The following is a 57365-nucleotide window of genomic DNA, read 5'->3' on the forward strand; positions in this document are numbered from 1 at the left end:
CGCTGACGTCCGTACTCACTTAAGGAAAGTTTCTAAGATGAATTTATCTTAAATCTGAGACCTAGATACCTCTAGCCCTTTGCTTAAAATCTTAATTTTTCCCAATCATAGTCTGTCCGTTTGCGATAATAGAACTCAGACAAGTCCGGGTCTTCCATCACTTCCAGCAGAGGAAGCATATCGTAGGACAAGTCCAACTTTTCTAATTGATCCTTCTCAACCCAATAAACTTCTCCTTCTTCAGACGATCTTAGCTGGCCTGTGAATTCTGTTGCTTTGTAGCAAAAGACGATGTAGCGGCCGCCCTCATCTTGTGGCCAGTCTTTGACTGCGACCAGTTTTGGATTTGTAATTGTCAGTCCTGTCTCTTCGTAGATTTCACGAATGACGGATTCTACAAGGCTTTCTCCTTCTTCGATATGGCCACCTGGAAAAGCATAGCCAGCCCAGTGAGTCTTTTCAGGTGAGCGGTATTGGAGGACTACTTTCCCATTTTCAAGATCTTCGACCATGCAAAGATTGCACAGTGTAGTAGGCGTTGTACGTGACATATATTTCCTTTCTATGATTTATTCCTCTTTGTTTCGATATATTTCACAAGCAAAATCGTTAAAGCAGACACGGTAAAAAAGACCAGATAGGTTGTTATAGGAAACCAAATATAGCGGTGATCTAGGGATAAGAGTGAAGGCAGGAGCCCCTTACTATTTTTCCCACCAACCCCGATAAAAAGATGGACCACTAAACCGATACTATTAAGATAAATAAATAAATCTGCATATCTTTTTATTGTCATCCTTGTCCCAGATAAGTCTAGGAACCAATAGTCAAATAATCGATACACCAGACAAAAAAGATTTATATATAATGGAAAACTATAATTGATATCTCTATAGGGCGACGGAATAGGAAGAATATTAAAAATAAGATTGATACCTATTCCTATTCCTAAGATTAGACCAAATACCAAGAAGAAGCCTAATAATTTATGCGAATCCATCCAAAATCGAAAACTTTCTCTCCTTGATAGATTCTTTTTTGTATTTGATTTTCTTTGATTATTTTTCATTTGAGTGGATTTTCCCCATTAGCTTCTTACCCTTTTTTCAAATCGGTCTAGTTATCTGTCTTTCTCTTTACCTTGTACTATTTTTTAATTATTTGTGTCTCTTAGAATCTTGTTTCATGATAGTTTCTTCACTTCTGCTGCTACCTTTTGGAGATGGTGTTCTCGAATGCTAGCGGTGTTCACATCCCGGCCGACTTCTCCCAAAATGCAGACAAGCTTGGTTTTAATCCCACAGTGGTTCAAGACGGCATTCTTCAAAACAGAGATGCCATAACTATCAGGAATGTTGAAAGGACCTGAAAAGATCTTATACCACCAAGTAGGCGCCATGGAGGTCGCATAAATACTGGCTGTTTTTCCTTTGAGCAACTTCTTGAATTGCTTGCCTCTGAGGTAATTCCAGATGAAGCTACCCTGATCATTGGCTGAGTAGGCAATCCCCGGTGTAAAGACCCGGTCGATCCAACCTTTCAGGAGGCTCGGCATACTACTCCACCAGATGGGATAGACAAAGATCAGGTGATCCGCCCACTGGATCCATTCTTGAGAATGAAGGATAAAGGAATCTTTTTCCATCCGTTTTCGGTAACCATAGCGAAGGACAGGATCAAAGTCCTCTTCATTGAGACTGATCACTTTAAGCTCGTGGCGATTTGAGTCAATAGTTTCGACAATGGTTTGAAAAATAGCCTGGCAGTAACTTTCCTTATCCGGATGTCCATTGATGACTAAAATTTTCATTCGTCTTCTCCTTCATCTCTTTAGTTCATTCTATCTCTTTTATTTTTTTACTTGATTAATTGATAATGGTTCAAAGATTGATAGATAGGTCCTTTAGGAATTTTTATTTGAAGAACACATCATCCGCAATTCCTTAACAGGTTTTCCAAGTTCAAGTATTTTTTCTTGGCCATCAAGAGTAAAACCCATTTTTTGATAGAAAGCAATGGCTCGCTTATTATCTTTCAATACCCATAAATAAATCTCAGAGAAATGATCGAGAGCAGCAAATGCAGAATGCATTAACTGTTTACCCACACCTTTTCCATAGTAGTCTTTTAAAACATATAAGGCGATGATTTCACCAGCTTGAATGGCTTCATCACAAAAATTTCCATAGCTGATAAATCCAACGACCTTCTTTCCATCCATCGCAATCAAGGTATTTTCTGGATACTTTTGACTAAAGAAACGACATCTATCTAATGTCATCGTCTCCTGATATTCCGCGGGTAAAAGATTGTCATAAGCCTCTCTCCACGTTTGCCAATGAACGAGAGATTTTCCTTCTATCTCTTCAGGAGTTTCCATTGTTTTAATGATAATCTTCATTCTTCCCTCCTATCTAATCCAAAGCCTTGACTTCTAACATCATATCGCGGATTTGCGCTGCCAGTTCAAAATCAAGCACTTCGACGGCTTCTTGCATTTGACCTTGCAGTTTCTTGACCAGTTCCTTGCGCTCTTGGCGGTTGAGACTGGTAATATCCACTTCCTTGTCTTCTTCCTTGGCCACCGCCTTGGTAACAGAGATCAGGTCACGGATTTCCTTCTTGATGGTTTGTGGCACAATGCCATGCTCTTCATTATAAGCCATCTGGATTTTCCGACGACGGGCTGTTTCATCGATGGCTTTTTGCATAGACTGAGTCATAGTATCTGCGTACATGATCACATGACCCTCACTATTACGAGCTGCACGACCGATGGTTTGGATCAGACCACGCTCATTACGAAGGAAACCTTCCTTGTCAGCATCGAGGATGGCAACTAGACTCACTTCCGGTACGTCAATCCCTTCCCGAAGAAGGTTGATCCCGACCAAGACGTCAAAGACACCCAGACGCAAATCACGAATAATCTCCGTCCGCTCCAAGGTTTTAATGTCCGAGTGCATGTATTTGACCTTAACACCCATTTCTTTAAAGTAGTCGGTCAAGTCTTCTGCCATCTTCTTGGTCAGAGTGGTGACAAAAGTCCGCTCTCCACGTTCTACACGTGCATTGATCTCACCTAAGAGGTCGTCCATTTGTCCCATGGTCGGACGCACTTCCACCTCAGGATCGAGTAGACCTGTCGGACGAATGATCTGCTCGATGACAGTATCGGTTTGTTCCATCTCATAGTCACCCGGTGTCGCAGACACATAGACAATCTGGTGGACATGGCTTTCAAACTCCTCACGACGCAAAGGACGGTTATCAAGAGCAGACGGCAAACGGAAGCCATAGTTGACCAACATCTCCTTGCGCGAGCGGTCTCCATTGTACATACCCTTGATTTGGCCCATGGTCATGTGACTTTCATCGATCATAATGAGAAAATCTTCTGGGAAGAAGTCAAGAAGGGTGTAGGGAGGCTCTCCTTCACTCCGGCCATCCATGTGACGGGAGTAGTTTTCGACGCCATTGGTGTAGCCCATCTCCCGTAGCATTTCAATATCGTACTCCGTCCGTTGTTTCAAGCGTTGAGCTTCTAAAAGCTTGCCTTCTTTTTCAAAGACTTTTAATTGCTCTTCTAGTTCCGCCTGAATCTTGGCAATGGCTACTTCCATATGGTCATCATTGGTCACGAAGTGAGTGGCTGGGAAAATGGCCAAGTGGTCCACATCTCCTAGAACTTGGCCAGTCAAAGCTTCAATCTCACGAATCCGCTCAATCTCATCCCCGAAAAACTCAACACGGAAGGCATGTTCATCACGCGAAGCTGGGAAAATCTCGACCACATCCCCACGAACACGGAATTTCCCCCGTTGAAAGTCGATGTCATTACGCTCAAACTGGATATCCACCAGGTCATTGAGCAGTTTATCACGAGAAATCTCCAGACCTGGACGCAGACTGACCACGCTATCGGCATATTCCTTAGGCGAACCCAAACCATAAATACAAGAGACGGAAGCTACAACGATGACATCGTTACGCTCCAACAAAGCTGAGGTTGCGGAGTGACGAAGTTTATCAATCTCATCATTGACCGAGCTATCCTTTTCGATATAGGTGTCGCTCGATGGCACATAGGCTTCTGGCTGGTAGTAATCATAGTAAGATACAAAGTACTCGACGGCATTTTCAGGGAAAAATTCCTTGAACTCTCCATAGAGCTGGCCTGCTAGCGTTTTATTGTGGGCGATGACCAAGGTCGGCTTATTGACCTGGGCAATAACCTGGCTCATGGTATAGGTCTTCCCCGTACCAGTCGCCCCCATCAGGATTTGCGCCTTTTCACCACCCTCGATGTTATCCACCAACTGTTCAATGGCCTGCGGTTGATCCCCAGACGGTTGGTATTTGGATACTAGTTTAAATTTGTTATCAGTTACTCGATTAATCATCTCTTTGACCTCACATATATAGACCTTATTTTACCATAAATCACTAGAATTCTCTGAGATGAGGAATGAAAGGGAAAACAATATGTTACAAAATGATCCGTTAAATCGATACATGCCCGAATTACAATATCATTAATTGGATACGCATTAGCGTGAAAACTAAACAAGACTCTCGCAATTACTTCGAAAGTCTTGTCTTTTATTCTAAAACCATGAAATTCGTAATAAACATCAATGTCATTGATTTACAAAATTAGCAAGGTTTGCTCATCAGTATCATTTTTACGAAATCAATTTACTACTTAACTTCTTGATTCCTTACCAAGAGGTAGAGAGTTGCTCCAAGTGAGCATACAAGTCCGATAACGTACGTACAGAGTTGCAAAGAGGAAACTCTCCCTAATATTGTTTCCGCAATAATATTATAAAAAAGATAACTAGTCAATGGTTCCACTACTCTTTCTATGAATGGTTGTACCAAAATAGGAAATAGTAGCAAAATAGCTAAACTACCCATTGGACTTTTGAAAAAATAACTTAAGAAGTAAGAAATCAAAAAGTATTGGATGGAGCCAATCAAATAGAAACTGAAAATTTCTAAACTGACACCATTTTTGCTACTAAAAAAATGAAACCATATAAGTAGTACAATGAAATATAAGGTTGATTGTAGTACTACATCACATAACTCTACGAACAGGATCCTAATTGAACTTAAGATCCTTTTTCCACTTACCAAATAAACCAGTTTTGTTTCGTGAGATTGTAACTCAACAAATGCATTAACACACCCAATACTAACAGAGAGCATTGATGCAAAAACAAGAGCTTGCTTTATAGATAATTGTACAACAGTATCATTGATTGAAACTGGTAAAACACCTAAGAGACACACAAAACCTATCAAAAGTGACTGTATAGCTATCTGGTACTTTACGGGTTTTAAACTATATTTTTTGACGATAAGACTAAAAAATATTCTTGCCATTCTTCCTCCTCATTCGAATCATTTCTACAAGCATTATGAATACCAAGAACAAGATTCCTTCTACTACTAAAAGTGTAAATCCATATAATTGGCTCGTTTGAGTCCCTTCAATTCGGCCAAAAGCAAATGACTTTGCTCCAATCAAAGGCAATAGATTTTCAATTTTAGAGGAAATTCCTCTTAAAATACCTGATAAAGTGATTACCAATAATAAAACATCTGCAATTAATGAAGTCATTGATTTTTTCGTTACTATTACGAAAAGTAAAGCTAATAAAGTAAGAACGATTGCAAATATCATAACTCTTACCGTAACATCTAAAAACAAAGTAAATTCTAAATAATTCTTTAAAGTTGAATCTAGAAAAACGAGTAAAATAATAGCGTTTACTATAGAAAATATTAAAGTAGCAAGTAACGATAAGACAATCGAACTTGCAATAAACCCAGTAAGACGAACTTTCCAGTTTGGGATCAATAACTGATTAAAATTATCATCACCAAATTGGTAATGGGTTGAATAAACAAGTGAAACTAAAATTGGTAAGAAAATAACACTTGCTTGGTAGGGTGAGGATAAGAGAGCATCTCTGACTGTATAGACTGGATTCGATGATAGCATAGATGGATCAAGGTTAACAGCCTGTCCATTTCCTTCTACTAAAGCATTTATCACCTGGATATTTTGAATTGAAAAAAATATGCTGACTCCCAAAATAAGAAAAAAAGTGAATTTAAAAGTAGGTAAACTACAATATTTATAGAGGTCACTAAAAAAGGAACGCTTCAACATATTATTCACCTTCTTTCCCTTCGAGTGCCTTAAAATATGCCTCCTCAAAAGATCCAAACTGTTTCAAAATGTCTTTGGTAGGAGCATCAATAACAATCTTCCCATTAGAAATCCCAACCAAATGATCTACAGTTAATTCTAACTCACTCATATAATGACTTGTCATTAATACAGTCTTACCTTCATTGACAAAAGACTGCAAAAAATTGCGTACCCAGCGTATTCCTTCTGGATCTAGTCCATTGATTGGTTCATCTAAAATTAAGATGTCAGGATTTGCTAATAAGGCTGTTGCTAAACCAAGACGTTGCTTCATTCCTAATGAATAGTCTTTTACTTTTTTATTTTTAGCTTCACTTAACCCCACCAACTCTAAACATTCGTTGCACCTATTTTTGTCAACGCCACAAGCCAAGCCAATCCACCGAAGATGCTGAAATCCTGTTCTTGTTGGATAAGGTTGACAACTGTCTAGGAATGATCCAACAATACAAAAAGGATTATCTCCCAATTGAGAGTATTTTTTTCCATCGATTAACGCCATGCCCATTTGACTATTTTCTAAACCAAGTAAAATTCTGATTAAAGTTGATTTTCCAGATCCATTCGGTCCAATCAATCCAGTAATCTCACCTTTCTTAGCTTTGAAAGACACGTTTTGAAGGACAATTTTATTATTATATTCCTTATGTAGCTTTTGAATTGTTATCATTCATTCTTTTTCCTTTCTGACTTTTAGTGAAATTCCACCTTCACTTGGAGCAAGTATAACAGGAGAAAATCAGGAAATTATCAGAATAATTATTTTCTTCATTTCTAACAAATTGCATTCTAGATTTGCTATAATATGCTCATATAATTGGAGGAACTATGAAGTATAAAATTTTAGCCATTGACGATGATGAAAAAATCTTACGATTAATAGCGAATGCATTAAAAGCGAACAACTTTCACGTGGAAACTCGTAAAAATATAGAGGAGATCAATATCTGTGACTTTACTGGATTCGATCTAATTTTACTTGATGTCATGATGCCTATTTCTGGTTTAGAAATCTGTCGTTCCATTCGTTCACAAATTACTACTCCAATTCTATTTCTAACCGCCAAAGATTTTGAAGAAGATTTACTAAAAGGAATACAAGCCGGAGCCGATGATTACATCACAAAACCATTCAGCATAAAGGAATTGATTGCAAGAATTCAAATGCATCTTCGTAGGGAAGAAAGATCTCACAACGCCTCTAAAGAAGAGATGGAGTCAAATATAACTTTTTATCGAGATAGTCAAGAAGTTTATTATCAATCAAAGAGAATTTCATTAACTAAGCGAGAGTTTGATTTACTTTATCTTTTAGCAAAAAATGAGAACCGAATATTTAGCATAGAAGAACTTTACAATTACCTCTATCCTGTAGACTCTGATGCACAACTACGATCCATTACTGAATACATCTATCAAATTAGACAAAAATTTAAGATTCATCAAATTGACCCCATCAAAACCGTTTGGGGAGGAGGATACAAATGGAAAAAGAATTGACAATCAAACAGCTCATTAAGCGTACCTATCTTAAAATCATTTGGCAATTTCTTCTATGTCTGATACTTTTTTACATAGTTCCAGCTCTTCTATCTTCTGTATCTGGAATTAATGAGAAAAATGCCAATCGCTTTGCTTTATTTTTCAGCGTCAGTTCTTGGATTTATCTTTGTATCATTTTAATTTTTATCATTGTAATGAATATTAGACAATTATTAACCAAGATTCAAAAAGAAATGAACATGGTTTATCATAGTGGTCTATATTTCACTAAAAATGAACATCACCATTTGCAGATTAAAGAATTCATTGAAACAAATGATCTGATCGAAAAAATGCAATCTGATATAAAAAATAGAATTCAAAATGAAAAAGATCAAAAAAAAGAACTCATGTTTCAAGTATCTAGTGCTGCACATGATCTTCGTAGCCCTCTAACTGTTATCAGAGGAAATGCTGAATTCTTACAATCCACTGAGCAAACACCTCAAACAATGGAATGTCTTAAAGACCTTGAGCAAGCAAGTATTCAGTTAAACGATTATTTTAACCACTTTATCCAATACTCCAAAACCTTTTACGACCATGATATTCAACTTGAAAAAATATCAATTAAACAAGTAGCTCACCAATTGAAGGAACATATCACTCCTTTACTCCCCAGAAATACACATTTTGTTTTTTCAAATACAGTAACTCCATCGACACAAATTGCCATTCATTCCAATCTATTTTTTCGAGCAATCACCAATATTATTAATAATGCAATACAGCATCAAAAAGAAAATGATGCAAAGATCCAGCTAACAATGTCACAAGAAAATAATCGATTAGTTCTAACCATATGGAATAATCAATCTAGTTTTTCAAAAAATGTATTACAACATGCTGGAAATCTTTTCTATAAAGAGGACCAAGCAAGAACACCCTCTCAAGAAAGTCACTTTGGACTTGGTTTATCTTTCGTGAAACGTGTCATGAAACTTCATAATGGAAATATGCATTTAGAAAATATTCATAATGGTGCACAAGTGATACTAATCATTCCCATTATTATATAGAAAAAGCCGAACTCATCATTATGTGTTCGGCTCAAAATGCAGACAAACGTCATTTTTGGTGTTTGTCTTTTTCTTATATGACTTTCAGACATTACAGAGAGGTTAGTCAGCAAACTTTTCTTTCCTCTCCCCTAAGCGATAGACAATCACTAGGGATACAAGAAGAACCAGAGTGGTGATGATTGATCCTTCTGCTCCAAATGCCCCTCCAGTCAACCAGTCAGGTCCATCTCCCATGGTAAAACTAAAGATAGACGCATCTGCGCCTGTGCCACTGACTTGAAAACCAAGGAGATTTCCTTGTACATAGTTCCAAGTGCCGTGTTGGGCGACCACTAGCCAGATACTATCCGTATAGATAAAAAGCAGACCAGCTAGCACTCCATCGAGGATGATATTCAGAACGGATAAGAAGGTCACTCCTGCATTTCCCATATGCAGAATGCCAAAGAGACTACTAGAAATCGCGATTGCTAAAGGCAAATTAGTTCTGGCTGCAATCCGAGTTAGGAGCCAACCCCGAGTGGCCACTTCTTCCGTTCCTCCTTGAAGGAGCCAAAATGGGAATAAGCCTAGAATAAAGAGGATGGGTTCTAAACTGAGCTCATTTAATTCAAAAGTCCCAATGCCACTTACCTGGTAGATAAGCGCAATCACTCCCATTTGAACAAGGGACATCAAAATCCCCCAGACTAGATACTTGAGCCAATTTCTTTTTACAAAGCCTAAACTTGATAAAGCATTCTTCTCTATGACCTTCACCCAAAAAATAAAGAGAAATAGTATGATTACAAAACTGAAAAGCTCATAATAGAGAAGATAATGGTAGAAAAATTCTTGAATACTTGCTGTCCCATTTCCTGGTGAAAAGAACTCCGCCAGAAAACCTATCACTAAGGAAAATGGTCCCACCAATTCACTACTAAGCCATAGTCCCCCTTCTATAAAGAAGGAGGCTAAAAATACATAGAATAGTGTAGAAATAAGAACTGGCATAGATGTGTTTGTTTTTATATCCTGAATGATCTTTCCTTTCTTCATGATCAACCTCCATTTATCTAATAGGTCCATTGTAACAAAGAAAATCCAGACCTGCAATACAGATTCATGTAAGAAAACCTAACATCAAAACTGGATTTTTCTTGCAAAAACGACTTTTTTCTGATATAATAGCTCTTATAGAAGAACATAAGACCATTCATACTCGTTTTGGTATGAATGATTTGTTTTTTTAAGGCCATCCTTTGGTCAAAGTGCTCATGGGTCAAATACCCAAAGAGAAAAGAATTAAAAGGAGACAGAAATGAAGAAAAAATTACTAGCATGTTTGCTTTTCTTATTTCCATTCGTTGCATTCGCTGGTCATGCTCATGCTGAGACGATCAAGGTCGTTTTCGATACAGCATATGCACCATTTGAATTTAAGGATTCAGATCAAACCTATAAAGGAATTGACGTAGAGATCTTGGACAAGGTCGCTGAAATCAATGGCTGGAATTTGGATAAATCCTTCCCTGGATTTGATGCAGCGGTCAATGCAGTTCAAGCTGGTCAAGCAGATGCCATCATGGCCGGTATGACCAAAACAACAGAACGTGAAAAAGTCTTCACCATGTCTGATACTTACTATGATACAAAAGTTGTCATCGCGACTACGAAAGCCGATAAAATCACGAAGTACAGCCAATTAAAAGGGAAGACAGTCGGTGTTAAAAACGGAACTGCAGCCCAACGCTTCCTCGATAAAAATAAGGACAAGTACGGCTACAAGATCAAGACCTTTGATACTGGTGATCTCATGTACAACAGTTTATCAGCTGGTGCAGTGGATGCAGTCATGGATGACCAACCTGTTATTCAATACGCCATCCAAAAGGGTCAGGACCTAGCTATCAATATGGACGGGGAAGCAGTCGGTGGCTTTGCCTTTGGTGTTAAAAAAGGTGGAAATCATGAAAAGTTAATCACTGAATTTAACAAGGCTCTCGCTCAAATGAAAGCTGATGGAACACTTGATGAGATCATCAAGAAATGGACAGGTGAAAGCCAATCATCAAGTAACAGTGCCGTTCCAGAAACAACTACTCCTGCTGGTCAAAAAGCAACTCCTAAAAAATCAAAATATAGCATTTCAAGTGACTCATCTTTTGCACCATTTGTCTTCCAAAATGGAAAAAACAAATACACAGGGATCGATATGGACTTGATCAAGGCTATTGCCAAAGACCAAGGATTTACCATCGAGATTAATAATCCTGGATTTGACGCAGCGGTAAGTGATGTCCAATCCGGCCATGCGCAAGGAATGATCGCAGGGATGACCGTAACAGATGCTCGGAAAGAAACATTTGATTTTTCTGAACCATACTACACGGCCAATTCTATTCTAGCCGTTCAAGAAAGTAGCAAGATTGATTCTTATGATGACCTTAAAGGAAAGACAGTCGGTGTTAAAAACGGTACTTCCTCACAAAACTTCCTTGAAGAGAACCAAAAGAAATATGGTTACAAGATCAAAACCTTCTCTGACGGAGCTTCTATGTATGACAGTTTGAATTCTGGTTCTGTTGCAGCGATCATGGATGACGAACCTGTTATCAAATACGCTATTAAACAAGGACGTAAATTCAAAACACCTATCGAAGGAACTCCAAGTGGTCAACTAGCATTTGCCGTTAAAAAAGGTGAAAATCCTGAATTGATCGAGATGTTCAATAACGGTCTTGCAAACTTGAAGAAAAGTGGTCAATACCAAAAGATTCTCGATAAATACCTTAAAGCAGATAGCAAGTCAAGTACTTCAAGTACAACAGCAGATGAAACAACGATCTGGGGCTTGCTCCAAAACAACTACAAACAACTGTTAAGTGGTTTGGGTGTTACTCTTGCCCTTGCACTTCTCTCTTTCGCCATTGCTATGGTGATCGGTGTTATCTTCGGGATGTTTAGTGTTAGCCCTTATAAATGGCTCCGCTGGACAGCTGAAATCTTTGTCGATGTCATTCGTGGGATCCCACTCATGATCCTCGCCGCCTTCATCTTCTGGGGAATTCCAAACTTGATTGAATCGGTCACAGGTCATCAATCCCCAATTAACGACTTTGTCGCAGGTACTATTGCCCTCTCTCTCAATGCTGCTGCCTATATCGCAGAAATTGTCCGTGGGGGGATCCAAGCTGTACCGATTGGACAGATGGAAGCTAGCCGAAGCCTTGGGATCTCTTATGGCAAGACCATGCGCAAGATCATCTTGCCACAAGCAACCAAACTCATGCTTCCAAACTTTGTTAACCAATTCGTCATTGCCCTGAAAGATACGACGATCGTTTCTGCGATCGGATTGGTAGAACTCTTCCAAACTGGTAAGATCATCATCGCTCGAAACTACCAAAGTTTCAAGATGTATGCGATCCTTGCCGTCTTCTACCTCGTGATTATCACCTTGCTAACACGATTTGCAAAAAAATTAGAAAAGAAGGTTAACTAATGGCTAAATTAAAAATTGATGTCCATGACCTCCACAAATACTATGGTGAAAATGAGGTCTTAAAAGGAATCTCAACAAAATTCTACGAAGGGGATGTGGTCTGTATTATCGGACCGTCCGGTTCTGGTAAATCGACCTTCCTTCGTAGTCTCAATCTACTCGAAGAAGTTACAAAAGGTCAAATTACCGTAAATGGATATGATCTAACCGATCCAAAAACCAATGTTGATTTGGTCCGTGAAAATATCGGGATGGTTTTCCAACACTTCAACCTCTTCCCTCACATGAGCGTCCTTGAAAACATTATGTTTGCGCCAGTAGAGCACAAACTGATGACCCGTGAAGAAGCTCAAAAAGTCGGTATGGAATTGTTGGAAAAAGTTGGTCTCGCAGATAAAGCCGATGCCAATCCAAACAGCCTTTCCGGTGGTCAAAAACAACGTGTGGCTATCGCACGTGGACTTGCCATGAATCCAGATATTATGCTCTTTGACGAACCGACTTCTGCCCTTGACCCTGAGATGGTTGGAGATGTATTGAACGTTATGAAAGAGTTGGCAGAGCAAGGCATGACCATGATCATCGTTACCCACGAGATGGGATTTGCCCGCCAAGTAGCCAACCGCGTCATCTTCACCGCAGACGGTGAATTCCTCGAAGACGGTAAACCAGACCAAATCTTCGACAACCCACAACACCCACGTTTGAAAGAATTCTTGGATAAGGTTCTAAACGTTTAAAAAGATAAAGTTTCTGAAACATCTAGCAATTTTGCTAGATGTTTTTTTAGACTAAAAAAGCATTTTCAAACCTGAAAATGCTTAGAATGTGGACTAACTATTTTAAAATAAAATAAGTAAAGCGTTTCTAAAAAGGAACAACAATGAGTTTCAATTTTTAAAATGAATCAAGAAAATATTGAAACTTTCCGCTGTGAGAAAAGTGCTAGAAACAAATCAGTTTCTAGCACTCGGGAGTTTTGAAACCTTAGGTTCAAAACTAAGTCATGGAACTTCGTAGAAGTTCGCTGACGTCCGTACTCACTTAAGGAAAGTTTTGAATATGTCTTTATCTTCAATCTAAGCATTTTCAAATCTGAAAATGCTTTTCATTCTAACTAATCTGTTGCTGAGCTGTCTGCATCTTGTAGTAAACACCTTGCGCTTGCATTAGCTCTTCATGAGTGCCATGTTCAACAATATCGCCATCCACCATGACAAGGATCATATCGGCATTTTGAATGGTCGATAAGCGGTGAGCAATGATAAAGCTGGTCCGTCCCTTCATGAGTTGATTAAAGGCATCTTGAATCAAGACCTCAGTCCGAGTATCGATGGAGGATGTCGCCTCATCCAAGATCAAAATCTTAGGAACTGAAAGGAAAACCCGCGCAATCGTTAAGAGTTGGCGTTGTCCTTGAGACAAAGACTCTCCAGCATCTGAAAGATACGTATCGTACCCTTGTGGCAACTGCCGAATGAAGAAATCTGCATTGGCGGCTTTGGCTGCTTCTATGACTTCTTCTCTAGTTGCATCTGGACGAGAAAAGGCGATATTTTCATGAATGGTCCCAACCTTGAGCCAGGTTTCTTGCAGGACCATACCAAACTGTTGGCGGTAAGAGGCACGAGTGTAGTCCGTAATTGGCACCCCATCAATCGTGATCTCTCCAGAATTAACAGGGTAGAAACGCATGAGCAGATTAATCAAGGTCGACTTCCCTGCTCCTGTAGGTCCTACAATGGCAACCTTACTGGCAGCTGGAACATGAATGGTTAAATCTTTGATCAAGGTCCGACCCAAATCATAGCCAAATGTGACGTGTTCAAAACCAATCGCACCTTTAACATCCTGACTTTCCAGGACCCGTTGCCCTGTCTCTTCGACCTCAGCTTGATCCAAGACGCTGTACAAGCGCTCTGCGCAGGCAAGGGCACTTTGGAGTTCTGACAAGACAGAGGAGATATCATTAAAGGGCTTGGTGTATTGGTTGACATAATTGAGGAAGGTCACCAATTGACCGACAGTAAAGTGAGATCCCGAAATAATGCGTACAGCACCAAATCCAGCCACTACTGCATAAATCAAGGCATTCACAAAGCGAGTGGCAGGGTTGACAGTTGAGGAATAAAAGACAGCGGATTGGGAATAATTGGCATAGCTTTCATTCGTCCCTTTAAAAGCCTTACGGAATTGATCCTGAGCGTTAAAGGACTGGATCAAGCTTTCCTGGGTCAAGGACTCTTCGATCAACTGAGTTTGAAGACCACGCGCCTTGGTTTGCGCTTGGAAAAGCGTATAGGAGCGCTTGGCAATGAAACGAGCAATCACCAGGGATAAAGGGGTCAAGACCAGAACCGCCACCATCATAAAGAAATCCAATTCTGCCATCGTCACGATGGTGACAAGAATGGTTAAGAGGCCAACAAAGAACTGGTTAAAGACCATCAGAAGACCACTATTGAGTTGCTCTACATCGGTCGTGAGGCGACTGACGAAGTCCCCGCTCCCTTGTTTATCTAGATAAGACAAGGGCAATCGGTGTACTTTTTCCATAACTTCTGCTCTTAGACTTTGGCTAAACCGATAGACCAATTGATTGTAGACAAGAGGATTGATCCATTGGATCAAGGTATTGACCACAATGACCAGAACCATTTGGATCAAAACGGGCCATAAGACTGTCATCCCTTGAGGATTGATGACTAAATCAATCGCATGTCCGATGAGGATCGGTAACCAGACTGTTAAGGCCACTTGAGCGATGGTTCCGAGACTAGCTAGAATCAGGAGCCCGGGATGGTGAGCAAAATCTCTAAACAGACGTTTTACATAACTAGAACGTTTTTGACTCATGCTTCCTCCCTCCCGTGTTGTGATTCATGAATTTCTTGATAAATCTCATTGCTAGACAAAAGGAAATCATGATTTCCCAGTCCTACTTGATGTCCTTTGTTCAAGACCAAAATCTGATCAGCAGACTTGAGACTATTGGTTCGTTGAGATACTAGGATCAAACTCGTATCCCTCAATTCTTCTTTAATCGATTTTAAGAGACGAGCTACCGTCAAATAATCCAAGGCGGAGGTTGAATCATCCAAAATTAAGAAAGGAGATTTCTTCAAAAGGGCACGCGCAATGGTCAACCGCTGACGTTGGCCTCCTGAGAAATTTCGCCCAAAGGCTTCCACTTGCTCATCGAGTTGTCCTTCTTTTTCACGGACAAAATCAGCCGCCTGAGCTGTTTCTAGGGCCCACCACAAATCTTCATCCGATAGACCTTCTTCCATCCCTAGTAAGAGATTCGAGCGGATAGTCCCTCTAAAGAGCTCTGCCTTCTGTGGGACAACAGCAACCCACTCCCGCCACTCCTTAAGAGTTTTAGGAGAGCAACCTTGATGATAGAGGGCTAATTTCCCCTGACTCACAGCATACAAATGACTCAATAACTGAACCAGGGTAGACTTCCCAGATCCTGTACCACCGATTATTCCCAACATCTGTCCATGATCCAGAACAAAGGAAATATCTTCTAGAGCTGGGCTTGAAGCCGTTGGATAAGTGAATGAAACTTTCTCTGCGCTGATCGCTTCTTGCTCTCTTGCAGTTTCTACTGGCAAAGCTTCTAAGAGGTCTTCTTCCTTCAAATCGAAAATCTCTTGCACACGCTTGGCTGAAATATAGCTGACATTTAAAGACGTGACCAGCATAGCCAGCTTGATCAATTCTGTTAAAATTTGTAATAAATAATTGACCAAAGCGACCAACATCCCTTGGGTTAAAAGACCAGCAGAGATATTCAATTGTCCTTGCCAAATGACACAAACCAAGGTCGTATTGACCACAAGGAAGGTCAAGGGACTCACCAAACTAGACCAGATACCAGCGCGAATTTGCCAGATCTTGTAGTCCTGATTGACCTCTCTAAAATCCTCTAATTCACTAGCATCTTGTCCAAAGGCTCGAATCACCCGCATCCCTTGAAATTGCTGACGCGTCACCGTAACCATCCGGTCTGTGATTTTCCGAATCTTAGCAAATAGCGGATTGACAATCCGTGACATGATCACAATAATCAGGGTTAAAATCGCCACCATCCCCAAGAACCAAAGGGTTAGTTTAGGACTGATGGTGAAGGCCATGATGATAGAACCAAAGACAATAATCGGTGCTCTCAAAAAGAGGCGCAAGAATTGGTTGATCCCAACCTGAATTTGATAGGTATCAGAAGTGAGACGGGTTACCAAACTAGAAGTCCCGATCCTATCTCGCTTGTCCTTTGGAAGCGATAAGATTTTCTCATACAAATCCTTGGTCATCTCGCGGGTAAAGCCGACAGCTGCTTTAGAAGAAAAATACTGGGCCGTAATAGCTACGACAACCCCAAAGCTCGCAAATAAAAACAAAACACCAACCGTCATCATCACTGCGCTCGTTTCCTTTTTCGGAATGACCTGATCGACTAAGTGGGCGATGATTAAGGGGACACACAATTCAAAAATAGCTTCTAAAAGTTTAAACACGGGCCCTAGAAAAGTTTCCCATAAATAGCCCTTAAAATACTTCAATAATGATTTCATACGACTCGATTCTTTTTTTATAGATATACATATTTTACCACAAATTCTTAAGATGAAAAAACTCTCCCTGCAGAGCAGAGAGAGTTGAGTCGTTAGACAAGTAACAAAAAACTTGTCTTTTGTTAAGCAAGAGTTTATTCAACGATAGTTTCTCTGCTATTCTTCTATCTATGCCTTGTTAGAATCATGAACCTTAAGGCGTTATTCAGTCTTTGGCACCTTGCTTAAGGTCTTTCCCATTTTCCCCAATCCAAACATCAAGAGAGGGAAAGAGAATAGCGTTATAAGGCCTAATACGATAAAGACTGCTACAAATCCATAACTATCAATGAACCACCCAGTCAAAGGGAAGATGACAATCATAGATAGACTAAACATCATCGAATTGATACTCAGCATGGTTGCTCGTACACTGGATGGCAGATAAGCTTGTAAATCATTGTAGTAAATGGGTTGATAAACGGCATAAAGGGCATTGGTCAAGAGATAGACACTCAGATAGGCGAATGGAGTCTTCAAACCTACCAAAAGCAAGACCAAACCTGTCAGTGCAACCAGAATCGGAAAGACTTGATTACTATTCCATTTTTTCCCGATTTGACTGGCCAAATAAACCGCTAGGAGATTGAATCCACTACCAATTAACATGATGAGCGAAACTTGCCAACTAGCTAAGTCACTAATTTTCTGTTGGTAGTAAAAATAAAACATACACATGATGGTCCCTACCAACTGATAGGTGAGCATCCAGTAAAACAAGACTGGTTTTTCCTGCCATTCTTGTTTCACTACCTCCAATATCCGCTTTAAGGTCAAGTGACTTCTTTCATCACTCTTGCTCTCTGGCTCTTTCATCAGAAAGATCAAAAGAATGGAAAGCAAGGAAAGCCCAATAGCAATATAATAGGTCCAAGCCAATGCTCCGTGAATAAAGAAGCCTGCCACGACTGTACCTAACGTTCGGGTGACTTCGGCCACACCAGACAAGAAGCTAGAAATCTGAAGATAACGGTCTTTTTGACCTGCTGCCACAGCTGAATCAAATAAGAAAGCTGTACTGGTCCCCGAGTCAAAATTATAAGACCAAGCATTGACCATCATAGCAATGGCATAGATCCAAAAATTCCCCTGACCAAATAAAATCAAGATCGAGGATCCAATACTGGACAAGCGAGCCAAATAGAGATTAGTCTTGTAGCTAAATCGATCGGCCAACATACCAGATGGAATCTCACATAAAAGGCTCGTCCCATGAAAGATACTCTCTAATAGACCAATTTGAAGTAAAGAAAGACCATTCTGAATAAAAAATAAAATCCAAAAACTGGTGATTCCAAAATAAGATGTAAATTCCAAACCTGTTAGGAGTGAAATATTGCGTTTGTAAGTTCTTTTAAACATTGTTTTTCCTCTTTCAATAGATTATATAAGTGTTTCTAAAAGACTTACTTAGATTTGCCTACATCTTCTCCACCTCCTTCATTTTTTCTTGATTCATTTCTTGACGCAGCTGGGCCAATTGATTAGACAAGGACACCAACAATTCGGTTTGCAACTTTTGAATTTCCAGTAAATCCGTCTGGTCTTGCTGAACCATATGATCAATCTTCGTATGCAGTAAGCGAATTTCTCTTTCCGACTCCATATTGACGTTAAAGTCATTTCGCGCTTGCAGGCGATCATAATCTGCTGCCCTGTTTTGGCTCATCATGATCAAAGGAGCTTGAATCGCCGCAATAGTAGAAAGCGCAAGATTGAGCAAGATGAACGGATAAGGATCAAAATTCAAGCCAAAAGGATGCAGGACATTGATCAGCATCCAAATAGCCATCATCAGGATAAAACTAATGATAAAAGTCCATGAACCACCAAAGCGTGCAACCGAATCCGCCACCCGCTGACCGAAGGTATAGCTGGCTGTCAAGCGGTCTTCAACGTTAAAGGGACGCTCGCTTTCAGGCATGACAGCTGTTACCTGCTGTTTAATGGCTTCGTTTTTATCATTGGCACGATCAATAATCTGACCTAGATAATCCATACAATATTGGCTCAAATTTTTATACGTGATAAAATCATCCATTTGACTTTCAGGATAGGAAGTCTTGAGCATCTGTTGAATACTATGGTCTAGATCTGCGATCAAAGCCCCCTGACCATCCTCGTATTCTTTCCCATCGATGATGTCTATTTTCAGCATTGAGTTTCCTTTCATAGTTTTTAGGAGCAAATATAAAAGTTAAAAACGCCTAATGGCGTTTTTACGTCTATTAAGGTTTGATACGATGCAACATACGTGGGAATGGAATGGCTTCACGGATGTGTTTAGTACCAGCTGCGAAAGTGACCATCCGTTCAATCCCAATACCAAATCCACCGTGTGGAACTGTACCGTATTTACGAAGGTCAAGGTAGAATTCATACTCTGTCCGATCCATGCCAAGAGATTCCATCTTCGCAACAAGAGCGTCGTAGTCTTCCTCACGCATTGAACCACCGATGATTTCTCCGTAGCCTTCTGGTGCGAGCAAGTCGGCACAAAGCACGCGGTCTGGGTTACCAGGAACTGGCTTCATGTAGAAGGCCTTGATGTCAGCTGGATAGTTGATCACGAAGGTTGGCACACCAAAGTGGTTTGAAATCCATGTTTCATGTGGTGAACCGAAGTCGTCTCCATGTTCCAAATGCTCATAATCCGCATCTTCATCGTTTTCATGCTCTTGCAAGAGATCAATCGCTTCATCGTAAGTGATGCGTTTGAATGGTTCAGCAATGTAGCGTTTCAAGAGCTCCGTATCACGCTCCAATGTTTCCAAGGCTTGAGGAGCACGATCCAAAACACCTTGAAGAAGAGCTTTGACATATGCTTCTTGCAAGTCAAGTGATTCATCATGTGTCAAGTAAGAGTACTCAGCGTCCATCATCCAGAACTCAGTCAAGTGACGGCGAGTCTTAGATTTTTCAGCACGGAATACTGGACCAAAGTCAAAGACGCGACCAAGGGCCATTGCACCAGCTTCAAGATAAAGCTGACCTGATTGGCTCAAGTAGGCTGGTGTTCCAAAGTAGTCTGTTTCAAACAGTTCAGTTGAATCTTCCGCCGCATTTCCTGAAAGAATTGGACTATCAAACTTCATGAAACCGTTCTTATCGAAGAACTCATAAGTTGCATAGATAATAGCATTACGGATTTGCATGACAGCGACTTGTTTACGTGAACGCAACCACAAGTGGCGGTTATCCATCAAGAAGTCTGTCCCGTGTTCTTTTGGAGTGATTGGGTAATCTTGAGATTCACCGATGACTTCGATGTCCGTAATATCCAATTCGTAACCAAATTTAGAACGCTCGTCTTCTTTGACAATACCAGTCACAAACACTGATGTTTCTTGGCTCAAGCGTTTGATGGTGTCAAATTTTTCAAGACCCACTTCTTCTCCGAATTTTTCGATAAAGTTTGGTTTGAAAGCTACACCTTGGAAAAAGGCAGTTCCGTCACGCAATTGCAAGAAAGCAATTTTTCCTTTACCTGATTTATTGGCCACCCAAGCACCGATGGTCACTTCTTGACCAACATAGTCTTTTACTTCGATGATAGTAATCCGTTTTGTCATCATTCATCTTCCTTTTCTCGTTAAACTTGTCCGAAGACATTATCTTCTTAATTGTATCATAAAAAGGCTTTCAGTGCTAGATTCTACCTGTGAAAACCAGATATTTTTTAAAGAAAAAGATCCTCAGCTCATTACTAAGGATCTTACGATTTTATTTTTCCATAAAGGCCTTGAGTCGGCGAACAGCTTCTTTAAGGGTATCCAAATCCGTCGCATAAGACAAGCGAACATTTTCAGGGGCACCAAAGCCAGCTCCTGTTACTAAAGCAACCTCTGCTTCTTCTAAAATTGCTGTGGTAAATTCCGTCACATCCGTATAGCCCTTCATCTCCATGGCCTTCTTGACATTTGGGAAGAGATAGAATGCTCCTTGAGGTTTGATGGCTTCAAAACCAGGCACTTCATTCAACAAAGGATAAATAGTATTCAAACGCTCTTCAAAAGCCTGACGCATGATCTCAATAGAAGATTGATCTCCTGTGAGGGCTTCGATTGCGGCATATTGGGAAACGGTTGTTAAGTTGGATGTTGTTTGGCTAATCACCTTGGCCATAGCTCCGATAATCTCAGGATCTCCTACAGCAAAACCAACCCGCCAACCAGTCATAGCATAGGTTTTAGAAACTCCATTAATCACGATAGTTTGCTTGCGAATCGCTTCTGATAAGCTAGAAATAGGCGTAAAGGTATTGCCATTGTAGACCAATCGCCCATAGATATCGTCTGCCAAAATCAAGATATCATTCTCAACAGCCCAATTTCCAATTGCTTCGAGCTCTTCTTTACTGTAGATCATTCCTGTTGGATTGGATGGCGAATTCAGCAAGACCACCTTGGTCTTGTCTGTCCGTGCTGCTTCCAGTTGCTCTACCGTTGCCTTGAAGTGATTTTCTTCTGTTGTTTGGAAAGTAACAGGTGTGCCTTCTACCATCTTAACCTGGTCTACATAAGAAACCCAGCAAGGGGTTGGAATGATGACTTCATCACCTGGATTGATGACAGAAGTAAAGAAGGCATAGAGGATAAACTTAGCACCAGTACCAACCACAACCTCATTACGGTTCACTGCATAGCCATAAAATCCCTTCATATAGTCACTAATGGCATCCTTCAATTCTGGAAGTCCAGATGCAACCGTATAAAAGCTAGCGCGACCATCCTCGATCGATGCGACTGCTGCTTCTTGAATATTTTTTGGAGTCGCAAAGTCAGGTTGACCCAGGGTCAAACTCAAGATATCACGACCTTCTGCTGCCAAAGCTTTGGCACGCGCATTTGCAGCCAAGGTCACACTTTCTTCCATTTCCAATACACGATTTGATAATTTCATATTTCCTCCTCAAATCTTAAAAAACACCAATGACTTTCCCAGTCTTGAAATCTACCACATAATAAGAGCTCCCAGCCTTGACTTCCCAGATCGGTTTGCCTTTAAAGCGACCAAAAGTTACACGATCAATCGCGTCCTGACTCTTCTCTTTGACGACAGAAGCTGCCTCTTTGGAACTAACTCCTTCTTTCAAAGGGTAGGTATAGACTGCATCATCCGCCTGCGCCACCAAAACCGCTAGTTCTTGCCCCTCTTGGTCCTTGCCAATAAAGGAAAGATAGGCTTCTTTGCCATGAAAGAAACTCTCCGTCTCAATAGTAGCAATCGAAGAGTGAGACAGAGCTATTTTTCTTGCTTGTGCCATTTGATCCTGCATGCGATCAGAAGTTTTTTCAGCAAGAAATAGCCAAGAAAAAAGGACCGTCAACACTAAGATACAGATTCCTATTATATGTTGCCATACTATAAAAAGATTATTTTTCTGTTTCACTCCCTCATTATACACCAAAGCCACCTAGAATTCTATAGATTTTCAAGAAAGAATTGTTACTAATATTTCATACCTGTTACAATGTTTTAGTATAAAATTGTTTGATAAACAAACTAAAATTAACACCTTTGCTATCATTTGTTCATAGTTTAATAAATTTGTCACAATTTTGTAACTAATTTGAAAATAAAATTAAACGACAGAAATACTATTTATTGATAAAATATAGATATGGAAAATTTAAAGAGATTATTCAAAGAAGCAAACGTAGATTTAAAAACCATGATCGTCTTCCACAAGGCAGAACGATTGATCCGTGCGTCTGAGGCTCATATCTTTAAAAAGCACCAGTTGACACCAACTCAATTCTCTGTACTTGAGACCTTGTACAGCAAAGGCGATCTTCGCATTCAAGATCTGATTGATAGCATTCTTGCGACCTCTGGAAATATGACTGTGGTTATTCGCAATATGGTCCGCGATGGTTGGATTACACGCGAAACCGATCCAGAAGACCGCCGTGCTTATCTTGTATCTATTACAGATGCCGGTCGTAAAAAGATCGAAGAAGCTCTTCCAGATCATATCAAAAATATTCAACGCTTGATGCAAGTCTTTAATAGTGGCGAGCAAGCTGAGTTGACAGAACTCTTGAAGAAATTCAAACATATCGCCTAAGCCTACTGCTCAAGACGATTCTGACTCCAAAATCCTCTATTTTGGAGTTTTCATCGTGCATTCTCTTTATCTAACAGATCAAAAAAATATTCCTGACGCTTCTCAGGAATATTTTTATTTATTCTTTCACAAAGATCCATTCTTTCTCTTGCGATAAATCCTCACGATAAGAGAAACCTGCTACTTCTAGTGATTTCAGATCTTCTAGATGGGTGATTTCTTCCTTCATCATGGCTGTCACCATGGCCCCACGTGCTTTCTTTGAAATCGTTGAGTGAATCTTTAGTGTCCCACCACGATTCTCCATGAATTTGATCCGAATCATTCGCTCACGAATGGCTTTTGAAAAGACCTGTTCAAACTCAGAAGACAAAAGAGATAAGATCTGCTCCTCACCTTCTACTGCCTGATCATAGTCCTCTTTCCAGAGTACCTTTAGAGATTTTCCAGCTGGTTTTAGCTTCATCATAAAATCCAAGCGATGGGGAGCAATCGCTTCATAGGCAGGTAGTACACCGTATAAAGCAGTCGTGATCAACAAATGTTCCTGCAGATAAGCCTGCTCTTTTTCGGATAAGTCTTGACGCTCGATACTACGATACATAAGGCCATCAAACAGTTCCAAAGCAGGATAGGTTTTAGCACTCCCAGCTAACAAAGCCTCAATTCTTTCTTTTTCTACTTGAGCTCTTTCCTCTGAGATCCCGTAAAAGGTCGCTAATTCTTCTAGGGAGAATGCCTTCAAAGCTTGGAGGATGGTTTTTGTGTTCTCTGACAAGGGTTGGGGCTCGACGATACGAGCCTGTTCGTTCAGTTCTTTGGCGGATGGAATTAATAGTTTCATAGGTCTATTGTACCATATTTTTCAAATTTTCTTGACAGGAGTTTTTATAAATGTTATTATCTAGTTATGAAAACTAGATTAAAGAAAGGTGAAGATTTCGTGTCCACTTTTTCCTATCCAACGTGGGAGCAACTGCCTGAGCTAGACCTCTATCTCGATCAGGTCCTTCTTTATGTCAATAAAACCTGTGCACCTGTTCTCTCTTCTTCAGAAAAGGGCTTGACGGCTGCCATGATCAACAATTACGTAAAACATGGTTATGTCGAAAAACCAGATAAGAAGAAATACCAGCGTAGACAGGTAGCTCGCTTGATTGCTATTACAACATTAAAAACGGTCTTTTCTATTCAGGAGATCGCTTCTACCTTAAATTTCTTGCAGGACCAGGCGAGTTCAGATCTTCTCTATAATAGCTTTGTCGCTTATCTCAATGAGCAAAAAGAGCCGATCGCTCCCATCATTCGCTCTGCCTGTCAGACAGTTCAACTTTATCTTGAAACCCTATCTTATATTCAACCAGTAAAAACGGAGGAAGAAACTGATGAATTACACCATGAAACTAAGTAAAAAATTATCCTTTGGAGAAGAGATCGCCAATAGCGTAACCCACGCTATTGGCGCCCTTCTCATGTTGATCTTACTTCCAATTTCAGCAGTCTATAGCTTTGAGCAACACGGTCTGCTCAGTGCTTTTGGGACTTCTATCTTTGTGATCAGTCTCTTTTTGATGTTTCTGTCTTCGACTGTCTACCATGCCATGTCTTACGATTCGCCTCAAAAGTATGTACTTCGCATTATCGACCATTCAATGATCTACATTGCGATCGCAGGTAGTTACACACCAGTCGTCCTTACCTTGATGAACAACTGGATGGGCTACAGCATTATCTTGATCCAATGGGGGACCACCATCTTTGGTATTCTCTACAAAATCTTTGCCAAAAAAGTCAATGAAAAGTTCAGCCTCGCTCTTTACTTGATCATGGGCTGGTTAGTCATCTTTATTATTCCCCAAATCGTTAGCCAAACCAATCCGATCTTCTGGGGTCTCATGCTCATGGGCGGCCTGTGCTACACGGTTGGAGCTGGCTTTTATGCTAAGAAAAAACCGTATTTCCACATGATTTGGCACCTCTTCATCCTGGCAGCTTCTGCTCTTCAGTATTTAGCCATCGTTTACTTTATGTGATACGCTCACCACTCTTCGGAGTGGTTTTTTTGTGATTTTTTCTGTACAATAGTAAAAAACTGTATGGGGACAGTCAGGATGAAGACAAGCAAATACCAAGAAATCATTCATGTACTAAAAAAAGCCATTCAAGATGGAGAACTGGAAACCGGAGAGAAAATTCCCTCTGTTCGTCAATTAGCCAGTCAATTTTCTTGTAGTAAGGACACGGTGCAACGAGCCTTGCTGGACTTGACTTACCAGCACTTCCTCTATGCTAAGCCTCAAAGTGGCTACTATGTTTTGGAGCAAGCACCTGATCAACATGAAGATCTTCCACTAAAATTAGAGAAAGAACGCAACCAGGCTTTCGAGAACTTCCGGACCTGTATCAATGAAACCTTGATTGGACGGGAGAATTATCTCTTCAATAACTTTTCGGACCAAGCAGGCTTACTAGAAGTACGCCAATCCATTCAAGGCTTATTGAAGGAAGAAGGGATTTATACGACTGCGGATCAGATTGTTTTGACTGCTGGTACTCAGCAGGCGCTTAATATCCTTAGCCAGATTGACTTTCCCAATAAAAAATCGCAGATCTTGATCGAGCAACCGACTTATCATCGGATGAACCAACTCTTAGATTCGCAGCAACTTGCCTACCGTACCATTCAACGTAATTTAACGGGGATTGATCTCGAGGAACTTGAAGAGATTTTCAAAAGTGGCCATATCAAATTCTTCTACACGATCCCCCGTTTTCACTATCCGCTTGGTCATAGCTATTCGACCAAGCAGAAAGAAGCGATCTTGCAACTAGCTGACCAATATGATATCTACCTTGTTGAGGACGACTATTTGGGAGATCTTGATGGCAGTAATGCTCCATCTTTTCATTATTTGGATCAAAAGAACCGAGTCATCTATATCAAATCTTTTTCGACCAATCTCTTTTCTGCTCTTCGCATCACTTCCATGATTCTTCCCCAAGCCCTTCTAAAGTCGGTCTTGACCTATAAGACGATTCTGGACTATGATAGCAATCTGATCATGCAAAAGGCCTTGAGTCTCTACATTGATAACGGTATGTATCTGACCAATAAAAAGCGACTCCTAGCCAGAAAAAAAGAGGAAGAAGCCAGTCTAAAGACCTTAATGGTCCAGTCTCCTCTTCTCCCTCATCTGACCCTGACCCACGATGGGATCCTACTAGATCTTCATCAGGTCAAATCTCTTGCTGCCTTAAAACACAGTGGACTCCCGCTTGATTTCTTTGAAGCAGCCTACATCGCTTCTTGTCCTTATCAACTCGCCAAGATCAAATCTGCAGATGTGGCCAATGTTTTACCAAAACTGACGACTTTTTTTGACTTGAATGTCGAGAATTGTTCATATATATAAATCAAATAGGTTTTCTTTAATTCTTATTAGTTAGAATAATTCAATATTATCTGAAACATTCCGCCGTGAAAAAAGTGCCTGAAACTTAATGGTTTCAGGCACTCGGAATTATTGAGACCTCAGGCTCAATAATTAGTCATGAAACTTCGTAGAAGTTCGCTGACGTCCGCATTCACCTAAGGAAAGTTTCTTAGAAAATATTTTTCCAATCTGAAAGCTCGTTTAGTTAAATACTAGACGAGCTTTTTATCTATTTCTTCAATTGCTCATAGAAAAGTTTAGCATTTTGAAGGCCGATCCGATAATCGAGACGAATCAGTCGAATCGCTTCCATCTCAGATTCTTTGAGGTATTTCTCTCTTTGTTCCTTGGAAATACTACCTGGTTTTAGAAGATAGTGAGTGAATTGATTTCTGACTTTAGTAAGCTCAACTTGAAGGGTGAAATAGAGTCCAAATAAGACAATCACAACTCCCATCAGGATCAGATCGTTTGACATGGTGTATGCTCCCTTTTTCTGTTCTTTTCTTTATTGTACAGCTTTCAAGATAGAAAAACAAGGTTAAATTTGCATTTAGTCCTTGTTTGTCCTTATTTCATCATACCGGCCTGGAGGTCATACATTTTCTTATACGTTCCTCCTAGAGCAATGAGTTGGTCGTGGTTGCCTGATTCGATGATTTTTCCTTTATCGAGAACGTAGATGCAATCGGCATCTTGAATGGTAGAAAGGCGATGGGCAATGGCAATGGTTGTCCGCCCTTGGCGCATCTTCTTCAGAGAATTTTGGATCATCTCTTCCGTCTCTTGGTCGATATTGGCAGTGGCCTCATCCAAAATGAGGATCTTAGGCTGGGCAGCAATCGTTCGAGCAAAAGCCAGAAGCTGACGCTGACCGGTCGATAAGGTAGAACCCCGCTCTGTTACCGGATGGTCATAGCCACCAGGTAAACTCTCAATAAAGTCTGCTACATCCACAAATGCAGCTGCTTGTCGGATTTCCTCATCAGTCAGTTCTTCATGGTACATCCGGATATTAGAAGCAATGGTTCCATGATAGAGGAAAGGCTCTTGCAACACTAGACCAATGGACTTGCGCAAGGCTTCCTGGCTGTAGTCCTTGATATCCTGTCCATCAATCAAGATCTGGCCACGATCAAATTCATAAAAGCGCATGAAGAGATTGATAATAGAGGATTTACCAGACCCAGTATGACCAACAAAAGCGATGGTTTGTCCGTTTTTAACCTCAAAGGAGATCTCTTTTAGGACATCCCGTTTGCCATCATAAGAAAAAGATACATGGTCAAAGCGAATATCTCCCCGCTCGATCTCTTTCAGGCTACCAGCTTGCTTGGGCTCATAGTCGTCTCGATCCATCATTTCAAAGACACGACCTGCAGAAATGGTTGAGGTCTGCAAGGTTGCAAAATTTTGGGTAACATCAACTAAGGGTTGGAAAAGCTGGCTAACATACTGGATAAAGGCATAGATAAGACCTGCTGTAAAGCCAGAGGACTGCCAATTTAGGCCGAAAAAGGTTAGAATGACCGCATAGGCTAGGACCTGTAACAGAGTCATAGCTGGCATCAAAAAGAGGGAATTGACATCTATAGATCGGTTGGCATAATCCAAATGTTCCCCATTAATCTGTTCGAATTCATCCGTCAAGCGCTTTTCTTGACGAAAGGCCTGCACGATCCGCATTCCTTCGATGGATTCCGATAATTTCACATTGATATCTGATAATTTTTGTCGGGTCATCTTGACCAAGCGATTGGATAACTTGCGATAGAGACGAATGGAAAACCAAATGATGGGAAGAAAAGGCAGGATCCAAATGGTCAAATGCCAGTCCAAGCTAAACATGGTTACTAGGGTGACTAGAAAGAGTAAAAAGGATGAAACCAGGCTTGAAAAGACCGTAGAAAACATATCTGCGACTGCCTGGGTATCATTGGTCACCCGCGAAACAATCGAACCTGCTGCTGTCTGGTCATAAAAGGACATGCCCAGCCTTTGAAGATTTTGGAAAATATCTAGACGGATATCTCTTACGATAGAATTTGATACACGCGCAAAGGTTAACTGGCTCAGGTAGGTTGCCAGCACGCGCCCAATGAATAACCCATAGTAGAGAATGAGAAACTGATAAGCTGTCAGTACTGGAGAGCCTGCTTCTGTTGGATCCACTAGGTGGTCAATATACCAGCGAGCTGCAAGAGGGATTGCCGTCAATAACAGACTAGTCAGGAAGGTAAAGGCTAAGGCTAGGGCCGTTAACCATTTATAACGCCACATGTAAGTCAAGAGCCGCTTCATCACATGAGCTTCAGATGTTTTCATTCAGCTTTCCCTCCATTTCTTCTGATAATTGTTGGGCTTGGTAGGTTTCATAGTACCAACCTTTTTGAGCCATTAATTCCTCGTGATTTCCTCGCTCCTTGATTTGTCCATTCTCCATTACCAGAATCAAATCCGCATGAACGATCGCTGATAGGCGGTGGGCTGTGATGATCGTTGTTTTCCCCTTGCGTTCCTGCTTCATATTTTCAATGATTTGGTGCTCCGTTTTAGCATCTACTGCAGACAGGGAATCATCCAAGATTAAGATCTCAGGATTCATGACCAAAGCACGACTCATGGCAATCCGTTGCTTTTGCCCGCCAGAAAGAGAGCCCCCTCTCTCTCCCAGCACTGTCTCCATCTGGTCTGGCATGGCCAGAATATCCTCATAGACTCCACAAGTTCTCAGAGCCTTCATTACCTCTTCTTCCTTGATCTGTGGATCTGAAAAAGCTACATTCTCGCGAATGGTCATGGCAAAGAGGATCTGATCTTGAGGGACGTAGCCGATCAAGCTTCGAAGATCTTCTAAGCGATAATGTTTGATGGAGATTCCATTTAGCAAGATAGCTCCCTGCTCCAAGTCGTGCTCTCTAAGCAAGAGACGCAACAAGGTGGTCTTTCCAGATCCAGTTGGCCCCACAATCCCAAGGGTTTGCCCTTTTTCTAAATGAAAGGCAAGCTTTTCAAGGACAGGCTCTTTCTCATAGGCGAATTCTTTAATGTTATATTCCAGATCGCCATTTTGAATGACTGTGACTGGTTGACTCGGATCTTGGATATCAGGTATTTCTGCTAAAAGTGTCTCAACCCGATCAAAGGAGACGCTAGCCCGCTGACTAATATTAAACAAGAAGCCCATGGCTTGAAAGGGCCAGATGAGCATATTAAGATAGGTAATAAAGGTTACGATTTGTCCAACCGTCAGGCTCCCTTCCTGAACAAATAGTCCCCCGAAGTAGAGCGTCAAGACATAGGAGAGACCGACAAAAAGAAGAGTGGTCGGATCAAACAAAGCACTGTAACCGGCGGAAGTCATATTCTTTGAAAAGACCATCTGATTGGTCTTTTCAAAAGCCCGAATCTCATCTGCCTGAAAGCCAAAAGATTTGGTCACCTTAACCCCTGATACTGATTCCTGAACAAAGTTGTTCAGCTCTGAGAAGCCTTCTTGGGCCTCTTTAAAGGCTTGGTGGTTTTTGCGTCCAATGGCTGAAGTCACTACCACCATAACCGGTAGGGGCAAAATAGCCAAGAGGGTTAAGCGCCAATCAATCATGAAAAACATGCTGACTAGGGTCACCAAGGCTGTCACAGAAGCATCTACAGCAAACATAACCCCACCACCAGCAAATATGGTTACCGCATTGATATCATTAGTAGCATGGGCCATGAGATCCCCTGTGCGATAACGCTGATAAAAAGATGGAGACATGAGCGTAAATTGCTTGAACAAACGGTAACGCAAGATCCGAGCCAACTTATTGGCCGTCCCAAAAATATAGCGTCTCCAAACAAAACGAAGGCCATACATGGCTAGAGCTGCGAGGACCAAAAGGGCAATATCCATAACTAACTGCCCCAATGTCAGCCTTCTTTTATCAATCAAATCGATCACAAGTCCCATGATTCTTGGAGGAATGAGATTTAAAAAACTAACCAAGATCAAGGACCCTATCCCTATCAAGTATCGCTTCTTCTCTAAATTAAAAAACCAAGATAATTTCCTCAACAGATTCATCTTATTTCCCCTTTTTGGTGAGTTGCCAGCTACTATCCACTAGAGCAAACAAGTCCTCATCAGAAATTGTTCCATCTAAGGGGATACTCACCCAATATTTTTTATTCATATGAAAAGCTGGATAAATCCCTTTCTGCTGGATGAAATGGGCTACTTGATCAGACTTGACATTCAAAACTTCTATTTTTCCAGACTTGCCAGCATCCAGTTTTTTCCAATCAATGGTCATAAAGACACCATACCACTTGAGGGTGTCTCGGTGGCGAATAGCGCCGGATTCCGGAGATCTTTCCCACAAATACTCAATCGTTCCCTGATAGTTCAGGGAAATATAGGACATGAGACGCTTGGCTTGAGGATAGAGAAATTCTTCTACCTCAAAACAAGCTTGCCGAATCCTTGCAAGACTTTCCTGACAAGCTTCTCTGACTTGGCCAACGAAATTTCCTTGTAGCTGTTCCAGATGGATCTGGATATACTCGTCCCCTGTATCCTGATCATAGACCTGAAAAGAAATCTTCCGGTCGCAGACCTGGACATTTAAGAGAAAAGTGTCCGATAAGACGGGACACTGGTACTCATAGCCTGCCCCTTTCTTCTCAAATCCGTAAGCCAATCCCTTTTCTGGCTGAAAGGTGTACCGGTCAAAATAATGCTCTAAAAACATTTCCTCTCCCTTATTCATTTTTACACTAGAAGAGGCTGGAAACAACGTCCCCAACCTTGATAACGGATCTTCAAAACTACTTCAAGCAGTGATCGTTTCTTCTTTAAAACACGATGCGCGTGCCATGCAGTTGACAAACGCCCAATTGCTCCAAAAAGAGCTGACGATTGTCAAGGGTCACACCCCCACCTGGCAGGATCTGAATCTTTCCCTTAGCCGCATCTAATAAACGATGATAGTGGGCAAAACGTTGCTCTAGTGGGTCACCTGGACTTCCAGCTCGTGTTAAAATGCGGGCCACACCTTGTTCAGAAAGCCACTCAATCGCTTCTAGCTGATCTGTATGAGCTAACTCATCAAAGGCCATATGAAAGACAACCTCTGCCTCTCCACAGGCTGCTAGTAAAAGCTGCATGATCCTCTGGTCCAACTTTCGATCGCTCGTCAGCGCTCCCAGCACAAAACAAGTAACCCCTATTTCTTTCGCAGCCCGAATATCCGTCAGCATAGCTTGGACTTCCAGATCAGTGTAGACAAAATCGCCACCACGGGGCCGGATAATGACACATAGATCCACGGACTTCTCTCTTGTCAGTTTGATTGCTTCATTAATCACACCTATACTCGGTGTGGTCCCGCCTACTGCCAGGTTGTCGCACAGTTCAATGCGACCTGCCCCAGCAGCAATCGCCTTATCAATATAAGTTAAATTCTCTGCACAAAATTCAAAGACAAGCATGACAACTCCAATTACAAAGACTTAAAACAAGGATATACTAACAGTTACCTTAGCATTGCCATTTTCCACTCTCGCTTTTGAGATGCTATAGCCTGCTTGAGGGATATCAAGGGTGATTTGATCACCATTCACTGTGAAGCCGCCTCCATTTTGATTGGATTGATCCTTCAAATAGTTGAGAACCAAGAATTTTGGAATGGGCATTTTCCCTAATTTAGCACCGGTCACGGTCAAATTCATGACATTGTTTTCAACTTGACCGGTCATGGTTAAATCCAGATAGCTATCGATTGGCCCTAATGATACAGGAACTTTGACGTGAAGGTCATTGCCATCCATTCCTAATGCCATCTTTTGATAGTCAGAATTGTCAAGGGCGGATCCAGCACTTGTTTTTACGACCTGACTCAATTGCACTGAATTGAGACTTAGCTCAGTTGAGAGCCCTTCAGTGCTCACAGAGGCATTTGAAACAGCATTTTGAGCCAACTCAATCAAAGAACTCCCTGCCTGCACATTTCTCAGTTGCTCCCCTTCAGGGATAGATCCAGGAACCAACAAGATCACTAATAACATAAATAAAACGATCACTATGCCAATCAGGCGTCTTATCCACTTAAACATCTGCTCCTCCGATACATGAAAAGTTGTATTCTTATTGTACCCTAAATCTAAAGAAATTGCGACTAAGAGGGGCCTTTACAAAGCAAAAGAGACCGAGGAAACCTCGCATCTCTCTGTGCATTATTTCGATTTAATGTAGTTAACACCATCTGCTTTTGGCGCAACTGCTTGTCCGAAGAAGGCTGCCAAGACAACCATGGTCAAGACGTAAGGCGCAATTTGCAAGTAGATAGATGGAATCCCTTTAAGCAAAGGCAATTGATTCCCGATGACCGCCAAACTCTGTGAAGCTCCAAAGAAGAGACTAGCAAGCATGGCACCGATTGGGTTCCATTTCCCGAAGATCATGGCTGCAAGAGCAATAAATCCAGGACCTACAATTGTAGTTACTGCAAAGTTAACAGAAACTGACTGAGCGTAAATAGCTCCTCCGATACCTGCTAGGGCACCTGAGATCATCACTCCTAAGTAGCGCATTCTATAAACATTGATTCCCAAAGTATCTGCTGCTTGTGGGTGTTCCCCAACTGAACGAAGACGCAATCCAAACTTCGTCTTGAACATGATAAACCAAGCAAAGAATGAAAAGAGAATCGCAACCCAACCAATGATGCTGGCATTGTTGAAGAAGATATCTCCAATCACCGGAATTTTAGATAAGACCGGAATGGATGTTTTCCCGAAGGCAACTTTGATATTATCAGTTTGCCCCTTGTTGTACATCGCTTTAACAAGGAAGACCGCAAGTGGTGGTGCCATCAAGTTCAATACTGTACCTGAGACGATATGGTCAGCACGGAAATGAATGGTTGCCACCGCGTGAATCAAGGAGAAGAGTACTCCAATCCCTGCAGCAACGATCAAGGACAACCATGGTGTCAAACTTCCTAACGTAGGCTCAAAAGTCAAGTTAAAGATAATACCTGAGAAGGCTCCCATAACCATGATTCCTTCCAGACCAACGTTAACAACCCCAGCGTGTTCTGAGTATGCTCCTCCGATACTTGTGAAGATCAGCGGTGCCGCATACACAATCATAGAGGAAACAAGAATACTTAAAATCGTTACAATACTCATTAGTTTGCTCCTCCTTTTTTAGCTGAACGCATCGAGATCATCTTTTCGATAATATAGTGAGCACATACGAAGAAGATAATGGATGCTGTTACAATTTGAACGACTTCTTCAGGGATGGCAGCTGGCTTCATACCAACTCCCCCAATTTGAAGTGCACCAAACAAGAAGGCAGCAAATGGAATACCAATTGGTGAATTCATCGCAAGAAGGGCAACGGCCATACCGTTAAATCCAACACTCATCGAGCTGGTTTGAACGTAGACATTTGAGTAAATCCCCAGACCTTCTGCTACCCCACCGATACCAGCAAGAGCACCAGAAATGATCATAGAAAGGATAATGGTCCGTTTTGCAGACATCCCTGCGTATTCTGCCGCATTCGCATTGAGACCAACGGCACGGATTTCAAAACCAAGTGTTGTTTTCTTCATCAAGAACCAGATGAGCACCACTGCAATGATGGCAAAGAAGATCCCGATGTTCATTTGTGATTTGTCCGTCAAATTACGCAACCACTCCGTCTGGTAGACAGCGTTGGCTCCCACATCAATGGTTGAGTCCTTGTTTTTCATCAAGGAAGCTGGGAAGCTATGTATCAAGGCATTCCCACCATAGAGAACAATGTAGTTCATCATAATGGTGATAATGACCTCACTGGTTCCGAGATAGGCACGAAGGAAACCAGGAATCGCTCCAATAAATCCACCTGCAATAGCCGCAATCAAAACGGTCATCGGAATCATTAGTAAGCGAGGCATATTTGGGAAGGAAAGGGCAAACCAAGTCGCCATGATCCATCCTGCAAAAGCCTGACCAGGAAGTCCAACGTTAAAGAAGCCGGCCCGGCTGGCTACTGAAAACCCAAGAGCAACTAAAATCAGTGGCCCCATGGCACGGGAAATATTTCCCCAACTCTTAATCGAACCAAAGGCTTTCTTAAACAGCAATTCATATCCCCAAAGGGCATCATAGCTGAAGGCCCACATAATAATGGCACCCAAGACCAATCCTAAAAGGACAGACACCAATGGAACGGCAATTTGTTTTAAATTCTTATTCATTTGATGCTCCCTCCTTTACTTGTCCTCCTGCCATGAGGATTCCAAGTTCTTGCTTATTCGTTGTTTCAGGGGTTACGATCCCTTGGATCTTCCCATCATGAATAACCGCAATACGGTCAGAAACATTCAAAATTTCATCTAATTCAAAGCTGACAACCAGAACGGCTTTTCCATTATCCCGTTCTTGAATCAAACGTTTGTGGATATATTCAATCGCTCCAACGTCCAATCCACGAGTTGGCTGGCTAACGATCAAGAGATCTGGATCGCGATCGATTTCGCGAGCGATAATTGCTTTTTGCTGATTTCCTCCAGAGAGAGCCTTAGCAGGTACCACTTCACTGGCTGCACGAACGTCAAACTCTTCCATGAGCTTCTTGGCATAAGAGGTAATATTTGGATAATTCAAGATACCATTCTTGCTAAGAGGTTCTTTATAGTAGGTTTGAAGGGCAATGTTTTCAGAGATCATCATGTCAAGGACTAATCCATCCCGATGACGGTCTTCAGGGACATGCCCTACCTTCATTTCTGTGATTTGACGTGGGCGAAGTCCTACAACGTCCTTGCCTTTAATCTTGATTGAACCGGATTTTACCTTCCGTAGTCCTGTAATCGCTTGGATCAACTCAGACTGACCATTTCCGTCAATTCCTGCGATCCCGACGACTTCACCAGCACGAAGTTCCAGTGAAAGATTCTTAACAGCTGGGACTCCCCGGTTTTCGTTTACAACCAAGTTTTCGATCGACAAGATGACTTCTTTCGGTTGAGAAGGACCTTTTTCAGTCTTAAAGGAAACAGAACGACCGACCATCATTTCAGCCAAGTCTTGGTTGGTAGCTCCACCAATCTCGACTGTCTCAATCGATTTACCACGACGGATAACCGTTACCCGGTCTGAAACAGCACGGATTTCATCCAACTTGTGCGTAATCAAGATGATCGATTTTCCTTCATTCGCCAAGTTCTTCATGATTGTCATCAATTCTTCAATTTCAGCTGGTGTCAACACCGCAGTTGGTTCATCGAAGATTAGGATGTCGGCTCCACGATAAAGCGTCTTTAAGATTTCCACACGTTGCTGCGCACCAACGGAAATATCCTCAACTTTAGCATTTGGATCCACTGCCAAGCCATATTTTTTAGACAAGTCAAGGATATCTTGACTGGCTTTCTTAAGATCCAAAACACCATGTTTAGTAGTTTCAGAACCAAGGATAATATTTTCAGCAACAGTGAAAGCTTCAACCAACATAAAGTGTTGGTGCACCATTCCAATTCCTAAAGAAGCTGCTTTTGAAGGTGAGTCTAGATTAACAGTTTTTCCATTTACCACGATGTCTCCGCTAGTTGGTTCCAACAAACCAGCCAGCATATTCATTAAGGTAGATTTCCCTGCACCATTTTCTCCAAGAAGTGCATGGATTTCACCTTTGCGCAACTGAAGATTAATCTTGTCATTTGCTACAAAGTCACCAAATTTTTTGGTAATCTCACGCATTTCGATGACATATTCATGTGTCATGGGGTGTTTCCTTTCAAAAATTTTTTATTTCAATAAAATCTGCTAGGCGACTAACAGATTTTATTGAGACAAAAATGTCTCACTTTAAAAGAAACGGCCCTTAAAGGGAGGGCCGCTCCAATCAAATATTATTTTTCAGGAACTTTAAGAGACCCATCAAGGATTTTAGCTTTAGCATCTTCTACAGCTTTTTTAGCATCTGCAGAAAGGTTGTCAGTTGTCAAATCAACTCCACCATCTTTCAAGCTATAAGTAATCACTTTACCGCCAGGGAATTTACCGTCAGCAGTTTTCTTAGCCAAGTCTTTTACAGATTCTCCGACTTTCTTCAAGCTTGAAGCCAATACAAAGTTAGATTTTTTACCATCTTTAGAAGTGTATTCACCTTCAGCTTTTTGGTCACGGTCAACACCAAGAACCCAAACTTTTTCGTCTTCATTTTTCTTCTCGTTCAAGTCTTTAGCTTCAGAGAAGACACCTGCACCAGTACCACCAGCTACTTGGTAGATAACGTCTGCACCTGCAGCGTATTGTGCAGCAGCAATTGTTTTACCTTTCGCAGAGTCACCGAACGAACCAGCGTAGTCTACTTGAACTTTGATAGATGGGTCAACAGATTTAACACCAGCTTCAAATCCAGCGCGGAACCGAGTGATAACTTCACTTTCCATACCACCTACAAAACCAACTTGTTTAGTTTTTGTAGTTTTTGCAGCAGCGATACCAGCAAGGTAACCAGCTTCGTTATCGGCATAAACAGCAGATGCTACGTTCTTTTGTCCTTCAATACGGTCATCGATGATGACATAGTTCACATCTTGGTTGTCTTTTGCAGCTTTTTTAACAGAGTCGCTCAAGGCAAAACCAACACCAAAGATCAATTTGTAGTCGTTAGAAACAGCTTCATCAAGGTTTGTCGCATATTGAGATTCATCTGTTGATTGGAAGTAGTCAAATCCGTTCCCTTTAGAAAGACCGTTTTCTTTACCCCAAGCTTGCAAACCTTCCCAAGCAGATTGGTTGAATGATTTGTCATCCACACCACCAGTATCGGTAATGATAGCAGCTTTCAAATCTGTTTTAGATTCTGAGTTTGCGCTATCTTTTTTAGACGCACGATTTCCACATGCTGCAAGTCCGATAGCAGCGACAGTTACTAGACCAAGGCCTAGCCATTGTTTCTTGTTCATTACTGAACCTCCTAAATTATTGTGCAACATTGTTGCGAAGTATTGAAAGGGTCAAAAGACCGCCTCACAGACCTATTAAGTCAGGTCTGTAAAGGAATATGGAAGTAATTCCTTGACCGTCATCACGACCGTCGATTTATCTTTAGATACTAAGGTTACAGGAAGGTCTGGCTCAAAAAATTCAGCCATGACCTGGCGACAAGCACCACATGGAGAGATGGGCTTTTCTGTTTGCCCGTAGATAATGAGCTCTTGAAACTCACGAGCTCCTTCAGAAACAGCTTTAAAAATGGCTGTCCGTTCTCCACAGTTGGTCAAACCAAAACTGGCATTTTCGATATTGACACCTGTATAGATTTCTCCATCCTTCGTTAGCAGTACAGCTCCAATTTGGAAATGAGAGTAAGGCACATAGGCTTGTTGACTCACTTCAACTGCTAAGTCAATCAACTCAGTAGTCGCCATGAGCCACCTTACCTTCCATGATGGCTACACCAGAAGAAGTCCCGATACGGGTCGCACCAGCTTCGATAAAAGCAAGAGCATCTTCATAAGAGCGAGCACCACCAGAAGCTTTAACACCCATGTCGAGTCCAACAGTTTGACGCATTAAGGCCACATCTTCTACCGTTGCTCCTCCAGTTGAGAAGCCAGTTGAAGTCTTCACAAAGTCTGCGCCAGCTGACTTAGCAATTTGGCAAGCAACGATCTTTTCATCATCTGTTAAGAGACAAGTCTCAATGATGACTTTGACCAGCTTATCACCGCTCGCTTCGACTACAGCTTGGATATCTTCCTCAACTAGTGCTAAATTCTTAGACTTAAGAGCCCCGATATTAATGACCATGTCAATCTCATCGGCACCGTTTTGAATCGCATTTTTTGTTTCACACGCTTTGACAAATGGTGTATTTGCTCCTAAAGGAAAACCAATGACGGTACAAACTTTAACGTCTGAATCGCGCAAGCCCTCAGTCGCAAAATTCACCCATGTCGGGTTCACACAGACACTCGCAAAATCATAAGCCTTGGCTTCTTCGATCAGCTTTTCGATCTGTTCTTGTTGTGCATCTGGTTTTAAAAGAGTGTGATCGATATATTTATTTAACTTCATACAATCTCCTGAGCTGCTTAAGATATTATTTCAATAATTTCTTTAACGCTTTCAGCCCTTTCTAGTATTTTAACATTTTTTTTGAATTCTGTAACTCTTTCTTGTGAATTTTTTTCATTCATGAAAATACGGGCAATGCGTTCCCCTTTTTTGACGTGCTCTCCCACTTTTTTGTCAAACACAATTCCTGTTTCGTAATCGAGGGGATCTGATTTGACAGCACGGCCAGCACCCAAGCGCATGGCAAACAAGCCAAACTCCATGGCAGGTAAAGCAGCAATGACGCCATCTTTGTCCGCTGTTACTTCAAGGACCTGATCCACTTTAACGGGACGATGCAAATCTTCTAAGTCTCCACCTTGAGCTGCGACCATTTCTTCAAACTTCGCTAAGGCTTGACCATTGGTCAAGTGTTCATGGATGGCCTCGATCGATTGGTCTACATTGGCCAATTTCAACATGATTTGCGCTAATTCACAAATAAACTCTGTGACATCAGCGCGCCCCTGTCCTTTCAGAATATCCAGGGCTTCCAAAATTTCTAAGCGATTGCCAATGCTAGTTCCCAAAGGTTGGCTCATGTCTGTAATGACAGCGATAGTTTTCCGACCCACTGCATTTCCAAGATCCACCATGGTACGTGCTAAGCGACGAGCATCCTCAATATTCTTCATAAAGGCACCCTCGCCCACCGTCACGTCCAAAAGAATAGCATCCGCACCAGCAGCGATTTTCTTACTCATGACGGAGCTAGCAATCAATGGAATGGTATCCACTGTCGCCGTCACGTCACGAAGAGCATACAAAAGTTTGTCTGCTTTTACAAGTTGGTCGGATTGACCAATGACCGATAAGCCGATCTCCTGCACCTGCTGGATAAATTCCTCTTGGGTCCGTTCAATCTGGAAACCTTTAATGGATTCCAACTTATCGATGGTCCCACCTGTGTGTCCTAACCCACGACCGCTCATTTTGGCAACCGGCACTCCGAAACTTGCAACCAAAGGCACCAAGACCAAGGTCACCTTGTCTCCGACACCACCAGTCGAGTGTTTGTCCACCTTAATCCCAGGAATAGCTGACAGATCAAACTGTTGCCCCGTTTGGACCATCTTCATGGTCATATGAGAGATTTCTTCTGTCGTCATCCCTTTAAAATAAACAGCCATAGCAAAAGCAGACATTTGGTAATCTGGTACTGTTCCAGCCACATAGCCCTCAATCAGCCATTCAATTTCTTCCTTGTTTAAGGCAAGACCATCTCTTTTTTTCTGAATGATATCTACTGCTCTCATGATTCTTTCTCACTTCTTAAAATATAATAGCCTTTGTCTTTTTTTACGGTCTCACAATTGCCAAACGTCTCTTCCATCTTGGCCTTAGCGCTCGGAGCCCCTTGTTTTTTCTGAATGACAATGGTCAAATCTCCACCTGGTTTCAAATGTTCAAAACTATCAGTGATCACTTGGTGAACCACTTTCTTACCTGCTCGGATCGGCGGATTACTGATCACATGGTCAAAGACCCCTTCTACTGCTTCATAGACATCCGAAGAAAAGATCTGAGCTTCCACGCCGTTTCGGCTAGCATTTTTCTTAGCCAAGTCTAGTGCCCGCTCATTGACATCGACCATTGTCACTGCAACTCCCTGGGCTTTAGCGAGAGAAAGGCCGATCGGTCCATAGCCACAGCCAACATCTAGGACACTTTCTCCTTCTTGAAAATCCAGGGTTGATAAGAGCACCTGGCTTCCATAGTCAATCATTTTTTTACTAAAGACGCCAGCGTCCGTATAGAAATTCATCTTTTGCCCCAATAAAACAACAGCCAGATCATGAATATCATGGGCTGCATCTGGGTTTACATCGAAATACATTTTACTCATAAGGTTATTTTATCATAATTCACTCCTTTTTTAAATCGTTTACATGACCTCTAAAAATTGGTATACTAAAGACTACAATAGGAGTGACATATGGACAAAGAATTTCTACATTTTGAAAAAATTAATCGGGAAACCTGGCAAAATTTGCACCGCAAAACCACCCCACCTCTCTCTCAAACAGAGCTCAATTCTATTAAAAGTTTTAACGACCGCATCAACCTCCAGGATGTACGTGACGTCTACCTGCCTTTGACAAACCTGATTGGAATCTACAAGCGTTCCAAAGAAGATTTGGCCTTTTCAAAAGGTATTTTTCTCCAAAAAACGAGTGAACGCCAACCCTTTATCATTGGGGTTTCAGGGAGCGTTGCGGTTGGAAAATCTACCACTAGCCGTCTCCTTCAAATCCTGCTGTCACGAACCTTTGAAGGCTCGACAGTAGAATTGGTGACAACGGATGGCTTTCTCTATCCAAATGCTATCTTAAAAGAACAAGAGATCCTCAATCGAAAAGGATTTCCGGAAAGCTATGATATGGAATTGCTCCTTGATTTTCTCAATCAAATTAAAAACAACAAGAGCGTAGAAATCCCTGTCTATTCCCACGAAATATACGATATTGTCCCAGATGAGAAGCAAACTATTTTACCGGCTGATTTTGTCATTGTCGAAGGGATCAATGTCTTTCAAAATCCGCAAAATGACAGTCTCTATATGACCGATTTCTTTGATTTTTCGATCTATGTGGATGCCGCGGTCGACGATATCGAATCTTGGTATATCGATCGCTTCCAAAAACTCCTTGCATTAGCTCAGAATGATCCCAATAACTACTACTATCGATTTACAGAGCAACCCCTAGAAGAAGTTTTAAGCATGGCCCATCAGGTCTGGGAATCCATTAATTTAGTCAACTTGCAACATTACATCCAACCAACCAGAAACCGAGCTGATCTGATTCTCCATAAGGCAACCAACCATGAAATCGACGAAATTTATCTCAAACGCTAGAGAAAATGGCCTTTTAACGGTACTTTTTTAAGGAAAAGCTATTTTAGGCTTGTCAAATCTTAACTTTTCATATATAATGAGATAGTTAGATTATCAATGGAGGTGAATAACTTGGCAAACATTAAATCAGCTATCAAACGCGCTGAATTGAACGTTAAACAAAACGAAAAAAACTCAGCTCAAAAATCAGCTATGCGTACTGCAATCAAAGCTTTTGAAGCAAACCCATCTGAAGAACTTTACCGCGCTGCTAGCTCAGCTATCGATAAAGCAGAAACTAAAGGTTTGATCCACAAGAACAAAGCTAGCCGTGATAAAGCACGTCTTGCAGCGAAACTTGGTTAATCAAGAACAGCATAAAAATCAAGCTCTCCGGAGCTTTTTTTGTGCCTAAAATTTTGAGAGGTGCTTATGAAAATTGTTATTATCGGCTATTCTGGATCAGGTAAATCCACCTTGGCTGAAAACTTATCCCGCCACTACTCCATTCCCAAGATCCACATGGACACCCTTCAATTTCAACCGGGTTGGATAGACAGTGACCGGGATACGATAGAAGGTGAGATGAGACAGTTTCTCAGCGATCATAAAGACTGGGTCATTGATGGTAATTACTCTTGGTGCTGTTATGAAGAGAGAATGGAGCAAGCCGACCAGATTATCTTTCTAAACTTCTCTCGTTGGAACTGCCTCTTTAGAGCCTGGAAACGATACCGCCGTTATAAAGGCCGCGTCCGTGAGAGTATGGCAGCAGGCTGCCCTGAACGCTTTGACTGGGAATTCATTCGTTGGATCCTTTGGGATGGACGAACAAAAAGTGCCAGAGAAAGGTATCAAAGCATCCACTCCACCTACCCTGAGAAATTTCTCTCTCTCAAGAATCAAAAAGAGCTAGATGCGTTTCTAAAAAACATACAATAAAAAGGTTGGGATATCAATCCCAACCTTTTTATTTATCAACGTAATCGCCACCGGTGAAGCCATAGTATTCTTCCAGACTCAAACCTGAGTCCGCGATATCTTGCGCTTCTTTTCCGATATAGCGGAGATGCCAACTTTCTGGCATGTAGCCTGTCACTTTTTCTTTTCCTTCTTGGTAACGAACCACAAAGCCATATTTAGCAGCATTCTTGAGCAACCACTTACTTGGTCCAGGTTCTGTAACCAGATTACCACTGGTATCGATCAAATCAAAGGTCAAACCTGTCTGATGTTCACTATAACCCGGTCTTGCAGAATAACGATCTGCGGCTTCCTGACCATCTTGATTGACATAGTTTTGGTAGAGGCCAACTTGGGTGTCGTAGCTACGAAAACCACTATATTGGTCACTGATCGGATAACCTTCTGCCTGCATGGCTGCGATCAATTCATGAAGGGCTGAAACAGCTTCAGGATCTTCCCCTGGGTTAAAGTCAGGCGACAAGGGATAATGTTTGTTGGCGATCATGACCTCACCATATTTCCCTTTTACACTATAGTAGGAACCATTATAGCTGACACCAGAGTCCACTTTCACATCTGACTTACCAGCTTTTGACGATTCTTCTTTGCCAGTCTCTTTTGACGTATCCTTTGCAGAAGACGTTTCCTTGGAAGACTTGGTTTGCGTTTGTTTAGTTTCTTCTTTTGCAGAAGATTTAGAACTAGTGGATTGAGATTGGGAGCAAGCTGTCAGGGTTAACAAGGCAACTGTCACCAAAGTTAATTTGGAAAATCTTGCTTTCATGGGGAATCTCCTATGATTCTTTTGTTACGACAATATCCGTAATCACATAACTTGAACCTACTTTTTTCAAGGTGTAGGTCTTGTACTTGCGGTTTTGTGAATCTGGATGGCTATCTGTATAATGCACGGTAAAGTCTTCATAAGTCTTGATTGTCACCACACCATTTTCTTCCGTGACACTTTGAATGTCCAAAGCTCCTGGAGTATAGTAGTCAATTTTAGCCTTTCGAACACCATCACCAGTTGTGAACTCAACCATGTCTTTGTAGGCTTGACTTTGTGTGTCATAGTATTTAGAGTAGGTGTTATTTCGATTTGAAACTGAGCTAAAGACAGCGTCGCGGTACTCTTTCAAGAACTCTTCCGCCAAGGTCCGATTTTGTTCTTCTTTGGCTGCTTGCGCTTTCTTAGCATCTTGTGCACTCTTGATGCGTTTTAGGGTATCTTTGGCTAGTTTGAGTTCGATCGGATCGTTTTCACCCTCTTCAATCGTCACCTTAGCCTTCTCAGTTGTATAGGTTTCCCCATTCATGTTGAAGACAGCATGTACTTCAATTTCTTGATAAGGGATGCTGTCTACTTCAAAGGTCGTGCTCGTTCCGACTTCTTTGCCGTTAACCACAACCTTCACATCCGTTGGGTTTTCAACTTCATCTGGGAACTCAACTTCTAAATTTCGTTTTTCAGAATTCAACTGCAATTCTAAGTTATTCTTGGTTGCTTTTTTAGGATTGAGATGGATCTTAGAAGTAACATTTCCGACCTCTGTTTTAGCAGTCAATTCCATTTCTTTTGTATTGTAATGGAAAGAACCAAGGTCTGTCACTGCATCTTTCTTCAAGGTCACCGTTTTATTGGCAGTCACTTTAAGTTTGGCTTGATCCAAATTAGTCTTGACCTTCACTTGCACTGGATAGCTAGCCACACGGTATTCTTGGAAGATTCCAAATTTCTTGTCCGCCTTTTCCAAACCAAAAATCTTGTTTCCAGATTTATCCGTATAGCTGCCTTCTCCACCATTATCAATGATCTTATTCAACTCTGTGCCGATATCGACCCCTTGATCTTCCATGCTGGTGATAAAGTTTTCAGATTCATCCTTCGTCCATTTATCGTTATCGGTTGAAAGCAGGTCTGCTGCTTCGCGATAATCTTTGGTGTCCACTGCCTTAATGAATTTATCTGCAGTCACTTCGACACGTGTTGTAGACTGGAAGTAAAAGAAGGCTGCCACCAAAGCGATCACAAGGACTGCAATAGCAGAAATAATTCCAATTTTCTTCTTGGAAAGTTTCTTTCCACCCTTCGTTTTCGGGGCCTTTTGTTTTTTCTGAGCTGGACCTGCTTCTGTGACATTTGGACCAGCAAAGATCTGCGTTTGCCCAGCAGCAAGTGGAGTTGTATACTCCTGAGTTGGCTGTTGAGGTACATATTCCTGTGTTACTTCTGTAGAATCTGGGTTCGCAAATTCTGCTTCAGGCACAGGTCCTACAAAAAACTCAAAGTTTTGACTTTTAGCCGCGGTAAATTCTTCTGCACTTGGCTTGCGCCCATAGGTTTCTTCAAAATGTTGCAACCAAGCCTGACGAGCTGCTAGAAGTGGATCAACATTCTTCACTTCTTCAACTGGTTCAACCACTGGTTCCTCAACAGGAGCTACTTCCTCTGCTGGGGCATTTCCTGCGATAGACTGAATTTGTTTCAAATCAAATCCACAAGCTTTCCCAGCCATAAACTCTTCTGGTGACGGTTTGCGACCGATCACTTTTTCAAATAATTCAACCCATTTCTTTTGCATGGATCTCTTCTCCCTCATTATAAAATAGGGAAAGTGGGTTCCCCCACCTTCCGTTTTGTGATATTGTTAGAATCCAAAGTTAGAGAAATTTGGAGCACTTGGAATAAATCCTACGGCTACTTGTTCTAAAATACGAGCATTCACATAAATGACAAAGATGGCAATGAGAAGCAAGACAACAGATGATGCTACTAGAAGCAAGAACTTATCTGCTTTAAAGCTTGTCTTGTTCAATCCTTGATGAACAACATAGCATGTTCCAACAAAGAACAAGAAGAAAATAAGGAAGTTTACAAAGCCATAAAATTCATAAACTTTTACAAGACCTACTAAGAAAGCAAGGAGGGCAAGTGGCAAAGTGTAAACAGACAAACGTCCAAACTCTTCAAATGAACGACCGTAACTGTATTCCTTATCTTGAAGAACCACACGACGAACAAAGAATCCAGCTACTTGGAAGGCATAAACGCTAAAGAATAGGGAAATCAATGTCAACATAAAGGCACGGAAATCCATTCCATAACCACCTGTAAATCCACTAGCTGTGAAGAATGTCCCCAAGGTCAAGATAAAGGCAGTTAAGACATACTGTAAAATTCCGTTAAGAGCTTTTGGATTTTCTACAGCAGTTGGACGTTTCAAAGCTGAAAGGAACCAATTCCAGTAACCACCAACGGCTACACCAAATTGACTTGGTTGGGCAGGATAAGGTTGTCCTGGTTGACCTTGGTAAGGAGCTTGTTGATAAGCTGCTTGAGTAGGTTGTTGGTAGGCTTGTTGGAAAGCAGGTCCATTCGCTGGAGCAGCTTGAGGGGCAGGCTCTTGAACTGGAGCTGCGACTGGTTCTTCTGTAGGAGCAGTTGGCGCTGCAGGAGCTGCTGGCGCTGCAACAAACTCTGGGGCTTGTGGAGCAGCAACTGGTTCTTCCACAGGGGCAGTTGGTGCTGCGACAAATTCTGGGGCTTGTGGGGTTTCTGGAACCACTACTTCTTCTTGAAATTCTCCTGCAGCCAGTGCTTGAGCAATTTCTTCTGCACTAGCAGAACGACCATTTACGGCTTCGAAATAATCCAGCCAATCTTGTTTTGACATAATGAATCTCCTTAACTATTGTTTATACTAGGGTATTATACAAAATTTCTGAACCATTTTCAATGAAAGGCTGGAAATTCCCTGTAATATCTTTTGAAAAACATACAAATTCTACTCATTTTTAGAAATTAGTAAAGAAAAAGAGGCTGGGCAAAAATTGTCCAGCCTTTGATGTTTGATAGGAATAAGTGCAAGACGCAGTGGTTGATTGGCATCTTTGTTCGCCTTTTAAGCTCCAAAGATGACCTAATGAGGGAAACAAAGTTTCCTTTATCCACAACCTTCAACAGTCTCCCAGACTGTTGAAGCTATGCGGAGGTGGGAAGATTGAAAAGGTTTGGGGAACCTTTTCAACTTTTTTTATTTTACGGAGTTCTTTCCCACTCCCGTTTCTTAGGATTCAAATGCATCTATGCCACCTTGGACGTTGGTCACATCGTAGCCTTGCTCTTTCAGAAATTGGCAAGCACGTGCTGAGCGTCGACCAGACTTGCAGATGACATAATAGGGCTGATCCTTCTCTAATTCCTGGTAGCGATCTGCTAACTCAGATAAGGGAAGAAGACGAACCCCATCTAAGTGAAGGGCATCATATTCCTCCTGCTCACGAACATCAAGAACGTGTAAGTCTCCTTTTTGATAAGCTTGGTAAAAGCTTGAAAATAGAATTTCTTTCATGATTTCTCCTTTGTTATGGAAGGCTTAGGATTTCATAGTTAAAGCCAATAGACTCTAAAAATCGGAACAAGTCTTGGGTTTTAATAAAGATCGTCTTTTCGTTGGTATTGGGATGGAAGGTCATGATCTCCTCTGACACAATGTCTTTATCGAAATAGACTCGAATATCTTTTTCTTCATTGTTCAATAAACCAAATGGAGAAACCGTTCCTGGCGGTAATTGCATTTTTTCAACTAAAGAATCTGCTGAAGCCATGCGGATCCGGTTGGCTTCCACTTGCTCTTTGAAATCATCCATATCCAATGGTTTCTGGTCATCCATGATGAGCAAATAGTATTGGGTTTTCTTCTTGTTGGTCAAAAACATGGTCTTAGTCCGGACACCTTCTAAGCCTTCAATATAAGAATCCGCCTGCTCTGTCGTGAATGCAGGTGGGTGCTCCACCACATCAAATGAAATTCCTAACTCATCTAATTTTTCTTTAACTTGTTGATAAGGATCCATCGTCGCTCTCCTTTATTTTTGAATGATCTCTTGTACTAAGGTTTGCAATTCCGGCACCACCTCTGCCTCAAACCAAGGATTTTTAGCCATCCAAATTTGATTGCGAGGGGAAGGGTGAACAAGTGGAAAATAGGTTGGCAAATAATCTTTAAAATGGTGAACCCGTTCGGTTACCTTGCCACTAACCTTCTCATGAAGGTAGTATGCTTGGGCATATTGTCCAATTAAGAGGGTCAACTCAATATCTGGACACTCCTTGAGGAGTTGAGGATGCCACTTTTCCGCAAAGCCTTTGCGAGGTGGAAGGTCACCAGATTTTCCATGCCCTGGGAAATAAAAGTCCATGGGAATGACCGCAAACAAACCAGAATTATAAAAGGTGTCTTCGTCAACTCCTAACCATTCGCGCAGGCGGTCACCACTCTTATCCTTCCAGTAAATACCAGCTTCTTCCGTCTTCATCCCTGGAGCTTGTCCGATAATATTGATACGAGCTGTCTTTGGAGCTGCAAAGAGTGGCTCGATTCCTTTATCCGTATATTCTTTATTTTGAGGATCTGCCATAATGGCTTGTTTAATGCTTTCAATCCTTGACATAAGTCCTCCTTCTATGGAAAAACTCAGCCAGAAAAACTAGCCGAGTAGTGGATTATTTGATTAGTTCATAGATAGCTTCTGCGTAAATAGCAGCTGCACGATAGAGATCTTCGACATCTGCGAACTCATTAGCTTGGTGCATGGTATTGACATAGTCTGGGAACATAGCACCAAAGGCAACCCCACGTTTCAAGAGACGACCAAAGGTACCACCACCGATCACTTGTTCATGTCCTTTGAGGCCAGTTTGTTTTTCGTAAACACGCAAGAGGGTGGATACCAATTCATCATCCATCGGAACATAGTGAGGTGTGTGACCGTGGGCTGACAAGCTTACTGTAGCCACTCCTTCGATCTTTTCAAGGGTGGATTTGATGGTTTCAGGATCTGTACCTTGAGGGTAACGGATATTGAGGGCAATAGTGTTGTCTGCTTGGCTTTCATCAAAATGGAAGACACCTGCATTCATGCTCAATGGTCCCATTTTGGCATCTGTATGGGCAATACCTAATTTTTCACCAGCAAAATCTTCGTGAAGAAGCGAAGCTGTCACATGAAGGTAAGCCTTAGCAGCACCACCAAAATCAAATTGGTTCAACAAGAGAGCCAAGTAGGTCGCACCATTAATTCCATCTTCAGGAGTTGATCCGTGAGCAGATTTCCCAACAATGGTAACGGTATAGGTTTCTTCGTCAACAGTTGAGATTTCATACTTGAGCTGGTGTTCCTTGGCAAAGGCATCTAAGAGGCCAGCAAGATCTGGAAGTTGACCAGAAACGACTGCAGTCGCTGACTCTGGTACCATGTTTTCACGAAGGCCACCTGTAAAGCTATGAAGATGGGCATTTCCTGTGTTGTCATTTCCAAAATGAAGGTACTCAGTGATGTTTCCTTTTTCCCCATTGATGATTGGGAATTCCGCATCTGGAGAGAAGCCAAAATCTGGCTCAGGAAGTCCGACATGTTTGAAATAGTAATCCATGTCGCCCCAGCCTGATTCTTCATCCGTACCGACAACAAAGCGCACGCGCTTAGAAACAGGGAGTCCTAAGTCTTTAATGATCTTCAAACCATAGTAGCAGGCCATTGTAGGCCCTTTATCATCAGACGAACCACGCGCATAGAGCTTGCCATCGATAATTTCTGGTTTATATGGATCCGTTTTCCAGCCACTACCTGCAGGCACGACGTCCATATGGGCAAAGATCCCAAGCTCTTCTTCTCCTTCACCAAAAGTAAAGTGACCGGCATAATTGTCGACATTCTTGGTTTCATAGCCATCACGTTTGGCAATTTCCAAGAATTTTTCAAGAGCTTTTACAGGACCAGGTCCAAAAGGATGCTCTGCATCTGCCTTGCTGTCATCGCGTTCAGAATTGATTTCCAAGAGGCTGTATAGGTCAGCCATCATCTCATTGCGACGTTTTTCTACTTCTGCTTTAAAGTCAACTGTTGTCATGAATTCCTCCTCGATCTTCTATTTGCTAATTGGCTTAGCGTTTGTCAATGATTTCGTCCACTGGTAAGCGATAACTTGGCTCTACTTTTTCAGCCGCATAGCCAACCGTAATCAAAACTTCCGGACGGAAACGCTCTTCAATGTCCAAGACTTCATTGATTTTTGATTTATCAAATCCCAAGATAATATTGGTTCCAATGCCTTGGTCTGTCAAAGCAAGTACCAAGTTCATGGCCACAAGACCAGCATTCAAAGCCAAGTAATCACTTGTTTGTTTGGCATCATAGCGCGCAAATTCAGCAGGAAGATTTTGCATAAAGTATTGCAACTGCTCGTCTGTGAAGTTTTTAACCCCACCGACACGCGCAATCTTGCGAGCCCGTTTTTGCAAATCAGTATCTGTAAAGAGGGCGATGGTCACAGGTGCTTCCATGACTTGATCGTAGTTTGCACCATAGGCTAATTTTGCCAATTCCGCATTTTTTTGACGAACGACCACAAATTTCCAAGGCTGGCTATTGTGGGCGCTAGGGGCCAATGTTGCGATCTCAATGGCAGTCCGTACATCCTTTGGATCGACCGGTTGGTCAGTGAAATGCTTGATCGCATGGCGTTTTTTATTGAGCTCTAGAAATTTCATAAGCTTCTTCCTTTTCTATTTCTGTTACCTCTATTTTAACACAAAATGAAAGAGCTTGCAGGGTTTTACAGCCTAAGATTGTGAAAAAAGAAGCGGACATTTTAAAGATCCGCCTCTTTTTGGATAGGTTGAATACACAAGAGATCCACCTATGATTCATTGGAAAGATTGAAATAGGCAGCTACTTCTTTGGCATAACCGTATTTCTCAATTAAGCTCGTTAGAAGCTCGATGTTATGGCCCCGATAGTTATCCTCGCGTCTCAATTCTTCGTACATCTCAATAAAGGGAAGGCCCTTGTCCTTAGCATCTTGGAGCTCTGCTTCATAGTCATAGGCCACCTTACGAAATTGCAGGTTGGTCACCCCATCATCTTCGACATCGATCAGAGCATACTGGGCTCTGTGGTTTTGAATTGGTTCCCAGTCAAAATAAGGCATACCAATAGTTCCTGGATTAAGGATCTGTTGGCCCTGACTGCCATAGCGAAGCAACTGTTTGTGGACATGACCGTAGATCGCCATATCCGTCTGATCATCCAGCAACTGGTCAAAGTTCTCCGTCGCATTAGCTGGACGCAAGTCTCCACCGTAATTCTTTTCTGGCAAGTTGTGGGTCAGTGAAAAGCGAATACCGTTGACCTCCTTCTTCTCTACCAAGGGAAGGGAGCGAAGCCAATCGATCCGCTCAGGATCTAGTCCTTCCATGAGGTACTGAGTGAGCCGAAGAAGTTGGATTTCCTGCGGATTTTCAAGACCGTACTCGCCATCCAAGGCCTCTAGGACACAATCATCCCAATTTCCACGAACAGCCACTGTAATCGGAATCGCATCCAGCAACTCAAAAAGGTCCTCTCGTCCAGGCCCCGGTAGCAAAATATCCCCTAAAAGCCAGTATTCCGTTGCGCCTAGAGCACGCGCATCCGCAATCACTGCCTTGAGGGCTGTTGTATCTCCGTGAATATCAGATAAAATAGCGATTCGCTGGTTCATTATAAACTCCTTATGATTGGTATGGTTCAGAAGCCTCCGCCACTTCCATCAAGGGACTTGCTTCTTCCTGCTTTCCTTGATGGAGCTTGGCTTGCACTGCCTCTGCGACTACTCGTGGGATGCCGACTGTGACGATCTCATCCACAGTAGCTTCTTTGATCTTGGTCAGTGACTTGAAGTGCTTCATCAGCAACTGCTTGCGTTTTGGTCCCAAACCTTCGATGCCGTCCAGCTGGGAGGAGAAGGAATTCTTAGACCTTAGCTGGCGGTGGAAGGTGATGGCGAAACGGTGGACTTCATCCTGGATCCGTTGCAGGAGGAAAAATTCCTGCGAGGTCCGAGAGAGTTCGATGACTTGGAGAGGATCGCCGAAGAGCAATTCATGGGTCTGGTGCTTGTCATTCTTTTGCAGGCCTGCGATAGGAATGTCCAGCCCCAACTCTTCTTGGATGACTTGCTTAGCGATATTAACCTGGCCCTGACCCCCATCGATGACGATCAGATCTGGTGGCGTCAGGCCATCCCGCATAACCCGGCTGTAGCGTCTGCGAATGACTTCTCGCATGCTGGCATAGTCATCTGGTCCGACAACGGTCTTGATCTTGTACTTGCGATAGTCCTTTTTGCTTGGCTTCCCGTTAACAAAGACCACCATGGCTGAGACCGGACTGGTCCCCATGATGTTGGAGTTATCAAAGGACTCAATGCGCACAGGAGTTGGAATTTGCAGGAGTTTTCCAAGATTTTCAATGGCACCTTGGGTCTTTTCCATGGATTTTTCAAGGAGATTGAACTTCTGCTCCAGACTGACACGCGCATTTTTAATAGCCAGATTGACCAACTGCTTCTTCTCCCCTCGCTGGGGCTTGAGGACCTTGGTATCTACTAGGGCCTTGACCGCTTCCTCATCGATATCCTGAGGGATCAGGATTTCATTGGGGATCAGGTGAGATTTCTCCTGGTAAAACTGCCCCACATAGGTCAAGAAATCCTCGTCCGGATCATTGTAGTAGGGAAAGAGGTTGACGTCACGCTCGATCAGCTTGCCCTGACGGACAAAGAAGACCTGCACACACATCCAGCCCTTGTTCACGTAGTAGCCAAAGACATCCCGGTTCTGCAAATCCTTAGCCATGACCCGCTGTTTGGTCCGCAGGGTCCCGATGGCCTGGATCAGATCGCGGTACTCGGCTGCCCGCTCAAATTCCATGTTTTGCGCAGCAGTATTCATCTTGAGCTTGAGCTCATCGATAATCTTATCATCCTGCCCCTTGAGGAAATCAGAAACCTCCTGCGCCATGCCCTTGAAATAGGCCTCGTCCTTGTGGCAGACTGTGTGGGCCATACATTGCCCCAGATGATAGTAAAAGCAGACCTTGGAAGGCGGATTGGTACACTTGCGGAATGGGAAAATCCGATCCAAAAGCCGCTTGATCTCATTGGCCGCTCCTACGTCTGGATAAGGACCAAAATAGAGACCACCATCCTTTTTGACCTGGCGCGTGATGATGAGGCGCGGATAACGCTCATTGGTAATCTTGATGAAGGGATAGGACTTGTCGTCCTTGAGCATGATATTGTACTTGGGCTTGTTCTCCTTGATAAGGTTGATCTCAAGAAGCAAGGCTTCAATATTGGACTCGGTGACGATAAATTCAAAATCCACAATCTCAGATACCAGCGCTTCCGTCTTAGTATCGTGGCTTCCTCTGAAATAGGACCGCACCCGATTGCGAAGATTTTTGGCCTTCCCCACATAGATGATGGTTCCGTTCTTATCTTTGTGAATGTAACAGCCCGGACTCGTCGGCAAGAGCTCGAGCTTGGATTTAATCAAGTTATTCATACTCTCTATTATATCAAAAAAGAGAGGCGCTTACCTCTCAATTGTATGTATCCAACTTTACATCCTCAGCCTTTGAGATTAGCCATCTGGAAGAGCGGAATCACATAAGGAACAATAGACATCAGGATAGTGAATAGCACGAAGAACCAGAACCAGAAGGACGCGAGGGCACGCTGGAAAACTCCCGGTTGAGGTTTATTGGCTTGAATATAAGCCTTGATAGCTGGCCATTTAGTCGCAAGAACCACTATCATGACAATGGAACCAATAGCTAAAACACCGATTTGAAGCCAATTCGCTAGTCCCTCGTCCACATGATAGGCCACATAATGCAAGCCTTGGGAAATGACAAAGTTATTGAAAATGTGATAGAAAATAGCCCACCAGATATTGTATTCAAAGGCAATGTAGCCGAAACCTAGACCAATGATACTCGCGAAAAAGAGCTGATCAAAATTGGCATGGAAGAGACCAAACAAGATAGCCGTCATGACAATAGCAAAGATCTTGCCATACCGTTCCAAGCCTCGCAAGCCTGCCCCACGGAAGAAGAATTCCTCTGTGATTGGACCAAAAAAGCCAGCATACAAGAGCATAGTCCATGATCGCTCAATCGTATTACCTAGATCGGGTGTTGGAGAATGAAGGCCAATGGTCTCAAACATGCGCTCAATCACTTGTGTCATCACAGATGAAAAGACTTGAGAAAAGCCAAGAAAAGCGAGAAGAATAAAGAAGACTGAAAGAGTCATCTTACGCCCCTTGTGCTTAAGATCATATTTATAAAGGGCCTTCTTGCGATAGGCATTAAAGAGAAAGAGTCCAATGGAAATAGAGATGAGGTAGGGAATACCAGCCCAAACATTCAGGGCATTGAGTTTCTCCGTTACTTGACTTGGATCTTTTCTGAGAGAGCCTGCTATGGTCAATCCAAGGAGGACTTCCCACAGGACGGTTACCAAGGTCATTACCAAGAGATAAATGGCAAGTGTCCCGGAATACCTTCCTATATCTTTTTTAGGGTCTAATAATCGGTTGTATTGGTTCATTTCTTCCTCCTAGAAAATAGATAAAAACTCGCACACATTCCTTCGTATAAGACAAAGAAAATCAAAAAGGCATGCATAAAGTAGTCTTCTGGTAACGCAAGAATAATCGAATCCACGCGCGGATCAAAGAGCCAAGTATTATCTCCAGCAAATAAGACCTGATGAAAGAGCGTAAAGAATTGATCAAAGCCAATCAAAACAGCCATCACTGCAAGCACTACTGGTAAAACCATCATCCAAAAGAAGAGACTACGGTACAAGGTCAGGTAGCCTTTTTTGACGACTGTCCGCATAAACTGGATAAAACCAGGGAGAGTGACCAAGAAAACGACCATCACTAAGTGAAATAGGTACTTGACGGCCTCAAAATGGTGTAGTCCATTTTTTGAAGAGGGGAATTGAGGCATCTTCAACACCCATTGAAAAGGATTGGTCAAGTAGTTCATCAAGACATTAAAATTCTTCATGATGACAGATGCCGAAAAACCAGTCCGGCTTTGAATCCCCAACCAATGAATCTCCATGGGATAGAGGACCCAAGCTAGAGCGATGGTGAGAAGGATGGCAGCTGACAAGATAAAGAAAAATAGGTTGATTGATTTCAAACTTTTAAGCATCAAAATCCCACTCCGCTAGACTGGCAACAACATGTGTCGGTGCAATTGGTAAGGTCGGTACTTCTTCTGGTTTGGTAAAACCTGTCGTTACCAAAAGGGTTGGAATCCCATTGTCAATACCTGCACGAATATCTGTTAAATAATTGTCCCCGACCATAACCACTTCTTCTCTTTCAAGCCCCAAGTGTTCAATGGCCTTATCCATAATGATGGCCTTTGGTTTGCCAATGATCACTGGCTTGACCCGTGTCGCTGCTTCAACAAGGGCAATCAGAGATCCTGCTCCCGGCAACAAGCCACGCTCTGTTGGAATGTTCAGGTCCGGATTGGTCCCGATAAAGTGCGCTCCTTTTTGAATCGCCAAGGTTGCTTTAGCAAACTTCTCATAATCCACTTGCCAATCCAGCCCAATCACCACATAATCAGGTGCTTCTTCATCCATGATATAGCCAGCTTCTTCAATAGCATCTTTGAGCCCCGCTTCGCCGATCATATAGACCTTTTTGCCCAAATTTTGGTCATTCATGTAGTCAATTGTCGCAAGGGTAGCTGTATAGATGGTCGACACAGGGGTTTCAATATTAAAGTGAGTCGCCAGCATATCCCGAACAGTCTCTGGTGTACGGGTTGTATTATTGGTGACAAAGAGATATGGAATCTCACGCGCCTGCAATTCATGGACAAAAGCTTCTCCTGCTGGAATTCGTGATTTTCCTTTGTAAATGGTGCCATCCAAATCAATTAAATAGCCCTTGTAGTGCATTTATTCTTCCCTTTCTGTATCAGCTTTTTCATGCAACTTCTCTGCATCGACTCGTCCACCAGACCCATATAAGAGCAAGGCTCCAGCATAGAGGACAAATTGTAAAATCAACCCTGTAAAATTGATCCCTTGATTTCCTGATTGGGTAAACAAGAAGGAAGCCACCATGAGGATCACAATGGTCAACAACAAACCTATTACGGTTGCCTGATCCACACTGATTTGATAAACCGTGCGCTTGGTGCTCCGGTTCCGGCCGTCTGACTTGGTTTCTGGTTGCAAATTTTCTACAAAATCAGTCACCAAGGTCGCAGCGAGGCTGACAGTTGTGCTAAAGAGCACGCCTTGAGACAAACGATGATAGAAATTAGACCAGAAAGAGCCTGATTGGCTGGTAATGCCGACCGAAAAGATCACGACAGGTAAGAGAAAGGCCAAGGTGAAATGGATCCAGACCCGGTACCAACGTACATCTTCTTTCAAGAAACGGCTAAAACTCTCTAAATTCAAACGGTAGCGGAAAAATTTGTAAATTTCTTCCACCAGGATGATGCCCAAAGCACAAAGAGTCAAGAGCCAATCTCCCAACATGTACAAAGGGTTCTTTTGACGCTTAGCATAAGCCACAACCCGTTTTTGGTAGCCTGCTAGCTCTTGTTTTTTATTTTTTAATCTTCTACTTTCCATAAGTCCAACCCTTTTCTTCTACTTCTTCCCACTCAATTTCAGCTTGGGCATTGATATGACCATCTGAGCTAATTTGGTGCTGGGTTTTCAAGCCCTCTTGTTCATATTGAGAGGTGATGATACCTCCTGCCAGCACTTCTTTGACATATTTTAGATGAACTTTCTTAGGGACATGTTGGGTCAAGAAGTCCGCTCCCATCACCTCAAAAACCCAGTCCAAGTACTTGCTATTGTTGACATGTCCGTTCATATCCAAGTCGTAAAAACGAACCCGGTATTCTTGTTCCACGCCCCCTTCCAATTCTTTGAAACGGGGACCACGGAGCATGGTTTTTGAAAACTCTGAATCAAAGGCATCCGTGATTTCGCTCATAACAGGATGGACCTTGCGTGTATCACGATCCATCAAGACAAAGGTCGCCACCATCTCAATGATGGTATTTCCCGCTTCGTCCTTGATGTTAAAGGCCCGGTAGCAGAAGAGTCGATTGTGACTCATGGCATAGGTTTCGATAGTGATCTTCTCATCAAAAACTGGGAGACGATCGATCTTCATATTGTAATCCGTGATAATCCAGACTAGATTGTAATTCTCTAAAATGTACATATCACTCATGCCCAGCTCAATCGATTGCATGCCTGATACCTGCAAAGACAGCAAGATCAATTGGGGAATTTTTATAAATCCATTGACATCGCTCATATCAAAAGGAATTTTCATGCTGTATTCAAATGTTTTTGCCATCTTCTACTCCAAAATAAACTTCTCTGCTACAGTGTCTCCTAAAAAGAGACCTTTCTTGGTCATGCGAACAATGTCCTTGTCAGGCACCAAGAGTCCTTGCTGGGTCAATTCCTCAACCACTGGTCCATATTGTTGGTCAAAATTCACACCAAACTTTTCTTCGAAACGCCTCTTGGAAACGCCTGTTTTCTTACGCAGTCCCAGAAACATCTCTTCTTCCATCATTTCAGTCTGACTCAGATGTTCTTCTTGGACACGCGCATTTCCCTCTTCAACCGCCTGCATATAGTGACGAATAGGCCCATGATTCTTATAGCGAACACCGTTGACATAGCCAGATGCACCAGCTCCCAAGCCATAATACTCCGCATTATCCCAATACATGAGATTGTGTCGACTTTCAAAACCAGGCTTGGAGAAATTGGAAATTTCGTAATGCTCAAAGCCCGCACGCTCCAACTCCTGAATGATGTACTCGAACATCTCCGCTTCTAACTCCTCCTTTGGTAGAGGAAGCTTGCCCCGTCTCATGCGATTCATAAAGACCGTGTGATTCTCTAGAATCAAGCTATAGAGGCTCATGTGGGGAATGTCGAGGGCAAGAGCCTTAGCGACATTTTCCTGGACCTGCTCCATGGTTTGCGTTGGAAGGGCATAGATGAGGTCGATCGAAATATTGTCAAAACCAGCCAGCTTTAGACGATCGATATTGTCATAGATATCCTGCTCTTGATGGCTCCGACCAATCTTTTTGAGCAAGCGATTATCAAAGGTCTGTACCCCCAATGAAACCCGATTAACCGGTGAAT

The 57365-nt window shown here is 42.1% G+C and carries 58 protein-coding genes (1 of these 58 only partly in view); 11 read left to right on the top strand and 47 right to left on the bottom strand.

Annotated features, from left to right (window positions below; all coding sequences use genetic code 11):
* Positions 1-83: 83 nt before the first annotated feature.
* From HMPREF2904_RS09535 to HMPREF2904_RS09570, 8 genes are all read right to left on the bottom strand, one after another.
* Positions 84-551, bottom strand: a complete 468-nt coding sequence (locus HMPREF2904_RS09535) for an 8-oxo-dGTP diphosphatase (protein WP_176744626.1) — start codon at positions 549-551, stop codon at positions 84-86.
* Positions 552-562: 11 nt separating this feature from the next.
* Entirely contained in the window at positions 563-1069 is a 507-nt protein-coding gene (locus HMPREF2904_RS12055) for a hypothetical protein (RefSeq protein ID WP_256263285.1), read from the bottom strand.
* Positions 1070-1183: 114 nt separating this feature from the next.
* Positions 1184-1810, bottom strand: a complete 627-nt coding sequence (locus HMPREF2904_RS09545) for an NAD(P)H-dependent oxidoreductase (RefSeq protein WP_070662292.1) — start codon at positions 1808-1810, stop codon at positions 1184-1186.
* A gap of 93 nt (positions 1811-1903) precedes the next feature.
* A complete protein-coding gene (locus HMPREF2904_RS09550) occupies positions 1904-2401 on the bottom strand; it encodes a GNAT family N-acetyltransferase (protein WP_070662295.1) in 498 nt (165 codons plus the stop codon).
* Between the two features lie 13 nt (positions 2402-2414).
* The gene (uvrB, locus tag HMPREF2904_RS09555; protein ID WP_003001891.1) at positions 2415-4403 is read right to left on the bottom strand and encodes an excinuclease ABC subunit UvrB; all 1989 of its coding nucleotides are present in this window, start codon (positions 4401-4403) and stop codon (positions 2415-2417) included.
* Between the two features lie 298 nt (positions 4404-4701).
* The gene (locus HMPREF2904_RS09560; protein WP_070662298.1) at positions 4702-5391 is read right to left on the bottom strand and encodes a hypothetical protein; all 690 of its coding nucleotides are present in this window, start codon (positions 5389-5391) and stop codon (positions 4702-4704) included.
* Positions 5372-6184: a hypothetical protein gene (locus tag HMPREF2904_RS09565; protein ID WP_070662301.1), complete on the bottom strand. Its 813-nt coding sequence runs from the start codon at positions 6182-6184 to the stop codon at positions 5372-5374. Before HMPREF2904_RS09565 ends, HMPREF2904_RS09560 begins: the two co-directional genes overlap by 20 nt.
* Position 6185: 1 nt before the next feature.
* Entirely contained in the window at positions 6186-6896 is a 711-nt protein-coding gene (locus HMPREF2904_RS09570; RefSeq protein WP_023918267.1) for an ABC transporter ATP-binding protein, read from the bottom strand.
* A gap of 158 nt (positions 6897-7054) precedes the next feature.
* On the opposite strand from HMPREF2904_RS09570, the gene HMPREF2904_RS09575 reads away from it, so the two are divergent.
* Together HMPREF2904_RS09575 and HMPREF2904_RS09580 are read left to right on the top strand one after the other, a co-directional pair.
* Complete coding sequence (locus tag HMPREF2904_RS09575; protein WP_070662304.1) at positions 7055-7726, top strand: response regulator transcription factor; 672 nt, start codon at positions 7055-7057, stop codon at positions 7724-7726.
* Positions 7711-8787, top strand: coding sequence for a sensor histidine kinase (locus HMPREF2904_RS09580; RefSeq protein WP_070662306.1), 1077 nt, complete (start codon positions 7711-7713; stop codon positions 8785-8787). The genes HMPREF2904_RS09575 and HMPREF2904_RS09580 overlap by 16 nt, the downstream gene beginning before the upstream one ends.
* 102 nt (positions 8788-8889) lie before the next feature.
* Here HMPREF2904_RS09580 and HMPREF2904_RS12155 read toward each other — a convergent pair whose 3' ends face one another.
* Positions 8890-9828, bottom strand: coding sequence for a CPBP family intramembrane glutamic endopeptidase (locus tag HMPREF2904_RS12155; RefSeq protein ID WP_176744627.1), 939 nt, complete (start codon positions 9826-9828; stop codon positions 8890-8892).
* 262 nt (positions 9829-10090) lie between these two features.
* Here HMPREF2904_RS12155 and HMPREF2904_RS09590 point away from each other — a divergent pair, with 262 nt between their 5' ends.
* Together HMPREF2904_RS09590 and HMPREF2904_RS09595 are read left to right on the top strand one after the other, a co-directional pair.
* Entirely contained in the window at positions 10091-12274 is a 2184-nt protein-coding gene (locus HMPREF2904_RS09590; RefSeq protein ID WP_070662309.1) for an amino acid ABC transporter substrate-binding protein/permease, read from the top strand.
* The gene (locus HMPREF2904_RS09595) at positions 12274-13014 is read left to right on the top strand and encodes an amino acid ABC transporter ATP-binding protein (RefSeq protein WP_003007564.1); all 741 of its coding nucleotides are present in this window, start codon (positions 12274-12276) and stop codon (positions 13012-13014) included. The genes HMPREF2904_RS09590 and HMPREF2904_RS09595 overlap by 1 nt, the downstream gene beginning before the upstream one ends.
* A 373-nt stretch (positions 13015-13387) precedes the next feature.
* Here HMPREF2904_RS09595 and HMPREF2904_RS09600 read toward each other — a convergent pair whose 3' ends face one another.
* The 7 genes from HMPREF2904_RS09600 to HMPREF2904_RS09630 all read right to left on the bottom strand — a co-directional run bounded on the left by HMPREF2904_RS09600 (position 13388) and on the right by HMPREF2904_RS09630 (position 22225).
* The gene (locus HMPREF2904_RS09600) at positions 13388-15130 is read right to left on the bottom strand and encodes an ABC transporter ATP-binding protein (protein WP_070662312.1); all 1743 of its coding nucleotides are present in this window, start codon (positions 15128-15130) and stop codon (positions 13388-13390) included.
* Positions 15127-16854 (bottom strand): ABC transporter ATP-binding protein, encoded by a 1728-nt coding sequence (locus HMPREF2904_RS09605; RefSeq protein ID WP_070662315.1) that lies wholly within the window; start codon positions 16852-16854, stop codon positions 15127-15129. Before HMPREF2904_RS09605 ends, HMPREF2904_RS09600 begins: the two co-directional genes overlap by 4 nt.
* A gap of 201 nt (positions 16855-17055) precedes the next feature.
* A complete protein-coding gene (locus HMPREF2904_RS09610) occupies positions 17056-18255 on the bottom strand; it encodes an MFS transporter (protein WP_070662318.1) in 1200 nt (399 codons plus the stop codon).
* 58 nt (positions 18256-18313) lie between these two features.
* The gene (locus tag HMPREF2904_RS09615) at positions 18314-19051 is read right to left on the bottom strand and encodes a DUF1003 domain-containing protein (RefSeq protein WP_003014764.1); all 738 of its coding nucleotides are present in this window, start codon (positions 19049-19051) and stop codon (positions 18314-18316) included.
* A gap of 70 nt (positions 19052-19121) precedes the next feature.
* A complete protein-coding gene (asnS, locus tag HMPREF2904_RS09620) occupies positions 19122-20468 on the bottom strand; it encodes an asparagine--tRNA ligase (RefSeq protein ID WP_003014677.1) in 1347 nt (448 codons plus the stop codon).
* Between the two features lie 148 nt (positions 20469-20616).
* On the bottom strand, positions 20617-21795 hold the full coding sequence (locus HMPREF2904_RS09625) for a pyridoxal phosphate-dependent aminotransferase (protein WP_070662322.1): 1179 nt from the start codon (positions 21793-21795) through the stop codon (positions 20617-20619).
* Positions 21796-21811: 16 nt separating this feature from the next.
* On the bottom strand, positions 21812-22225 hold the full coding sequence (locus HMPREF2904_RS09630; RefSeq protein WP_070662325.1) for a cell wall elongation regulator TseB-like domain-containing protein: 414 nt from the start codon (positions 22223-22225) through the stop codon (positions 21812-21814).
* A 291-nt stretch (positions 22226-22516) separates the two neighbouring features.
* Between HMPREF2904_RS09630 and HMPREF2904_RS09635 the strand changes: the two genes are divergently transcribed.
* Complete coding sequence (locus tag HMPREF2904_RS09635) at positions 22517-22963, top strand: MarR family winged helix-turn-helix transcriptional regulator (RefSeq protein ID WP_003001765.1); 447 nt, start codon at positions 22517-22519, stop codon at positions 22961-22963.
* A gap of 118 nt (positions 22964-23081) precedes the next feature.
* On the opposite strand, the gene yaaA is transcribed toward HMPREF2904_RS09635, so the two are convergent.
* The gene (yaaA, locus tag HMPREF2904_RS09640) at positions 23082-23807 is read right to left on the bottom strand and encodes a peroxide stress protein YaaA (RefSeq protein ID WP_070662328.1); all 726 of its coding nucleotides are present in this window, start codon (positions 23805-23807) and stop codon (positions 23082-23084) included.
* Between the two features lie 66 nt (positions 23808-23873).
* On the opposite strand from yaaA, the gene HMPREF2904_RS09645 reads away from it, so the two are divergent.
* From HMPREF2904_RS09645 to HMPREF2904_RS09655, 3 genes are all read left to right on the top strand, one after another.
* The gene (locus tag HMPREF2904_RS09645) at positions 23874-24374 is read left to right on the top strand and encodes a DUF1836 domain-containing protein (RefSeq protein WP_070662331.1); all 501 of its coding nucleotides are present in this window, start codon (positions 23874-23876) and stop codon (positions 24372-24374) included.
* Positions 24349-24996, top strand: coding sequence for a PAQR family membrane homeostasis protein TrhA (locus HMPREF2904_RS09650; protein WP_070662333.1), 648 nt, complete (start codon positions 24349-24351; stop codon positions 24994-24996). Before HMPREF2904_RS09645 ends, HMPREF2904_RS09650 begins: the two co-directional genes overlap by 26 nt.
* A 63-nt stretch (positions 24997-25059) precedes the next feature.
* Complete coding sequence (locus tag HMPREF2904_RS09655) at positions 25060-26376, top strand: aminotransferase-like domain-containing protein (protein WP_070662336.1); 1317 nt, start codon at positions 25060-25062, stop codon at positions 26374-26376.
* 250 nt (positions 26377-26626) lie between these two features.
* Here the strand turns inward: HMPREF2904_RS09655 and HMPREF2904_RS09660 are convergent, their stop codons facing one another.
* The 14 genes from HMPREF2904_RS09660 to HMPREF2904_RS09725 form a co-directional block, all read right to left on the bottom strand.
* Positions 26627-26875, bottom strand: coding sequence for a hypothetical protein (locus tag HMPREF2904_RS09660; protein WP_070662339.1), 249 nt, complete (start codon positions 26873-26875; stop codon positions 26627-26629).
* Positions 26876-26967: 92 nt separating this feature from the next.
* A complete protein-coding gene (locus HMPREF2904_RS09665; protein ID WP_070662342.1) occupies positions 26968-28722 on the bottom strand; it encodes an ABC transporter ATP-binding protein in 1755 nt (584 codons plus the stop codon).
* Positions 28709-30463, bottom strand: a complete 1755-nt coding sequence (locus HMPREF2904_RS09670; RefSeq protein ID WP_070662343.1) for an ABC transporter ATP-binding protein — start codon at positions 30461-30463, stop codon at positions 28709-28711. The genes HMPREF2904_RS09665 and HMPREF2904_RS09670 overlap by 14 nt, the downstream gene beginning before the upstream one ends.
* Position 30464: 1 nt before the next feature.
* Positions 30465-31130, bottom strand: a complete 666-nt coding sequence (locus HMPREF2904_RS09675) for an MmcQ/YjbR family DNA-binding protein (RefSeq protein ID WP_070662346.1) — start codon at positions 31128-31130, stop codon at positions 30465-30467.
* Positions 31131-31233: 103 nt separating this feature from the next.
* A complete protein-coding gene (locus HMPREF2904_RS09680) occupies positions 31234-31869 on the bottom strand; it encodes a copper homeostasis protein CutC (protein ID WP_070662350.1) in 636 nt (211 codons plus the stop codon).
* Between the two features lie 21 nt (positions 31870-31890).
* Complete coding sequence (locus HMPREF2904_RS09685; protein WP_070662354.1) at positions 31891-32493, bottom strand: hypothetical protein; 603 nt, start codon at positions 32491-32493, stop codon at positions 31891-31893.
* Positions 32494-32613: 120 nt separating this feature from the next.
* Complete coding sequence (locus tag HMPREF2904_RS09690; RefSeq protein ID WP_070662357.1) at positions 32614-33570, bottom strand: ABC transporter permease; 957 nt, start codon at positions 33568-33570, stop codon at positions 32614-32616.
* The gene (locus HMPREF2904_RS09695) at positions 33570-34631 is read right to left on the bottom strand and encodes an ABC transporter permease (RefSeq protein ID WP_070662360.1); all 1062 of its coding nucleotides are present in this window, start codon (positions 34629-34631) and stop codon (positions 33570-33572) included. Before HMPREF2904_RS09695 ends, HMPREF2904_RS09690 begins: the two co-directional genes overlap by 1 nt.
* Positions 34624-36159, bottom strand: coding sequence for an ABC transporter ATP-binding protein (locus tag HMPREF2904_RS09700; RefSeq protein ID WP_070662363.1), 1536 nt, complete (start codon positions 36157-36159; stop codon positions 34624-34626). Before HMPREF2904_RS09700 ends, HMPREF2904_RS09695 begins: the two co-directional genes overlap by 8 nt.
* A gap of 128 nt (positions 36160-36287) precedes the next feature.
* Positions 36288-37349: a BMP family lipoprotein gene (locus HMPREF2904_RS09705; protein ID WP_031573707.1), complete on the bottom strand. Its 1062-nt coding sequence runs from the start codon at positions 37347-37349 to the stop codon at positions 36288-36290.
* A gap of 75 nt (positions 37350-37424) precedes the next feature.
* Positions 37425-37814, bottom strand: a complete 390-nt coding sequence (locus tag HMPREF2904_RS09710; protein WP_070662367.1) for a cytidine deaminase — start codon at positions 37812-37814, stop codon at positions 37425-37427.
* Positions 37801-38463, bottom strand: coding sequence for a deoxyribose-phosphate aldolase (gene deoC / locus HMPREF2904_RS09715; RefSeq protein WP_070662370.1), 663 nt, complete (start codon positions 38461-38463; stop codon positions 37801-37803). Before deoC ends, HMPREF2904_RS09710 begins: the two co-directional genes overlap by 14 nt.
* A 17-nt stretch (positions 38464-38480) precedes the next feature.
* Entirely contained in the window at positions 38481-39758 is a 1278-nt protein-coding gene (locus tag HMPREF2904_RS09720; protein ID WP_070662373.1) for a pyrimidine-nucleoside phosphorylase, read from the bottom strand.
* Positions 39755-40348 (bottom strand): class I SAM-dependent methyltransferase, encoded by a 594-nt coding sequence (locus HMPREF2904_RS09725; RefSeq protein WP_070662376.1) that lies wholly within the window; start codon positions 40346-40348, stop codon positions 39755-39757. Before HMPREF2904_RS09725 ends, HMPREF2904_RS09720 begins: the two co-directional genes overlap by 4 nt.
* A gap of 90 nt (positions 40349-40438) precedes the next feature.
* Here HMPREF2904_RS09725 and coaA point away from each other — a divergent pair, with 90 nt between their 5' ends.
* The 3 genes from coaA to HMPREF2904_RS09740 all read left to right on the top strand — a co-directional run bounded on the left by coaA (position 40439) and on the right by HMPREF2904_RS09740 (position 42280).
* The gene (gene coaA / locus HMPREF2904_RS09730; protein ID WP_003007638.1) at positions 40439-41359 is read left to right on the top strand and encodes a type I pantothenate kinase; all 921 of its coding nucleotides are present in this window, start codon (positions 40439-40441) and stop codon (positions 41357-41359) included.
* Positions 41360-41455: 96 nt separating this feature from the next.
* The gene (gene rpsT, locus HMPREF2904_RS09735; protein ID WP_003007640.1) at positions 41456-41704 is read left to right on the top strand and encodes a 30S ribosomal protein S20; all 249 of its coding nucleotides are present in this window, start codon (positions 41456-41458) and stop codon (positions 41702-41704) included.
* A gap of 66 nt (positions 41705-41770) precedes the next feature.
* Complete coding sequence (locus HMPREF2904_RS09740; protein ID WP_070662379.1) at positions 41771-42280, top strand: DNA topology modulation protein; 510 nt, start codon at positions 41771-41773, stop codon at positions 42278-42280.
* Positions 42281-42308: 28 nt separating this feature from the next.
* On the opposite strand, the gene ldcB is transcribed toward HMPREF2904_RS09740, so the two are convergent.
* The 16 genes from ldcB to hemW form a co-directional block, all read right to left on the bottom strand.
* The gene (ldcB, locus tag HMPREF2904_RS09745) at positions 42309-43088 is read right to left on the bottom strand and encodes an LD-carboxypeptidase LdcB/DacB (RefSeq protein WP_003011416.1); all 780 of its coding nucleotides are present in this window, start codon (positions 43086-43088) and stop codon (positions 42309-42311) included.
* Positions 43089-43098: 10 nt separating this feature from the next.
* Complete coding sequence (locus tag HMPREF2904_RS09750) at positions 43099-44886, bottom strand: TcaA second domain-containing protein (RefSeq protein ID WP_176744628.1); 1788 nt, start codon at positions 44884-44886, stop codon at positions 43099-43101.
* A 66-nt stretch (positions 44887-44952) separates the two neighbouring features.
* A complete protein-coding gene (locus tag HMPREF2904_RS09755) occupies positions 44953-45978 on the bottom strand; it encodes a DUF6574 domain-containing protein (RefSeq protein ID WP_070662384.1) in 1026 nt (341 codons plus the stop codon).
* A gap of 393 nt (positions 45979-46371) precedes the next feature.
* Positions 46372-46656: a rhodanese-like domain-containing protein gene (locus HMPREF2904_RS09760; protein ID WP_070662387.1), complete on the bottom strand. Its 285-nt coding sequence runs from the start codon at positions 46654-46656 to the stop codon at positions 46372-46374.
* Positions 46657-46669: 13 nt separating this feature from the next.
* Complete coding sequence (locus tag HMPREF2904_RS09765) at positions 46670-47161, bottom strand: prolyl-tRNA synthetase associated domain-containing protein (protein ID WP_070662390.1); 492 nt, start codon at positions 47159-47161, stop codon at positions 46670-46672.
* Between the two features lie 12 nt (positions 47162-47173).
* The gene (locus HMPREF2904_RS09770) at positions 47174-47758 is read right to left on the bottom strand and encodes a uracil-DNA glycosylase family protein (protein ID WP_070662394.1); all 585 of its coding nucleotides are present in this window, start codon (positions 47756-47758) and stop codon (positions 47174-47176) included.
* Between the two features lie 52 nt (positions 47759-47810).
* A complete protein-coding gene (gene pepV, locus HMPREF2904_RS09775; RefSeq protein ID WP_070662397.1) occupies positions 47811-49217 on the bottom strand; it encodes a dipeptidase PepV in 1407 nt (468 codons plus the stop codon).
* Positions 49218-49251: 34 nt separating this feature from the next.
* Positions 49252-49857: a nitroreductase family protein gene (locus tag HMPREF2904_RS09780; protein ID WP_070662400.1), complete on the bottom strand. Its 606-nt coding sequence runs from the start codon at positions 49855-49857 to the stop codon at positions 49252-49254.
* A 149-nt stretch (positions 49858-50006) separates the two neighbouring features.
* Positions 50007-50849: a metallophosphoesterase family protein gene (locus HMPREF2904_RS09785; RefSeq protein ID WP_070662402.1), complete on the bottom strand. Its 843-nt coding sequence runs from the start codon at positions 50847-50849 to the stop codon at positions 50007-50009.
* Positions 50850-50859: 10 nt separating this feature from the next.
* Positions 50860-52695 (bottom strand): excinuclease ABC subunit UvrC, encoded by a 1836-nt coding sequence (uvrC, locus tag HMPREF2904_RS09790; protein ID WP_070662404.1) that lies wholly within the window; start codon positions 52693-52695, stop codon positions 50860-50862.
* A gap of 65 nt (positions 52696-52760) precedes the next feature.
* The gene (locus HMPREF2904_RS09795; RefSeq protein WP_070662407.1) at positions 52761-53744 is read right to left on the bottom strand and encodes a CPBP family intramembrane glutamic endopeptidase; all 984 of its coding nucleotides are present in this window, start codon (positions 53742-53744) and stop codon (positions 52761-52763) included.
* The gene (locus HMPREF2904_RS09800; protein WP_070662410.1) at positions 53741-54361 is read right to left on the bottom strand and encodes a TIGR01906 family membrane protein; all 621 of its coding nucleotides are present in this window, start codon (positions 54359-54361) and stop codon (positions 53741-53743) included. Before HMPREF2904_RS09800 ends, HMPREF2904_RS09795 begins: the two co-directional genes overlap by 4 nt.
* Complete coding sequence (locus HMPREF2904_RS09805) at positions 54354-55124, bottom strand: TIGR01457 family HAD-type hydrolase (protein WP_070662413.1); 771 nt, start codon at positions 55122-55124, stop codon at positions 54354-54356. The genes HMPREF2904_RS09800 and HMPREF2904_RS09805 overlap by 8 nt, the downstream gene beginning before the upstream one ends.
* Positions 55125-55811 carry a hypothetical protein gene (locus HMPREF2904_RS09810; RefSeq protein ID WP_003001805.1) on the bottom strand — a complete coding sequence of 229 codons (687 nt, stop codon included), beginning with the start codon at positions 55809-55811 and terminating at the stop codon, positions 55125-55127.
* Positions 55801-56556 (bottom strand): acyl-ACP thioesterase domain-containing protein, encoded by a 756-nt coding sequence (locus tag HMPREF2904_RS09815; RefSeq protein ID WP_070662416.1) that lies wholly within the window; start codon positions 56554-56556, stop codon positions 55801-55803. The genes HMPREF2904_RS09810 and HMPREF2904_RS09815 overlap by 11 nt, the downstream gene beginning before the upstream one ends.
* 3 nt (positions 56557-56559) lie before the next feature.
* Positions 56560-57365, bottom strand: partial view of a radical SAM family heme chaperone HemW gene (gene hemW, locus HMPREF2904_RS09820; protein ID WP_070662419.1) — the 3' portion only. It continues 325 nt past the right edge of the window; the window shows 806 of its 1131 coding nt (coding positions 326-1131); its start codon lies beyond the right edge, outside the window; the stop codon is at positions 56560-56562.

The sequence above is a fragment of the Streptococcus sp. HMSC072G04 genome (assembly GCF_001813295.1).
Classification (GTDB): Bacteria; Bacillota; Bacilli; order Lactobacillales; family Streptococcaceae; genus Streptococcus.

Excerpts from the sequence above, each read along its gene's own strand:
- HMPREF2904_RS09545 (WP_070662292.1), bottom strand. The coding sequence starts at position 1,810 with ATGAAAATTTTAGTCATCAATGGACATCCGGATAAGGAAAGTTACTGC.
- HMPREF2904_RS09650 (WP_070662333.1), top strand. The coding sequence starts at position 24,349 with ATGAATTACACCATGAAACTAAGTAAAAAATTATCCTTTGGAGAAGAG.
- HMPREF2904_RS09720 (WP_070662373.1), bottom strand. The coding sequence starts at position 39,758 with ATGAGAGCAGTAGATATCATTCAGAAAAAAAGAGATGGTCTTGCCTTA.
- HMPREF2904_RS09780 (WP_070662400.1), bottom strand. The coding sequence starts at position 49,857 with ATGAAATTTCTAGAGCTCAATAAAAAACGCCATGCGATCAAGCATTTC.
- HMPREF2904_RS09595 (WP_003007564.1), top strand. The coding sequence starts at position 12,274 with ATGGCTAAATTAAAAATTGATGTCCATGACCTCCACAAATACTATGGT.
- HMPREF2904_RS09615 (WP_003014764.1), bottom strand. The coding sequence starts at position 19,051 with ATGCTGAAAATAGACATCATCGATGGGAAAGAATACGAGGATGGTCAG.
- HMPREF2904_RS09705 (WP_031573707.1), bottom strand. The coding sequence starts at position 37,349 with ATGAACAAGAAACAATGGCTAGGCCTTGGTCTAGTAACTGTCGCTGCT.
- HMPREF2904_RS09575 (WP_070662304.1), top strand. The coding sequence starts at position 7,055 with ATGAAGTATAAAATTTTAGCCATTGACGATGATGAAAAAATCTTACGA.
- HMPREF2904_RS09535 (WP_176744626.1), bottom strand. The coding sequence starts at position 551 with ATGTCACGTACAACGCCTACTACACTGTGCAATCTTTGCATGGTCGAA.
- HMPREF2904_RS09740 (WP_070662379.1), top strand. The coding sequence starts at position 41,771 with ATGAAAATTGTTATTATCGGCTATTCTGGATCAGGTAAATCCACCTTG.
- HMPREF2904_RS09695 (WP_070662360.1), bottom strand. The coding sequence starts at position 34,631 with ATGAATAAGAATTTAAAACAAATTGCCGTTCCATTGGTGTCTGTCCTT.
- HMPREF2904_RS09750 (WP_176744628.1), bottom strand. The coding sequence starts at position 44,886 with ATGCAAAAGAAATGGGTTGAATTATTTGAAAAAGTGATCGGTCGCAAA.
- HMPREF2904_RS09685 (WP_070662354.1), bottom strand. The coding sequence starts at position 32,493 with ATGTTTAAGTGGATAAGACGCCTGATTGGCATAGTGATCGTTTTATTT.
- HMPREF2904_RS09600 (WP_070662312.1), bottom strand. The coding sequence starts at position 15,130 with ATGAGTCAAAAACGTTCTAGTTATGTAAAACGTCTGTTTAGAGATTTT.
- HMPREF2904_RS09550 (WP_070662295.1), bottom strand. The coding sequence starts at position 2,401 with ATGAAGATTATCATTAAAACAATGGAAACTCCTGAAGAGATAGAAGGA.
- HMPREF2904_RS09625 (WP_070662322.1), bottom strand. The coding sequence starts at position 21,795 with ATGAAATTATCAAATCGTGTATTGGAAATGGAAGAAAGTGTGACCTTG.
- HMPREF2904_RS09670 (WP_070662343.1), bottom strand. The coding sequence starts at position 30,463 with ATGAATCTGTTGAGGAAATTATCTTGGTTTTTTAATTTAGAGAAGAAG.
- asnS (WP_003014677.1), bottom strand. The coding sequence starts at position 20,468 with ATGATGACAAAACGGATTACTATCATCGAAGTAAAAGACTATGTTGGT.
- HMPREF2904_RS12155 (WP_176744627.1), bottom strand. The coding sequence starts at position 9,828 with ATGAAGAAAGGAAAGATCATTCAGGATATAAAAACAAACACATCTATG.
- deoC (WP_070662370.1), bottom strand. The coding sequence starts at position 38,463 with ATGAAGTTAAATAAATATATCGATCACACTCTTTTAAAACCAGATGCA.
- HMPREF2904_RS09725 (WP_070662376.1), bottom strand. The coding sequence starts at position 40,348 with ATGAGTAAAATGTATTTCGATGTAAACCCAGATGCAGCCCATGATATT.
- HMPREF2904_RS09690 (WP_070662357.1), bottom strand. The coding sequence starts at position 33,570 with ATGAGTATTGTAACGATTTTAAGTATTCTTGTTTCCTCTATGATTGTG.
- HMPREF2904_RS09770 (WP_070662394.1), bottom strand. The coding sequence starts at position 47,758 with ATGTCAAGGATTGAAAGCATTAAACAAGCCATTATGGCAGATCCTCAA.
- HMPREF2904_RS09610 (WP_070662318.1), bottom strand. The coding sequence starts at position 18,255 with ATGTTTAAAAGAACTTACAAACGCAATATTTCACTCCTAACAGGTTTG.
- HMPREF2904_RS09810 (WP_003001805.1), bottom strand. The coding sequence starts at position 55,811 with ATGGAAAGTAGAAGATTAAAAAATAAAAAACAAGAGCTAGCAGGCTAC.
- HMPREF2904_RS09765 (WP_070662390.1), bottom strand. The coding sequence starts at position 47,161 with ATGGATCCTTATCAACAAGTTAAAGAAAAATTAGATGAGTTAGGAATT.
- rpsT (WP_003007640.1), top strand. The coding sequence starts at position 41,456 with ATGGAGGTGAATAACTTGGCAAACATTAAATCAGCTATCAAACGCGCT.
- HMPREF2904_RS09635 (WP_003001765.1), top strand. The coding sequence starts at position 22,517 with ATGGAAAATTTAAAGAGATTATTCAAAGAAGCAAACGTAGATTTAAAA.
- HMPREF2904_RS09580 (WP_070662306.1), top strand. The coding sequence starts at position 7,711 with ATGGAAAAAGAATTGACAATCAAACAGCTCATTAAGCGTACCTATCTT.
- ldcB (WP_003011416.1), bottom strand. The coding sequence starts at position 43,088 with ATGAAAGCAAGATTTTCCAAATTAACTTTGGTGACAGTTGCCTTGTTA.
- coaA (WP_003007638.1), top strand. The coding sequence starts at position 40,439 with ATGGACAAAGAATTTCTACATTTTGAAAAAATTAATCGGGAAACCTGG.
- yaaA (WP_070662328.1), bottom strand. The coding sequence starts at position 23,807 with ATGAAACTATTAATTCCATCCGCCAAAGAACTGAACGAACAGGCTCGT.
- HMPREF2904_RS09645 (WP_070662331.1), top strand. The coding sequence starts at position 23,874 with ATGAAAACTAGATTAAAGAAAGGTGAAGATTTCGTGTCCACTTTTTCC.
- HMPREF2904_RS09570 (WP_023918267.1), bottom strand. The coding sequence starts at position 6,896 with ATGATAACAATTCAAAAGCTACATAAGGAATATAATAATAAAATTGTC.
- HMPREF2904_RS09560 (WP_070662298.1), bottom strand. The coding sequence starts at position 5,391 with ATGGCAAGAATATTTTTTAGTCTTATCGTCAAAAAATATAGTTTAAAA.
- HMPREF2904_RS09590 (WP_070662309.1), top strand. The coding sequence starts at position 10,091 with ATGAAGAAAAAATTACTAGCATGTTTGCTTTTCTTATTTCCATTCGTT.
- uvrC (WP_070662404.1), bottom strand. The coding sequence starts at position 52,695 with ATGAATAACTTGATTAAATCCAAGCTCGAGCTCTTGCCGACGAGTCCG.
- HMPREF2904_RS09815 (WP_070662416.1), bottom strand. The coding sequence starts at position 56,556 with ATGGCAAAAACATTTGAATACAGCATGAAAATTCCTTTTGATATGAGC.
- pepV (WP_070662397.1), bottom strand. The coding sequence starts at position 49,217 with ATGACAACAGTTGACTTTAAAGCAGAAGTAGAAAAACGTCGCAATGAG.
- HMPREF2904_RS09655 (WP_070662336.1), top strand. The coding sequence starts at position 25,060 with ATGGGGACAGTCAGGATGAAGACAAGCAAATACCAAGAAATCATTCAT.
- HMPREF2904_RS09805 (WP_070662413.1), bottom strand. The coding sequence starts at position 55,124 with ATGCACTACAAGGGCTATTTAATTGATTTGGATGGCACCATTTACAAA.
- HMPREF2904_RS09785 (WP_070662402.1), bottom strand. The coding sequence starts at position 50,849 with ATGAACCAGCGAATCGCTATTTTATCTGATATTCACGGAGATACAACA.
- HMPREF2904_RS09565 (WP_070662301.1), bottom strand. The coding sequence starts at position 6,184 with ATGTTGAAGCGTTCCTTTTTTAGTGACCTCTATAAATATTGTAGTTTA.
- HMPREF2904_RS09665 (WP_070662342.1), bottom strand. The coding sequence starts at position 28,722 with ATGAAAACATCTGAAGCTCATGTGATGAAGCGGCTCTTGACTTACATG.
- HMPREF2904_RS09660 (WP_070662339.1), bottom strand. The coding sequence starts at position 26,875 with ATGTCAAACGATCTGATCCTGATGGGAGTTGTGATTGTCTTATTTGGA.
- HMPREF2904_RS09760 (WP_070662387.1), bottom strand. The coding sequence starts at position 46,656 with ATGAAAGAAATTCTATTTTCAAGCTTTTACCAAGCTTATCAAAAAGGA.
- HMPREF2904_RS09680 (WP_070662350.1), bottom strand. The coding sequence starts at position 31,869 with ATGCTTGTCTTTGAATTTTGTGCAGAGAATTTAACTTATATTGATAAG.
- HMPREF2904_RS12055 (WP_256263285.1), bottom strand. The coding sequence starts at position 1,069 with ATGAAAAATAATCAAAGAAAATCAAATACAAAAAAGAATCTATCAAGG.
- HMPREF2904_RS09700 (WP_070662363.1), bottom strand. The coding sequence starts at position 36,159 with ATGACACATGAATATGTCATCGAAATGCGTGAGATTACCAAAAAATTT.
- HMPREF2904_RS09800 (WP_070662410.1), bottom strand. The coding sequence starts at position 54,361 with ATGCTTAAAAGTTTGAAATCAATCAACCTATTTTTCTTTATCTTGTCA.
- HMPREF2904_RS09675 (WP_070662346.1), bottom strand. The coding sequence starts at position 31,130 with ATGTTTTTAGAGCATTATTTTGACCGGTACACCTTTCAGCCAGAAAAG.
- uvrB (WP_003001891.1), bottom strand. The coding sequence starts at position 4,403 with ATGATTAATCGAGTAACTGATAACAAATTTAAACTAGTATCCAAATAC.
- HMPREF2904_RS09795 (WP_070662407.1), bottom strand. The coding sequence starts at position 53,744 with ATGAACCAATACAACCGATTATTAGACCCTAAAAAAGATATAGGAAGG.
- HMPREF2904_RS09605 (WP_070662315.1), bottom strand. The coding sequence starts at position 16,854 with ATGAAATCATTATTGAAGTATTTTAAGGGCTATTTATGGGAAACTTTT.
- HMPREF2904_RS09755 (WP_070662384.1), bottom strand. The coding sequence starts at position 45,978 with ATGTCAAAACAAGATTGGCTGGATTATTTCGAAGCCGTAAATGGTCGT.
- HMPREF2904_RS09710 (WP_070662367.1), bottom strand. The coding sequence starts at position 37,814 with ATGGCGACTACTGAGTTGATTGACTTAGCAGTTGAAGTGAGTCAACAA.